Origin of the sequence: Streptomyces olivochromogenes (genome assembly GCF_001514115.1) — a bacterium.
GTDB classification, from domain to species: Bacteria; Actinomycetota; Actinomycetes; order Streptomycetales; family Streptomycetaceae; genus Streptomyces; species Streptomyces olivochromogenes.
On the sequence record NZ_KQ948479.1, the window covers coordinates 1 to 50,950 of the forward strand.

The following is a 50,950-nucleotide window of genomic DNA, read 5'->3' on the forward strand; positions in this document are numbered from 1 at the left end:
AGGCCGCTGTGGCTCTACTGGTCGTAGTGGTCGGACGGTTCGTCGGGCTCGCCCTGCCGGGTCATGCAGGCCGGATCGTGGAGTTCGTCCGGCCTGGCACCGCAATCGCAGTGCACGTCACGACTCCGCGCGGGTCTGGTTGACGTGCGCGGCCCTGACGTAGCGCAGCTTTCCGATCCCGGGGGTGTGCAGCGTGTAGGTCAGCTGGCCCGTGGAGGTGGAGGAGTCTACGACGGTCCACCAGGTGCCGCGGAAGCGCTGGATGCTGCCCTCGTACTTGACGAAGGCTCCGCGACTGAAGCGCTTGGCAGGCATGGATCCCCCTGTGGGTGGTGGTTGGTGCGGTGTGTCCACACTAGCCCATCTTCTATTACGTACGCAATACAAGATGCGGGAGGATCACACGACAAAGGGGCCTAGCCGTCAGGCCAGACCCCTTTGCGCCGAACACACAAGATCAAAACGGAGGTTCGTCCCCTCCCCACGACCCCGCAGCCTGACCCGCCGACTGCGCCGCAGCACCCCACGGATCACCCGACCCAGCCGACTGCTGCTGACGCGCCTGCCCGTACTCCTGCCGGCCCTGGCCCTGCCCCGAGTTCCCCGAAGCCTTCGTCACCTTCGCCGTCGCCGAACGGAGGGACGGGCCGATGGAGTCGATACGGACCGAGATCTTCGACCGCTTCCCACCAGTCTGCTTGTCCTCCCACGACTCCTGCACGGCCCGGCCCACCGCGACCACCTCCATTCCCTTGTCCAAGGAGTCACAGATGTTCTCGGCGAGCTGCTTGAAGGCCTTGCAGTCCCAGTACGTCGTGTCCGCGTCGGACCACTCGCCGGAGGCAGAATCCTTCACCCGCCGCAACGTGACGATGGTGAACGCCGCTACCGCGACACCCGAAGGACTGAACCGAAGCTCAGGCGACGCGGTCAACCGGCCGGTCAAGGTCATCGTGGTGCTCATGCTGCTGCTCCTGCCTTCTTGTTGGAGGACCTCAACGCCAGAACGTTCAAGGACCGATTCATCTCTCGCGAAGCCTTCTCGGACGACTTGCCGCGCCCCTTACCCAGCGGGCCGCCCACATGCTTGTAGGTCAAACCAGTGATCACGCTGCCGATAACCTTCCGGGTCACCCCGTAACGCAGCCCCAGCTCCTCATGCGTCACCCCGCCCCTCGCGTACCGCTGGCGGATCTGCAACACCTGCGCATCCGTCAGCAAGCCCTGCGACGGCGGCACAACCGGGAACACCAGCCCCTGCCTCACGTACTTCTTCCGCATCCGCGACACGAACTGGGCCGTCGTATTCGGGGACTGCCCCCGCACCCGGTCGATGTCCAAATACGTCATCTTCCGACGCAGGCCCTCAGCGATCGCCGCGAGCTGCTGCTCATGCGTCAGACGCACCAGACCACCAGCCAGATAGTCGTTGATCTCACCCGCGTCGTCCGCCGAGGACGGTCCCAGAGCATCCCGGCCGGGCTCCGCGTCCGGCACGATCTCGCCCGCAAGCCGGCCCGCCAGCCTGAGCGTCACCATCGACACCCCAGGCTCCGCGACCTCCGCGACAGGCTTCCCGTACGCGCCGGCCTCCAGCGCCAGCAGTCGAGCCTCCTCCGCGTCATACGCGCCGTCGATCCGCTCGTCCAGCAGCAGCTGGGCACGCTCCGAACCGGTCAGCCCGCCGCGGATCATGGGTTGTGAGACCAGCACGGACTCGTCGGCATCTATCTGCGCTGCTAGGCATTCCTGGAGCACCGGGCAGGACAGGCACGCCTGGCGGGCCCGTACGGCCTGTACAGCGTCGTCTCCGTCCCACCAGGACGCGGGGCGGTTGTAGCAGGAGGATCGATGCTCCCAACTGTTCGTGAAGGATGTGGGGCGACGCCTCCAGTCCGTGGTGGGGAGCGCTGCCAGTGTCGTAACGCGGCGCGTCGCGGTCGCAGTGGCGGTCATGCGAGGACTCCGGGCGGGTTGAGGAGGGCGATGTGGTCGGCGTGCATCTGGTCGAGGTCGGTGATCCACAGGACGAGCTGGGATCCCTTGACCGGGGTGCCGATGCGGGGGTCGGGGCCGAGGAGGTGGTCCTTGTTGTCGTCGGGGAGGATCCCGGCGTCCACGAGGCCATCGACAGCAGCTTTGGCGGAGGGCGCCCAGTTGCCGGGGTCGCGGCGTTTGATGCTGGTGTCCGGGTGGATGACGAAGTAGACGTGGGCGCGCTGGAGGGCCGGGATGTCGCTGTGGCGGGCCATGGTCCATGCGGCGTTGCGGATGACCTTCACCATCTCGGCTTTGCGCCTGAAGTGCAGGTTCTGGTTGGCGTTGATGAGCTTGGTTTTGGCGGGGAGTTCGAGGCGCCAGGACTGGGGGCGGATGATGCCGCCGTGCTCGGCCTCGGGGGCGGTCATGGTCACGTGGCAAGTCCCCTCTGGTTACGGAGTCGGTAGGCCCGCATGTGCTGTGAATGGACTGCTTTGCATTCCGGGCAGCGGCAGCCGTAGTTGTTGTAGGTGGCTCGCTTGCCGTGGCCTGCTCGGTCGGCCCTGGCAGGGTCTGCTCGGCGTTCGGCACGAATGCGGACTTGTTCACGGGCGTGGGCTGCACGGCATTCGGAGCAGCGGCAGCCGCGCTGGTAGCCGTTGAGGCCGTGTGTGATGGGCGTGGCTTGTCGCGGCTTGTAGTGGCGAGTGCAGAGGGGGCGAACCCCGTCGTCGGTGCTGGTGCTGGGCTTGTATTCGGCGAGGGGGCGCCATTCCTTGCAGGCGCGGCACCACTTCAGTCCGGCGTCCTTCTTGGTCATGTATGCGGCCGGTGTGAGTCCGAGACGGGTCGCGGCTGCGCGGATGCCGGCCGGGTACTCGGCGGTCTCAGGGGCGGTCATGGTCACTTCGTCACCGCCGTTTCCTGCGGGGCGGTGGTGAGCATGCGGTGGCCCTGGTAGTCCTCGCGCGGTACGAGGGTGAGCTGGCCGGGCGGGTCCGGGATGGGCTGCGGGTCGGCGGGGCCGTCGTCCTCGTGCCGGTACTCGATGCACCGGTACTGGTTCGGGATGGAGATGTATCCCTCCACCGAGCGCGGTCCTTCCATCCACTGGATGGGGGTGCGGCCCAGGTAGGCGACCATGATGAGCGGGCATCCGGGGCCGGCGGTCTCTTCGGAGCGCTGCTCGCGGTCGTGCCAGCAGGTCTCGCAGTTCGCGTAGAACCAGCCGTCGGCCTCAGTCCCGTTGGAGAACGGTGTCTCGTGGCGGGCTTCGTCGTACAGGGCGTCCACACTGTCGGGCGTCATGCCTCTTCCTCTTCGTCGTCGATGCGGGTCTGGGTGACGGCGATGGTGAGGGGGACGGATCCGTCGGCGTCGGATGCGCAGAACACCCACTGGTTGATGTCCGGGTCGATGTGGGCGTGTTCGTGGTGGGCCATCTCGACGTACTTGCCGTCGGGCAGGAGTACGTTGCATTCGACGGCGAACGGGGTCTTGGGGAGGTGCCCAAGGCGGAGGAGGTCGCCGTTCCAGACGCGGAGGCCGGGGTGGGCCTTGACCGCGGCGCCGAGCTGGTTGTCACCGTTCTCGGCGGCGATGAGGGCGTCCACGTTGGCCTGGTGGAGGGCGGCTGCGAGGGCGGCAATGTAGCCGGGTGTCGGTTCAGGCATCCGCGGACTCCTTGAGGGCGTCAGCGACGGTGCGACCCCGGTAGGTGAGCGTCGGCGCCAGTTCCCGGGCGAGCTTCAGGGCTGCGTCGTGGTCAAACTGGTGCGTGGCCAGCCATGCGGCTTCAGCCTGGTCGTCCTCCCCGAAGTCGGGCTCGTAGGACCAGGTGCCATCGGTGCCGTAGCAGCGGAGGCGCTGTGTGATGGAGTACTGGCCGTTGCCGCGGTAGTGGACGTTGATCGTGAACGTGTATCGGTCTTCGTGGCCTTCGGGAAGGCTGCTGACGACGTAGCGGATGGGAAGGATGGTGGCCTGCTGACTGGTCTCTTCGGCTTCCTGCTGGGCCTGTTGCTGTACGGCTGCTCCTGCGAGGACGGCTTCGATGACGTGCTGGAGGATTTCCTTCGGGTCGCCCTGGAGGACGATCGCCATGGCGGCGGCCGGGCAGAGCTGGTTGAGGGCTCCCGCGGCAATGTCAGTGAGCTGGGCGGTGTCGGTCACGGCTCGGGGTGCTCCTTCGGGGTCTCGGTGTCGGCGGCCGTGCGGGCGGCGAGACCGGCGGCGATGGTGGTGACGGAGAGCGGCTCGGTGTCCGCGGTGGTCTTCTTCGCGGCCTGGATGCCGTCGATGAGCGCGAGCGCTTTGGGCGTGTAGTGGCGGGTGTGGCAGTGGACGGCGTGGGCGACGGCGGAGCGGAGGTCGTTGGGGGTGTGGATGGGTTCGCAGTGGTGGGCGCCTTGGGCGCAGGGGGTGAAGGTGTGGAAGGGGGCGGCGGAGTTGTCGTCGGGGGTGTAGGCGAGGAGGGCTCCGGAGGGGAAGGAGCGGGTGACGGTGCCGTCGGGGCGTTCCTGCCAGTCGCGTATGAGGCCGGCGGGCAGGTTGTGGGTGCGGGCGGCGTAGTAGGCGGCGATCTGCTTCTCGGTGATGAACTCGACGGGCCGGGTGGGGAGCGGGGCGGGCGGCTTGACCAGGGAGACACGCGGGCGCTTGGCCAGGGACACAGGCGGGTTGGCGGGCTTCGGGATGGCCTTGCGGGCCGGCCGGGTGCTGGTGCGCTTCGCGGCCGCCTTCTTGGCGGCGGGCTTCGGGGCCGGTGCGGTGGTGGTGGCCTGCGCAGCGCGTGTTCTGGTGGTCATTGCTGTTCTCCGTCCTGCGGGTTCTTGGGTGGGGCTGTGCTGCTCCGGTGCTTGTGCTGGTGGAGGGTGATGAGGAGTGCGATCGCGGTGAGGACGGCGGCGGCGATGCCGTCCGGCCAGCTCATTGGGAGTTCGCCGCCTGCTGTGATGCGGTGACGATGCAGTCGGCCGCGTGCATGTAGCGGGCCGGACTGTTGTCGTCGTGCTCCCGCTCCGGCTGGCAGTGGCACAGCAGCGCCTCGATGGCAGTCAGCTGCCGCTTGGCCTCGTCCAGTTCGGACTTGACCTGCTCGATGCGGGCGTTCAGCTCGGTGGAGCGATCGGCCAGGTTCTGTTCCATCAGGACGGCTCCTGCTCTGCACGGCCGGAGATGCGGCGCTCCTCCAGCTCGGCGCCCTTCACGTAGGCGCTGTAGCCCTGGGCGTACGCGAGGTTGGGGTGCAGGTCGGCGATGTATGCGGCACGGACGCTGAGCTGGTGGATGGTCAGGGTGGCGTGGTCGTCGTAGGCGTCGGCGCGTCCGGCGAACCGGTCGAGTTCCGCGGCGGAAAAGTTGCCGGCGGTCTGGGCGAAGGTCATGGTCGTCATGGCGTCGGGTTCGTTCTTGGCTGGGGGGTGGGGGTTATGCGACGGCTTCGGTGATGTCCGGGTGGATGTCCTCGCCGGCGAGGGAGAGGGCGTGGACCAGGACCGGGGTGCTCGAGCCGTCGGAGCGGAGCTCGGTGTGGGTGTGGAGCGTCCAGAGGGTTACGGCGCCGCCTGCGCGCTGCCGGGTGACGTAGCCGCCCAGGGCGTTGATCCAGGCGCGGAGTTCGTGGATGTCGGCGGTGAAGATGTGGGCCGCGGTGTCGCGTGCGGTGATACGTCCTGTGGGGAGGCCGTGGAGGTCGGCGGTGACCTGGGCGTCGATGGCCGGGTCGGTGCGGCGGATGCTGATCGGCATGCGGGTCTCCCCTGCTGGTGGTGCGTGTGGTTGTTCACCCGGCGCGCGCAGAGCGTGTCGTGCGCGGCCGGGGAGCTGTTGGGTGTCAGGCGACTTCGCCGCGCATAACGGCCATGAGGAAGTCGTCCAGGACGATCGGGGCGGGCTCCGGGTGGTCAGGAAGGGTGCGAGGACTGCCTGTTGGGGCGGTTCCTGGGCTGTGGGACCACCGTAACCCATCTTCTATTACGTACGCAATACAAGAGCGCGGGGGATGAGAAAAGCCCCTGCCCCGCGGGTCTGGGGGCAAGGGCTTCACTGGCAGGGTGGGGCGTTCAGGCGTCGCGGGCTCTGATCTTCACCGCGTGGACCTTCAACAGGGCCGTGTACGAGAAGTAGTTGGTCTTGCCGCGGCGGACCTTCTTGATGCCCTCCTGGCGGATCCAGTTCTCCAGGGTGCTCTTCGGGGCCGGATGGCCGGTTCGCTGGAACAGCGCGACAGCCTCATCGAGAGTTACCGGATCGGGGATGCCGGCGATGGTCGGTATGGCGGACGTGATGGCCATGCGGCCTCCCATGATCGACGGCCACAGTTCGCAGCTCCGGCGGCCGATGACGGGCGGATTCGAGGAATCCGTTCGTGTGCTTTGTGTGCGGTTGTTCTTCTGTAGACAGGCGAACCGGCAGTCAGGTTGCGCGGATTTTCAAGATTTCTTTCTGCGTCACGTACTGAGTAGCCAGGCGGGCCAGGGTCCATGCCGACGACATTCCGTCGCGTCCACGGCACTCCACGTTCAGGCACATGGCCCGCCGCGTGTAGGGCTGCCACTGCAGGCCCCACGTCGTGCAGCGGGGGCAGGGGTGCGCGCAGACGACATCGTGGTCGCCGAGCGCGATGGCGTGCTCGAGGCTCTGACGGTAGATCACGATGTCGCGGCGCTGGCGGACTTCGGCCGGGGCGTCCTCGGTCTGTTCCTCCCACCAGGCGTAGACGTCGCGGACGCGGGCCGGGACCGGTCCGATGTCGCCGGCGGCCTCGTCACGGGCATGCTGGACGACTTCGTCGACGCAGCGGGACATGTAGTCGACGATGCCGAGGTTGAGCGGGGCACCGGGGGTGACGCTGGGGGAGCGGCGTTCGGAGGGGCCGGTCTGGGGGTGTTCGCGGTAGTGGGTGGCCAGCAGGTGGAGCCGAAATGCGGCGTCTTCTGTGTCGCGGCCCATGGTGTCCCCGTCCCCTCGGGCGGCCCCCGGGGCGCGGATCGTCCGTACGTATGTCGGGGCGCGCGCCGGTGGCCGGAAAGCGTGATTCCGGGCTGTTTCCGGACGCCCCACTATGGCACGCGAGTGAGGGGACGTGAACGTTCCGTAAGAAAGGATCAATGCCCCTGGCATGAGAGTTACTGAGCGGTGACCTTGTGAAGATGAAACAACCCCCGGCATATGCGGACAAGTTCAGAGGAGGCCGGGCGCCGCCTTCATCCCGTCGATCATGGCGTGAAGTTCCCGGCGTTGCTCATCGTCCACGATCCCGTGCACGTGGGCTCCCGCAAGCATGGTGCTCACCAGGTCCAGAGTGATCTGATAGGCCTCTGCGGTGTCCGGGTCGGTGAGAGTCCGCTCGCACTTCAGGAAGCGCGCCTCGACGCTGTCGGTGAGACGCTGCTGCGGGGACGCTGATGGTTCGCTGGATTCCCTGGGGTCCGGCACGGTGTCCTCCCTACGCTGCTTACGGCGTGAGGAAGGGCCCTTGCGGAACAGGATGACGGTGCCAGGGCCACCGTCTGGCCCGGGGTCAAGGGGCTCTGCTGCGGACATGGGGTGTCCCCGATCCCTGGCAGAAGTGGGAAGGTCCTCGTACGCCCGGTCGGTGTCGGCGGTCCACCCGGGCCCCCCGCGCGTCCGGCTGCCAGTCCAGACACTTGGACTTGCCACTGTGGCATCGATTCCAGGCGGTCGGTAAGTGACTGCGGGGTATTAACCGCCTGCTGACATGTATTCGATACGGTTTTGGCCAGAGGGTGACGGAGAGGCTACATCCGGATACGGAAACAGCCCCTGCGAGTGCCAGAAGGTTCAGGCGATTCGAGGGGCTGAACGGTCCTCCCGGGCATGCCCGTTCGTTGACGGCAGTCTAATCCGGGAAGTCCCCATGCAGTACAGAGGCTTGCCCAGTTTTTTCGGCCGGGGAGTGTGGGGGATGGCGGACGCGCGGCCGGGCCGCCCCCGGAGGGCTGCGATCCACGCGGGGGCTGTCCCCGGCCGTGCAGCCGTCGGCCATGGGAACCGGCAGCACCCCCCACCCAAGGCGCATATATGCACTCCGGGAAGGGACTTGCACAGGGATCACTCAGGTGGGTGACAGATAAACCCCGTCATCCGGCACGTATTCGACCGAATCTGGTCGGCGCATGACGAGGCCCCGCCCTCTACCTCGCGGGCAAGGAGAGCGGGGCCAGTCGCGCAGATGGTTCAGATGGCGCTCGCGGTCACCCGCGCCAGCACCCTGGCCAGGGCTTCAGGGTTCTTCTCCCGGCCTTTCTCCAAGAGGACGTGCAGCATCAGGAAGTACGGCTCGTCGACCATCTTCAGCGCCAGGTGCTGCCCCAGAATGGGGCCGTCGTCGTACGGCAAGGTACTTCCGCTGGGCAACGGCGCTTCGAGGCCCCGCTCGGTGTGGCGCGGCTCGGGGAGGACCGGCTGGATCGGATCCGGCTGCGCCTGCACGGCATCCGGTTCCAACGTGGCCGGGTTCGGCTTTACCGCGCTAAAGGTCTGCGCGGTGGTCACCGACTCGAGGACCGCCTTGCCGGATGTGGGCGGCGGCTGTGGTGGCGCGTATACCGCGGTATACGTCTCCGGGGCCGGGGCCGCCTCTACAGCCGTCGCGGGAGCCGAAGCCGGCGCGGCGGCGGGAGCAAGGACGGGGGCAAAAGCAGGGACGGGGGCGGGTTTCGGTGCGGAGGGTGCCAGGGGCGGCTGCTCCTGGTCCGTCTTCCACGCCGGATACTGCTCGTCGGATGGCATTGCCGCGTACCGGCGCATGTCCCGGAACGCCGTCAGCTTTCCGTCGAAGACGAGCTGCACCATCTCGTCGGTGAGGCGCAGCAGGCCGATCCGCTGGTTGAACCATTGCTTCGACTTGCCCATGGCCTTCGCCGCGGCGGACTGGTTGCCGTCGTGGAGAGCCAGCATCGCGTGCAGGCCGTTGGCCTCTTCGATGGGGTTGAAGTTGGCGCGCTGCACGTTCTCCGCCAGCACGGCGGAGAAGAACCGGATCCTGGACTCGGTCAGGTCGTGCCGCAGCAGCACGTCGAGACTGTCCAGGCCCACCTTGAGGGCGGCACGCCAGCGGCGCTCACCGGCCGCCATGACGTAGCGGCAGCCGTCGGGCAGATGCCCGGCGTGTTCGGGGTACAGCTTCAGGTAGGCGGCCTTGGAGACGGCCACGCAGGGCTGCAGCTGTCCGGCACGCATGCCCTCGCCGAGCTCGGCGAGTTCGGTCTCGTCGAAGTTCCGCCGCGGGTTGAGCGGTGTGGGAGCGACGGTGTCCGGGTGGACGTGGACGAGATCGGGTCGGCCGGCCCCGGGGACTGCCTCAACCTTGGCGCCGGCCAGGGAGGCGAGAGAGACGCGCTTGCCCGACATCAGCGGCGTCCTCCGTAACCACGCTCCAGGGCCAGGCGGAAGTAGTCCTCGCGGGCGCGCAGCGTGGTGCCGTTGTCCGCGTACTGCGTGACGACCTTGCCTTCGGAGGCGGCCCTGGTGTGGATTTTGTAGCGGCGGATGACGGTCTTCGCGCGGGGCCAGCCCATGGCGTCGATGTACTCGATGGTGTCGTCGAGGTCGGCGCGGCCGTCGCGGGGGTCCCAGGCGTTGATGACGACGGTGTAGGGGAGGCCGCGGGGCACGATGACGCGTTCGATGGTGCGGGCGGTGGGGTCGAAGGCGAGGGGCTCGGGCGGCATGGGGACCAGGACGTCGTCGGCGATGTCGAGGGCCGCGGCGAGGATGTGCTCGTTCTCGAGGCTGCCGGGGGTGTCGATGAAGATGTGCTGCCGCTGTTCGTTGTCGCCGAGGACGTCGTGGGTGACGGCGGCGAGGTTGACGGCGGTGGTGGTCTTCCCGACGCCGCCCTTCTGGTTCGCGATGACGTGGATCTGCGCGCCGAGGTTCTTCAGGTCGGCGAGGCTGTCGGAGTCTTCGTGCGCGGCCGCGAAGTCAAAGGGCAGGTTGTCGCCAACGCGGTCTGCCCACCAGATCGTTGATCCCTGTGGGTCGGTGGAGACAACGAGGACTGAGGAAGGCATGGTGCTCCGTTTCCGTGTGCTTCCCGAGCGGTGCTCGGTACTCGGACGGCCATAGCTTCTCAGATCGGTGCTGTGGGGTCGGGGATTGGGCAGGGTTTGCGCCTGGCGGCGTATACCGCGGTATACGTCCATCGCCCTCGCCCGCGCGCCTCCCTCGCACAGTCCACCCCGGGCTCGGCGTATACCGCGGTATACGCGGGAGTGGTCAACGCGGTCGGTCAGATGTCGTCTTCGTCCACGTCGTCCTCGTCGAGCAGGGCAAGACCTTCGGGGTACACGGGCTCCTGGAACAGCCGGTGACGCTCCCACGCGGGCGCCGGCCCGGCCTGCCGGGGCGCGGCAGGAACTTGGGCAGGGGTGGCGGTCTGCGGCATCGGGGGCTCCTCAGGCGGCGTGGGGAAGCAGGCGGCGGAGGCGGGCGTAGTCGTCCAGCCAGGCCCGTTCCTCGCGGTCCTGCTGCCGGTGCCACTCGGGGGTGAACTCGGCGGGCGCGTCGGTGTCCTCGAGCGCAGGGTGCGGCAGGGTCTCCAGCATGGGCGGCTCCGTTCGTGCGGGGTGATCGCGAACAGGCTCCCGCAGATCTTGCGCAGTGTTCCCTCCGCTCAGGCGACGTCGAACGCGCGGCGCACCGGTGCCGCGTCGCCGCCGCGCTTGCGGGCGATCGCGGCCCGGCGGATCTGTTCGGCGCGGTCCAGGGTCGGGGCGGTGAGCCGCTCGAGCTCGGCGACGGCATCGGTGAACGCGGTCTCCGGCTCCCGGTTCGCGGGGTGGGTCAGGACCTGGTTCTGCCGCTCGATGGCGTCGGCGACGCGGGGGTCGGTGGGCGTGCTGCTGGCTTTGGCGGCCTGGTGGGCTTCGAAGGTGCGGCGGTAGCCGGGGGAAGCGGTCTCTCGCGTGCGCACGGGTGCAGGCGGCACGGCGGGCTCCTCGACGGCGGGGGACGGTGCGGCGGTGGCTCCGGCGGCCAGCACGCGGATCTTGCGGACCGCGGGCCGGCCGAGGCGGTCGTTGAGGTGCTTGGCCAGTTGCCGCTCGAAGAGCCGGATCTGCGTGGCGTACGCGGCGCTCGAGGGCCGGAGGGTGAGCAGGCCGTGTTCGGCGTCGTAGCCGACGGGCTGCACGGTGGTGGCGAGTTCGGTGGGGCAGATCTGCGTCCACTGGTCGATGAGTTCGCCGCCGCCGATGCTTTCCTTCCAGCCTTGTTCGGCGGTGAGGCGTTCGAGGATGCCGCCGAGGCCGATGGGGTCGCGGCCGCCGGTGCGGCTCTCGCGGACGGTGCGGCGGGTCTTGCGGGCGGGTTCGGCCGGCCGGGTCTTGGCGGCCGCGCGGGCGGCGGCGAGGGCCTGGCGGGCGAGGTCCGCGCCAGATGCGGTGGGCTCAGCCACGGTGGTCCTCCATGCGGTAAACGCGGACGGGGATACCTGCGGTCTTGGCGCGGCTGATGCAGTCAGCGGTGCCGCGGGAGTTGTTCCGGGAGAAGGCCAGGACGAGATCGACGCCCATGTCGACCATCAGCTGGTTGCGGTAGTGACCGGCCAACGGGCAGTACTCGCCGTGCCTGGACATCTTGCGATGTGGCGTGGACGGGCAGGCCGGAGTGCAGGGGCCTGACCAGTTGGCAGGGAAGCCGTGGTGGAACACGCCGTTGTCAATGGCCCACTGCTTGGCGATGGCGTCAGCGCCGGTGGGGCAGTCGCCATGGACGACGGTGAAGTGGACTTCGGGTGAGACGGTCTGGACGGCATCGTGCCAGGCGTCCAGGAGCGCGTCAGCGACAGCTTGTTGGTCGGCCCAGGTGCGCGATCCGGTGACCAGGACGTGGACTTCCTGAATGCAGCCGATGACCTTCTTGATGATCGGCTCGGGAAGGGCGGCGTTCAGCTTCTCCGCCATCTTCAAAGCGACAAGGCGCAGCTGGGTCAGCCAGGCCTGGTTGATGCACTCAACGATCAGGATGCCGCGCGGTGCGTCGAACCCAGACGGCGTCCACCCGTACGACCCGTGCGGCTGCCGGAGCACGGATGCCCATGCGGCCACTAGTTCAGCACTGATAGCTGACTCGGTCATGCCCATGCTCCCTGACGCTCGAGAAGGGCCTGCTTGCCGATGGCGTACTTACACAGGGGCTCGCCGTACAGATCGAGGGCGTCGTCCTTGTCCTCGTCGTAATGGGCAATGACCTCGGGCCAGATGTCCCAGTCCATCTGCGCTCGGGCCCGTTCCTCGGCGGTATACGCGCGCTTCGGCTCCGTCTCGGGGGCGCCGAACAGCGCTTCCAGGGCAGCGCGTGCGGCGGCCTGCTCGCGGCCCGCGGTGCTGTCCTCCCAGGCGACGGCCTGCGCCAGCTCCTGCTGGTGCTGGGTGTCCATGGCGATCCGGGCGCGGATGAACGCGACGGGGTTCTTGGGCTTCCAGCGCATGCCGGAGCACATGCCGTTGAGTTCGTCGGCGATGCGTAGACCGTCCCAGCCGCGGTCGGTCCAGGGCCGCAGGACGTACTCGAGACGGCGCAGCGGCACCTTCTGCGTCCAGTTGACGAGGGCTCGCACCAGCCGGATGGTCTGGCTGGCTTTCTGGACGTCGACCGCGGTACGGCGGCGGCCGTCGATCTGGCTGCTCTGGTGCGGGATCGGGGTCTTCGGCGGCCGAGCCTGCGAGGTGTAGTTAAAACCACCTACTAGATCAACCTGACTCTCTTCTTTAACCACCGTTAGGGAAGGGGGCGCAAGGCTCTCCGAATCGGAGTTGTCCACAGGCGGGTTATCCACAGGCTTCTCCTGGCCCCGAAGGTCCACGATGATCCGAGCGGTGTACCCGGAGCCGACGATGCGGTGGCTCATGGCGTGGTCGTAGACCGGGGGGATGACCGCGGCGTACACGGTGGCGGTGGCCGCGTATCCGCCGAGGCCGAGCATGGGGCGCACGTTGGTGCGGGTGCCGTGCTGGACCCAGGCGAGGGCGCCCAGCTCCCGCAGATATGACACGTGCCGCTTCACGGTGGCCTTGTCGACGCCGAGCCGGTGCGCGGTCTCGAGCATGCAGTAGCGGGCGTGCCCGGTGTCGTAGTCCATGCGTGCTGCGAGGTCTTCGGCGACGCGCAGCGTGGTGGCGTTCGCGCGGCCGTGCAGGCCGGCTGCGATCAGCCACGCGACTGCGCGAAGCCACCGACGCGGGCCGCTCCGGCGCGAGGCAGTGCACGCCACCTCTTGGGCGGCGCCGCGGACGAGAGCAACCTGGCCTGCACTGTAGTCGTACGCACGTTCGATTTCGACAGTAGGGGCGTATGTGTCCGGGGTGGATTCGGTGCGCTGGATGCCACCCGACCGGGGGGAGATTCCTCGCGAATCGCCCACGGTGGAGTTGCCAAGCTGACAAGAAGGGGTGCGGTGCTGCACTATGTACCTGCCTTCGTTGATGGCCTTGCGGGAACGCAAAAGCCCTCGGTGGCGGTGAAGTGGTTCGTGGAGAACCTGCATTTCGCTCGCTCGGGTTGGCGCCCGGCGGGCCTTAGATCGGCATTGGCGTGCTGATCCGTGGTACGAGGGCCGCAGAGGCCCGGAGGTGTTTGGCGCACCAGTCCGGGACGCGGCCAGGCGGTCGAGGAATCTCCCGCCCAGAAAGCGCTACGTCATCTGATCTCTCTTTCGTGGTTGTCGAGCACCGTCCCCGAGGCGCGGGGTACGGGAGTCATCGGCGGCCAGCCACCGCTCCTGGTAGGCCAGGGCGAGCGGCAGGCAGCTGTGCCGCGTGTGGAACACGGCGGTGTTGGACCCGAGGTCGGGACGAATCAGGTTGTCTCCCGGGAACAACATGCTGTGCTCCCGGGGCGTTACGGCCTGGCCGCAGCCGTGGCAGGCGCCGTGGACCAGCCGCATCTCGAAGTCGATCCGCTTACCCTCGATGGCCATCACGCGGTCCATGAACACTTCGCGGCAGGGCGGCAGGTCGCCGCAGTGGCTGCACACCGCGTAGTGCTTGGGGAGAACCAGGTACTTCCAGGACGCCGGGGCGGTCCCCACCTTCAGCGGGTCCTTGGTGCGGTCGGTCCGGTTATGGATGTACAGCGGGCGACCGTTCCACGTCTCATGGTCAGGCTCACCGGCTGCCTGCCAGGCCTGGACGAAGCTGGTCTTCCAGTTGGCGAGGTTGATTTCCTCGGTGCGGACGATGAGCAGCGGCTTGTAGTTCCACGCCACCACGGTGCCGGGGACAATCTCGGCGGCCGTGACGACGGTGGTGTCCTGCTCGTCGGGGGACCACTCGTCATACGGACGGGCGGCATAGCCCCGGGGGCTCATCGTGTGCTGTGGGTTGAAGTGACAGGACCCGTCTGCATCGCCGGTGTGATCTTCACGGCGGTGTCCGGGGTTCGACTGTCTGATTGCCCGGGTGTCCGGGTACGCTCTGCCATGTCGGCACCTTTACTTCGTCGCAAGCTTTGTGGTGTCGTCAGCCCTCGCGTTCCGGCTTCGCAAACCGGGACCGCCACCAAGGTGGCAGCGGGGGCTTCCGACTTTGTCGGAGTGCGTCCTCCGCGCAGCCTCGCAACTGACTGCACCTCAAACGCAAGGCTCAGCCTACCGTTTCGACTGGTCATCTGTCCCGGTCCCTTCCCTCCGTGTCTTACGTACGACTAGTCACACCGCAGTTGATGTCTCACGGGTGTTCACGGCCGTCCTCGCCGTCCGCGGGATGCCACTCCGGAGCCCGCTCAGCCGCCACCCGCGACTGGCCCGCCATCCCGCCCATCGCCAGGAACCCCGCCTCCGTCAACTGCCCCTGGAGACGCGCCAGCTTGTCCCGGTTGAACCGCGGCGCGTTCATCAACTGGCCCGCCCGCACCCCCACCACCAACGCCCGATCCCAAATCTCCTGCACCACCGCCGGATCCACCCCCGGGAACAAGTCCGCCGGAAGCTTCCGCGGCGTGCCCACCGTGTCCAACTGCGCGGCCGCGATCAGCCCCGCGATATGCGCGCCCGTCGACACCGCCCGCCCGGCGAGCACGAAGTCCACCGGCGGGACGGCCGGCGGCTCGGCGGCCGAGGCGCTCGAGCTGGTGGAGGCGACGGAAGACGACGGGGTGGGGATCTGGCTCATGCTGCGGCCTCCAGGCGTGCGGTGCGGATGGTGGTGGGGAAGGGAAGCGGCTCAGCGACGTACGGAGCGACGAGGCGGAGTCTCGGACGCAGGGAGCGGCGCGCCGAGGCCGCGGCGGAGGGGGTCTGGCGCGGCCTCGGCCCGCGCCGCGGGGCCGGCTGGCCCGGCCACAGGTTGAGCACCAGCTGCTGCGGGGCGCCCGCGGCGATCCGGCGCTGCCGGGCACCGTCCGTCGTCGGCGCCGCCGCGATCGGCCACTGGCCGTCCGGGACGATCCGGCACCGGCGCGGCAGCAGATCATGCGCGGCCGCCAGCCGCAACAGCTGCTCCCGGGTCGCGGTCTCCTTGTTCAACCCCAGCAGCGTGCACAGCACCGACCGGTTCCAGTTCGCCGTCCGGACATCCATGCCCGCCCGGTACGCCACCAGCTCCTCATCCGTCTCCCGCGCCAACGCCGCCAGCACGGCCCGCTTCTGTACGGTGCGCGCCTCCGCGAGATCCTGCCGCGCGGGCAACGGCGCGTTCGCACGCCGGGCAATCAGCGCCCGATGACGGTCCAGAGCCAGCTCCCCGCCCCAGATCCCATCCGGCTGCACCAGCTTCCCGTCCGCGGTCTCCGAGTTCGCATACGCTCGGCAGGCCTCCAGCACCGGACACGCCCTGCACACCGCCAGCGCCCGCTTCTCCCGGGCCAGCCGGTCCTTCTGCGCTTCCCCGCCATCCTCCGAAGAAGACGACCACGCATCCAACGACAACGACGCGTCCCCCAGCGCCCGGCCGGGCAGAGCCGGATCCCAGTGCGGGGCACACCCCTTGTACTTGGCGAACCGGTGCTCGTAGAAGGCGGCAGCCGCCTCGATCGGATCCAGCGTGCTCATAGAGCAGGCCCCCCTTCCGGGTTGTGGTGTGTAGCGAGAGCGGTGTCCAGGACCAGATCCGCGGCATCCAGGACCGCCCGGTCCTCGAGCACCGCGTGAAAGCGGACGCTGAACGCTTCGATGTCACGGATGTGCGCGGCGCCCTCGAGACGCCGAACGGCGCGCTCCGCGAGCAGAGCGCGCCGCAACTTGCGATGCCGGCGCACAGCGAGCGCACCGAACAGAGCCGCCGCGGTGAGGGCCGCGGCAACGGCTATCGGACGTAGGGGCATAGCGGCCTTCACCTCCAGGGCAGGGGCAGGAACGGACGGGGAGTCGATCGGTCAGGGGTGGAACAGGGCGTTGCGCTTCGCGGCCTCCGCCATCCGGGCCGCCGTATACCGAGCGGCCTCCTCGGCACCGACCCGAACGTCCGGGTACTCCCGAAGCCGCTCGCGCGGCGTGCGCAACGTGCCGGTCTCGGCCATCTCGGCCGCGTCAAGCACCGCGTCGTCATGCCTGCGCTGCTCACGCCTCGGCAGAGACCGCCAGGACCGCATCCGAGCGACGTGCTCGGGAACGCTCGGGCGGCGCTTCTCCCACCAGAACGCGACGGGGACGCCGACCACGGCGACGACCAGGACAGCGGGGATCAACAGACGGACCAGAAGTTCGGATGTGGACATGGCGGAGCTCCGTTCGGCGATAGCCGGATGTGGGTGGTGGTGCGGAAGCCCCGTGGGGTGGGCTGGACGTGATGGCCGCGCTACGCGGCGGTGCTCAACCGGATGAACCAGGTGACCGCCAAGTCGGCAGCCGTGCACGGCTCACACGGGATCTCATAGTGCGCGGTATGCCACTGATACCCGCTGCGCGTCCCGCACTCGGGACGCTCGGCCGCGGTGGCGTGGACGCGGCGAGGCGAGTGGTAGCGGTTGCTCTTCGCCGCCTGGCGCGCCACGTCGACCTCCGGCGCAGAACGCCGCGGCTTGGCTACAGCCTTCCGGCGCGACCGGCGCGGCATCTGGCCGTTCTGAACGATGTACCGCTCCCGGCCGTCCAAGCCCCCGCGGATCCCCTCACGGTCCGACGGACGCAACCTCTTCTCATCCACCAGAGTGGCGGACAAACACGCCTCCCTGACCGGACAGCCAGCGCATGCGGCCCGGGCGCGAGCCTCCTGCTCTGTCGCCCCCTTGGACGGGTAGAACAGCGCCTGGTCCAGTTTCCGGCATGCGGCCCGCTCCTCCCACCCGGCGGCCATCAGGCGGCCTGCCCTTCCGTGGCGTTGGCCTGGGCGGCCTGCTGCTTCAAGTGGGCGATGCGGCGCGTCAGGAGGTCCTCGACACGCACGTCCATCTCGCCGACCTTCACCGGCTCGTCCAGCAGGCCATGTTTCCGGGCGTCGGCAAGGTTCTGCTCGCATGAAAGGCGGTTCGACCAACCGGCGTTGATCTTTCCCTTCAATGCCTCCAGCGTCGTGCCGCCCGCCTGCTCCTGGCGGCGCACGTCCTCGCGCTGCTCCGCCCGCCCGGTCTGCTCCTGTTCCGGCGGGGTGGCGTCCTCGGTGGCCTGCGATCCCGGTTCGGGCCGCACCGGCGCATCGTCCGGCTCCGGAAGCGGCGCCGCGACCTTCTCCCATTGCTCCGGCGGATGCGCGGCAGAGAAGTTCACCACCGGGGCCGAGGAGCCGTCGTTGTACAGCGACAGCCCGAACGCGTCCCCCAGGTGGGTAGCGGCCCGCTTGAACGCCTGAGACGACGCGGTCTTCATTCCCATGTCGTGCGCGTCTGCCAGGTTCGGCAGGTTGTTGCCCGCACCGGCCGCTTCACCGTCCCAGTGCCCCAGCTCCCGCCCCTGAACGTCCTTCACGATCAGACGGACTTGCGCCCGGTACACGACCGTCCACTTGGAACGGTTCCCGTTGGGCGTTTCGATCTCCCTGACCAGGGTCAGTTCACGGTTCTCGGTGTCGTAGCCGGCGAACCCGAACACGCGGAGCAGATACCGCTTGATGTCCCAGGCCTGCATGTGCGCAAAGCCCTTGTCGTCCTTACCAACCCGCTTGGGGTCAACGGCCCGGTGCAGCAGCCGAAGCTGAGGCGCGGTGAAGCGGCTGACCTGGTTTTGGGTGTGCTGGGTGGGGCCCTCCGCCGTCGTGCTGGCGGGGGCCTCAATGGCCTGAGCCATGAGGTCTCCTTGTGATGCGTGATGTGGCGGCCAGCCCGGGGAAGACGTCGTCCCTTCGGCCCGGGCCGGCCGCGGCCGCTACTCGGCGGCCGCCTCAGTTCCTTCGGGCGCGGCCGGGTACAGGCGGGCCATCCACTGCGTCGCCAAATGCCGGGCGTTCAGCTTGTGGCCACGAATCGTCGGCCACTCGTGCTCGACCACAAAATCGGCCGCAGCCTTCTCAACTCGGGTGACCAGGGCGCGCGGCGCCCGGATGTTCATCACCGACTTCGCCTCAGCCTCGCCGTGCCGGGCATACGTCGGCTTCTCCGGAGTCCACTGGCCGGCCAGGAACCGAATCCACCCTTCCAGCACGTCCGCCGTCAGATTCGACGACTCATAGGCACGCATGTGAAGGCCGGACTCGATCGGGATCGCCATGGGCACCAGGTCGATACGGCTTACCGCATCCAGGGCCACGTCGAGCGCGTCGGCGGTCTTGGTGGCGCTGTCGATGAGGGCCTGCACCGCTTCGGCCTGTAGAAGGTCCCCACGCGAAGCGAGAGCATCGGCCACGGTCTGGGCGTCGGTGGTGACTTCAGTGAGGCGGCTTCGCTGGGGCTTTGCGGGCATGGGGGCGTGTCCTTCCGGGCGCCGGCATCCATCCCGGCGGCCGGGCGGGCGCCTGCTGTCGTGTGTGGGCACGCCTAGTTTCCTCCTTCTTCTATTGCTGTCACACCTGGGGGGTGTACGGGGTTGTCCCGGTACCCCAGATGATACGCACTCTTGTATTGCGAGTGCAATAGAAGAATGGGTAAGGTGGTCACACACCACAGCAACAGGGGGAACCACCATGAAGGCCAACAGCCGCAGTGCGCGCCGCACCATCCGCACCCGCGCCACACAGACCCGCGCAACCCGCCGCGCCCACCAGGCCGTTGCCACCGGTACCCCCCAGACCGCCCGCACCCACCTCATCGCCGCCGGCATCGACGACCCCACCGCCAAGCGCTTCGCCGGCGCCTTCTCCCGCGGCGTCACCGCAGCCGCCCGCTTCGAGCAGGCCGCCCACCACCTCGCCGCCTGACCGCAGCCTAGGCATTTACCACCTGACCGCCCGCTAGGACAGGACGACCACCATGGGCATGTCCACCCACATCAAAGGCTTCGCCCCACCCGACGAGCGCTGGCAGCAGATGAAAACCATCTGGGACGCCTGCCGAGCCGCCCACATCGACCCACCCGCCGACGTGGAACGCTTCTTCGACGGCGCAGAACCGAACCGGAACGGTCAAGAGGTCGACATTCCCCACCGCGATTGGCAGGACGACCAGCGCCAGGGAATCGAGATCCGGACCGACGACATCCCTGAAAACGTTAAGGTCATCCGCTTCTACAACTCCTGGTAGCAGGCAACGCCGCAGCCCCGGAGACGACGAAGGCCACCGCCCCGGACCGGGTGGTGGCCTGACTGGTCAGACTCATCGCGCACAGCGATGTTACCCCGAGAACTCCCCATGCAGGTAGATAGGTTGGGGGATCGATTTGGAGGAGGTTTTCTCGGTGACCGTGACCGTGATGACGGACCACCAACTGGTGGACGTGTTCGAGGACCGGAAGCGGTGTACGGCGTGCGGTGTGGTGGCGGTGCGTCAGTACAACCCGCAGTCCCGATCCGACGCCAAGGTGTGGACGGACTGGCGGGCACCGGACGGCCGGACGTGGCTCACCACGCCTGACGGATACATCCAGCCGCCTTCGTGCCCGCTTCCCGCCGTGGAGGCGCTGTGTCCGTGGGAGGACCGGGCGATGCGGTACGCCGGCCCGAAGGGTGACGTGCAGCTGGCGACCGCGATGGCGACGTGGTGCGAGCGGCATGAGATGGCCGTGGCCGACTGCCCGGAGCCGGGTCCGTACTGCCCAGGGGCCCTGGCGCACGAGGACGGGGAAGAGGGGCGGCCTGGTCCGTGCACCGGGCGGGAGAACTCCTGCAAGTGCATGTGTTCGGCCTGCTGTGGCGACGATCCGCATACGTGGGGATACGACGGGCCGTTCTGAGCGTGCCTGCGGGCCCGGCTGGTGGAGAGCGCGGGCCCGCGGCAGGGGTGGTGCGGGAGCTCCACCCTTGGGAAATGTTGCTCGACCGCACTGCCGGGCAGGTTACGCCCCGCCGGCCGTCCCAGGGAACACCCCGGACCACACCGCCCCCACACCCACCCGGGGCACCCCGATACCCCATCTGACCTGCCACTCTGCAAAACTTCGGAGCCCCCACCCTCCCAGCCGCACACGCGCGGCCCCGCCCCGCACACCCCCACGATCCGCACCACCAGCGGCAGGGGGCTGAGGCGGCTCCGAAGTTTTACCAAGTAGATCAACAAGGGTTTCGGGCAAGATAAGACCATGGACCCCGTCGACCTGCTCAACGACTGGCTCGCCACCAGCGCCCTGAGAGCCAGCACCCGCGCCGAATACGGGCGCGAGATCGGCTACTTCATCGCCTGGTGCGCCCACCAGACGCCGCCCGTCGACGTCCTCACCGCAGGCCCCGCAGACATCGCCGCCTGGTCCCACGATCACCACCTGCACGCCCTCCTCGACGGACGGCCCTTCGACGGACCCGACGCCCTCGGCTACCTCGCCGCCGCACACCCCGACGCCGCCCGCACCCACGACCGCCGCATCACCGCCCTCACCCAGTACTACGAAGCCGCCAGGAACCGCGGCCACATCACCCTGCCCCCCGACCTGTCCGTGCTGCGCTCCGGCGTACCCCGCCCGGCCGGCGCCAAGAACCGCCTGGACCCCCGCGAACGAGCCGTCCTCCTCGCCTGCACCGGCGGCTGGGGACCGCAGCGTTCCAAGCACTACCAGCGCGACCAGCTCATCGTGTACCTCCTCCTCGAAGGCCTGCGCCCCGCCCACGTCGTCCGCATCGACCGCCGCCACCTCTACCCCCAACCCGACGGCTTCTGGGACATCCGCGCCCCCGACGACCACGAGAACGTCGGCCGCAAGTTCACCCTGGACCCCCTCACCGGCGCCGCCCTGAAGGCCTACCTCGCCGTACGACCCGACCCGGTCGAACCCGACGAACACGCCCTCCTCCTCAACACCCACCGCCGGGCACTCTCCTCCGGCTGGCTCAACATGCTCATCGGCCAGATCGCCGCCACCCACCCGCTGCTCGCCGACCGCGACCCCGCCATCACCGCCGACGCCGTCGCCCACACCGGCCTGTGGGACGCCCCCGAGCAGGCCAACGGCTGAACGTGGCCGCTTCGCCGGACGCAGCATGACCGGCCTCGCTAGGGTGACCCGGTGACCGATCAACGAGGCCCAAAGCGCGACGGCGATCTGACAGACGAACAGGCCACCCTGCTCCTGCAGTCCTTCACCGAGACCATCACCGAGGCCGGTGAAATCGCGGCCATGCTGTCCAAGTACGTTGCCGCGGGCGGCCGGGACTGGGAAACGTACGAACGGATGCTGGACCACTGGGCCCGCCAAGGCCTGAAGATGGTCCACGCCGGACGCGGCGCCCTGCACCCCGAGCTGGTCCCGCTGTCGGCCAAGCAGATCGAGCAGGCCGCCGGGATCACCGGCCGCGACGGCGGGATGCGTGAGCACCTGCATCAGACGATGGCAGCCGCGTTGCTGTCCACGGTGTGGTTCGTCGGCGAGCACCACCTCATCGAGGCCGAAGACTGGCCGGAAGACCTGCCCGACGTCGTCCTGAGCGCCGTACGGCAGGCACCGGGCATCAACAACGACCCCACCATGCGCAACCTCCGCGACACAGGCCGCCCCCGCCGGTAAACCGTCGCCCACACCGGCCTGTGGGACACCCCCGGCCAGGGCGACTAAGCGTCGGGGTCCTGCTTCTTCACGGCCGCCTTGCCGATCTGCGCGAGCGGGTTGTTCTCCCCCTGGCTGTCCTGCCGCGCGGGAGCGGGCTCCGCGAATTCCTTGGTGTAGGGATCCCAGTAGCGCAGGCGGACCCCCAGGATGCGCACGGGCGGGAGTTCCCGGTAGCGCTGGAACACGGTGCCTGTACGCCCGTCCACGCCCTCAAGGGTGTTGCACTGGCGGCATAGGAGGCCACGCACCAGGCCGGTTCCGTGATCGTGGTCGACTACGAGCTGATCCACGCGCCCGCAGATCGCGCACCGGCCCGCGTGCCATTCGTACAGGACGGTGTCGGCCCGGTCCTCTGCCTCGAACTGGCTGTCAGCGGTCACCGAGTGCAGCACCTCGGCGGACTCGGGGCGCGTGATGGGCCAGCTCCAGCAGGCAGGTGCACTCAGCTGCAGTCCGCTCCTATACCTGCGGTACGGCTCCCCCCAACGTCTGTCCTTCTCGGCCTTTCGCTTCTCGTACTCGGCACGCTCTGCCGGGTTCAAGTGCGTGACACAGGCAGGGAAGGGGGACAGTCGGAAGCCACGGCAGGGCTTCCTCGAACTCGCCGTGGTCCGCCCGCAGCGTGACTCTTCGTCCATCGTCACAGCCCGATCCCGATCAGCGCGTTGTCGTCCTCGTCCCACTGGTCGACGATCTGCATGTAGCCGTCCAGGACCTTCGAGCCGTCGGCGTGCCCGGTTACCGCGGCAATGGCCTTGCGGTCCTTCCCGGCGCGGCGTGCCTCGGTGGCCATGCCGGAGCGCACGGAGTGCCCGGTGAAGAGTTCCTCGAACCCGGCGCGTAGTCCGGCCGCGGTGATGAGGTCGCCGGCGCGCTGCGGGGTGAGGCCCTGCGGCTGTACGGATCCGGTGTGGTGGATCCGGCGGAAGGCGTGCCGGTCCGGGTCGGCGATCTGTGCGGCGTCGCGCCAGGCCTGCCAGGCGAGTACGGGGCAGGTGGCCGCATGCTGTCCGTACGGCACTGCGACGGTGCGGGGTTCGGTCTTGGAGACGCGGACGTCGACCAGGAGGCCCTTGTCGTCGTCGCGGATGTTCCGCAGCCGGAGCCCGGCGAGCTCGGCGCGGCGTGCGGCGATGGAGAACCCGAGCAGGATCATCGCGCGGTCGCGGATGCCGAAGATGTCGGTGTCGCACTTGGAGACGATGAGGCGGAGATCGACCAGGCGCATTGCGGGGGCCTTCCCGCGGCCGCGCGCGGGCTCCTCTGCCTCGTCGGCCTTCTTCTGGTAGTCCTTCAGCAACTCGCGGGCCGCCTTGGTGGCTTCCGGGTCCACGATGACGCTGTGCTGCTGCCGCAGGGTGACGGTGACGCCGGCGAGCTTGCGGTCGACGGTGGAGTAGGCGCGCTTCTCCCGGTTCCACAGGTAGTCGACGAACGCGCGCAGCGTGCCGCGCGTGGCGGCGGTGGGCGGGATCTGGAGCTGGGCGCAGAACGCGGTCCAGGTCTTCCAGTCCCCGGCGTAGGCGCGGGTGGTGTTGTCGGGGCGCTGGTCCTGCGCGTGGGTGTCGGAGGCGGCGTCGAGGGCGGCGAGGCGGGCGCGCAGCTCGTCGTCGAACTCTGCGGGGAGCGGGGGGCGTTCGTCCGGTCTGGCGGGAAGTCTGCCGGTGCTCATCGAGTCGGCCCGTTCTGCGGGATGAGGTCTCCGCCGTGTTCTCGGTTCATCTCGCAGACTTCCTCCCACGTTCGGGCGAACTGAAAGTAAGCGGCGCGTGGGTCGTCGGCAAGGACGTGCCCCAATTCGCGGCGGGTGCGCTCGCGCTCGGAGTGCGCGGCCTGTTCGGCTCGCCACTCGACGATCTCGTCTGGTGTGGCGTCCATGAGGATGAACGTGTCGGTGATGCTGGAGAACACGGCGAGCAGGCCGTCTGGTTGCTTGATGATCTGCTGTCCCATTGCGGCCGCCTCAGTTCTTCCATTCGGGCAGGAAGTCGGGGTGGTCGCGCCACTGCCGGGCCGCGATCGTCAGGAAGAAGTGCAGCGTGCTCGGGTTGTCGCCGCGCGCGATCTCAGCCTGGGCGGCGCCCTTGATGACGGTCGTCATGTCGAGGAGGGCCTGGTGGGGCCGATCTTCGGTGGAGCTGTACGGGATGGCGTCGCGCAGTGGCTTGACGCGAGCGTTGATGAAGTCGATGACCTTGTCGATGTCGTCCATGGTCTTGGCTAGTGGCGGTGTGTAGGCGTCGGCCTGAGTCATGGTCACATTCTATCGATCTTCGCTGGCCATATGTGAGCTTATCGCGTCTCACGGGGCGTCAGATTCTTCGTCAGGAGCGATTCTCCGGGTCGGGACGCACGGGGGATGGATTCCGTCTCGACATCCCTTGCAACTTCGCCTCACCGTGAGGCATACTGAAGTCCTGAGGTCGAGGGAACAGCCCGAAGCCCAGCAAGAGGGGGAACACCATGACCTTCACCAGCCGCGACCTCCGCGACCAGATCGTCACTGCCACCGACGCCAGCGACGGCGAATACGACGTCGACGCCATCGTCGAGGAGATCGTGGCCGCACACGGCGCCGTCGACATCGACACCCTCGACACCGACGAGTTCTGGGCCATCGTCGGCAAGCACGCCACCGCCTGATGGCTGCCGAGCCCGAGCGGTGGACGATCGCCGAGGTGGCTTCCTACCTCGGTGCAGCGTCCACCGGAAGCGCCCGCAAGACACTGTCCCGATGGGGCGTGAAGGCCGTCGCCCGCCAGCCTGGCCGCGCTGGCGCCAGCCTTTACGACGCTGAACAGATCCGCGCGGCGCGATCCTCCGCGCCCGGGCAGGGCGCCCGAACCGACCGCGCCACCGAGGAGTGAGGACACCGACGGTGAGCGAATCCAGCACGCAGCCCCCAGAGCAAAAAGCCGCCGCGACCCTCGCCCGCGAGTGCACCGACCTTGCGGCAGTCGTCCTTTGGTGCGCCGACCGAGTCCGGTCCGTCGACGACAGCCCGGCGGTACAGGACGCAGCCGATCACCTGCACGACCTGTCCGTCAGGGCGCGAGCCGACATGACACCGATCACGGACTACTGGTCCAATCCGGACAGGGCCTCAATCATCCGCTGGTGTGCGCAGGATATTCACTCCATGGGCGGCGATGCTGACGTGGAGCGTGCCGCCGAATACCTGGACGACCTGGCCCTGGAAGCACAGGAGGCGCACGACGAAGCGGAGGCGCAGGCCAACTTGGATGCACTCGTGCCGCTTGCCGAGAGCCTGACCGCTTGCGGGTGCACCACGGGTTCGCCAGGCATGTACGAAGGACCAGCCCGGGATTGCCCCCTCCACGGCAAGAAGTGAGGACACCGACCGTGAACACCGACATCTGGAACGTCCAGAGGTTCGATCAGACGCTGGGCGTCTACTCCAATCCCGAGGCTGCCCGGGCGCACGGCGACCACGCCATCCACGCCCACTTCCGCCACCACATGGACCGTCACAGGGTTCCCGACAGCCACCGGGTCATCGACTGGCGCGTGGACTGCTGCGGGCACCTGTACGGCCCCGGCCAGTTCAACCACACCGCGTACCCAGAGAAGCATGCAGAGGGATGCTCACGGCAGAAGTCCGGCCTGCTGGTCCTACGCCCGTTCTGGGCCGCGAGCGGCACGAAGGTCGGCACCGGTCACGTCAGCACTGATTGGGAGATCTGGCAGGGCGTGGCCTGCGACCGGTTCGATCCCAGCTTCGATCCGAGCACAGTGCTCGTATAGGTCTGTCAACGACGACGCCCCGGCTGAGGAAAGCAGCCGGGGCGTCGCCATGCAGGCTATCCGCTGGCGTCGAAAATCGGTCAACCAGCAAAACCGCAGGCTAGCGTTGCCTAGCGGAAGGAAGCGGAGCGTAGCAGTTCCTTGCGAATTACCCGCGAGTTCCTTTGGGTTCCCGTCACTTCACCTGCTCGGATGATGCCGATGGCTGGGTATGGCAGAGCCGCCTGCGAGAGGTCAGGTTTCTGTCATACCGTTCCCGAACTCGCAGGAGAAACCGGCTTACGGGGAGAAGAGCATGACCATGCGGCGAGAAAGTGGGGACTGTCACATCCGGCATGAGGAACGTCGCGTTCCCCCGGGTTGGTTAGGCGTTGGTTCGGATCTGAGTTGCTCTGAGTGGTTGTCAGTGGCCCTTCGAGCGATGACGAACCGTCACCAGTCGTCCGCTCAGGGCGTCGTCTTGATGCTCGGACGCCCCGGTGTACGTGGCGCGTCGTAGACTGCGGGATGCAGAAGGACCCCATTCCCAGCACGAGTTGTCGAGGCCCGTGTGTTGGGAGGGGTCCCTGCGTGATGTTCCATCCGCCCCAGTAGAAGGAAGAGGATAGATACACCGTGAAACACCTTAACAAGGATCCCGACGGTTCAGACAGTAGCGTCCAACGGATCCGCGTGAAGATTCGCGATTGGATGAAGCGCAACGGCCGTGCTGTCCACGACCAGATGATCCGAGGCGCCTCGTACAGCCTTGGCAGCGGGGCCGTGAGCCTCCTCATCGTCTGGTTCGAAGCCCGCCACTGACGGCGAAGAGGTCCTCGATGACCCCCGCGGGAGGATCCGTGGGGGTCATCTGCGTTGTACGGCTACTTCGCCCGCCCGGCTTCCACCTTGGCCAGGCAGACGACGCACAGGGGGCAGCCGCCGAGCCCGTACCGGTGGGTGGGGTGGCCGCAGCCCGCGCACGGGCCGACCTGGGCGGGCGCGCACACGGGGGCGGGAGGGACGGGACGGGCCGCAGTGGTGCTCATGGCGCCATCGTACGTACGTGCGGGTATCCAGCACAGCAGAGTGCCCCCGCTCCCCCGCCGTGTGGCGGGTGGAGCGGGGGCACTGTCATGCGGTTCGTCAGGGTCGTCAGGTGCGGCGCAACAGCCCCAGAGGCAGCAGCGGAGAGGGACTGTCACTCGGCGACGGCTGCTCGCTAGGACTCGGACTGGGCGCGGGTGACGGGCTGGCCGTGCTGGTCTGCACACAGTGATAGCGCGGATTGTCCGGGTCAAAGTTGTCGACCGCGGTGCACTGGTACTCGTTGCCGTCCTGGTCGGTGTACGTCCAGGACTTTGGAGGAGAACCGTTACTGCCATCCTTGCCCGGCGCGCCGCTCGCGCCCTCGGCTCCCGTGGGCCCGGCAGGTCCCGCGGGGCCGGCCACCGTGGAGTTCGCTCCCGGGGCGCCCGACGGTCCCGGGGCGCCCGACGGTCCCGGAGGGCCGGTCGGCCCGGGGCTCGGGGTGATGGTGGGGGCGGCCTTGCCCGGCTGCCCAGACGCACCCGTCGGGCCAGGGGGCCCGGACGGTCCGATCAAGCCCGCCGTGCCGGCAGAACCACGCGGCCCAGCCACTGGGGTACCGCCCAGTGATTTGACCTGCGCCGCAAGGAGGTCACTGCGATGTCGCTCAGCCGAAAGGTTCTGCGACATCATCAGGAACCCAGTAACAACGGCGGCCAGCGTGCCAGCCGCCAAGGCGATCGCCGCAGCAGCGACCAGGTTGCCCCGCCGGTGTCGCCTACGTGCTTCCACCCGGCTGCCAGAACTCGGGGGATTCATTTCCCTCCCATCATGACCAGGATGACCGGGATGACGAGCCCGAGGATCGGGATGATGACCGAGGCGACCATGTAGCGGCGGGTTTGCGTGACCCGGTTAGCGTCTTGGGAGCGCTGGTTCTGAATGGCGGCCACATCCCGGTCGTGTCTGGTGGCCAGCTGCTCGAGGTCTTTCCCGAGGTCGCTGATGTCCTTCGCCATAGCCGCCTTTTCCGCGGCGTACACGTCGGCGCTCACCAGCTTGTCGAGACGAGCGTTGATCAACGCCATGTCCTCGCGGACATCGCCTCTCAAGAGCTGGATGAGCCGTCCCAGCTCGCCCAGAGACGGCTCATCGGCCATGGCTTGCTCCGGTGGGGGGTGTCGATAACAGGATCAGGCCGCGTGCTCGAGGCTCGGACTCCTCAGTGCGGCCGCGGGCACCGGAGCGGTGACCTGCGTGCGACTCCACAGGCCGATCACGACGGTGACCAGCGACAGCCACAGGGCCTGGTGGTCGGCGTCCAGCTTCAAGCCGAAGCCGACCGCGGCGGCCACAAGTGCCTGCGCCAGGTTGAAGACCGCCGCGCCGATGCTGTCGTGAGCCACGACAGCGATGAACAGGGCGACGCCGCAAGCGGCGACCGTGTTGACGGTGGCCTGCTGGTTCACGGTGGCGTGGAACACGTAGGCCGAGGCGAGCTTCACCAGGATCGAGATGAAGGCCAGGACCGCGGCGGGCTCGCGCCCAAGGATCTTGATGGAAGGCATGGGAGGAACCGTTCTGCGAGTAGGGGTCAGTCGGTGATGGTGAAGCCGTGCTTGGAGCCGAGCTTCGCGAGGGAGGTCTTGCCGGGGATGCCGTCGGCGGCGCTGCCGGTGTAGCCCAGCCGCCCCTGCCACGCCTTGTAGGCGTTGACGGTGAGCGTGCCGAACGATCCGTCGACGTACTGGGAGGCGAGGAGCTTCTCCGCGGCGAGCGCCCGCTCGACCAGCAGCACCTCGGCCTTGTGCGTCGTGTGACCCTGTGCCGCGGCCGGGTCGTGCTTCGCCGCGTACACGACGTGCGCAAGGGAGACCTTCGGCTTCGTGGCCGGCTTCGGCGGGACGGGCGGGGGCGGGGTGGGAGCGACCGCCTTCCCCGGGACCTTGGTGATGTCGATGCCGCCCGGGTCCCAGTGGGTGTTGCCGGGAACGTGGCAGTGCCCGTAGTGCCCAGCCTCGGACTGCCAGATGACGCGGGAGCGCGGCATTGCTTGGCTCGACGAGGTGACGGGGGGTCCTGCGGGCCAGACGTCGGGGATGTTGTGCGCCCGCCCGGCGGCGAGGAGCTTGCGGAAGTTCGGCTTGGCGGCCGGATCGAATCCGTCGGTCCAGGGCGGGGACGGCATGGCGACGACCTCGACCTGAATGTTGACCGTGCCCTCGCGGTTCGTGCGGCGGGTGCCGTCGTTCTGCAACGCCCGGGCGGACTGGGTGAGGGGGCCGAACTGGCCGAGCCTGTCCGTCTTGGGGTCGTACAGCACCTGCGGCTCGAACCCTGCGTTGATCAGGTAGGACGCCATCGAGGTGAAGTAGCCGGTGGGGCTGACGGTGACGTGCCAGGTGAACCGGGGGCCCGCTTCGGGGTGGTCCATGGCGCCGCCGATGACCTGCCCGCCGAGACGCTCGACGCCGTCGATGTAGGCGGGGCCGCTGGGGGCGGTCTGCGGCGCGACGGCGCTCTCGAGTCCGGGAGCGGGAGCGCGGACGGTGAACGGGGCGGCGTCGACGGGCTGGTACCAGTCGAGGTCGCCGCCCTCCTCGTCGGGACGGAGGACGAAGAACGCGCCGTCCTGCCGCGGGTGTTCCTTGACGAACCGCGGCACGTCCTCGAGACCAGCGAGGGCCCGCACGGTCTCGACGTGGTCCTGGTCGACCTCGCCGCAGTAGGTGACGGTCTGGTCGGGGTGGACGATCGCGGCGTGGAATGTGGTCATCACAGCCCCTTCGTGATGGTGGGGACGTTGTTGTCGTGCGCCCACTCGTTCACCAGCGCCACGACCTGAACCAGTCGAGGATCCGCAGAAGGAGTGGGCGACGGAGGAGGGGAAGGAACCGGCGTGGGCGCCGGCGGTACCACGGCAGGGAACGGCTTGCCGGTGAGAGCGGTGTAGTCCGCGGCGAGCGCCGCCAGGTCGACGCCGGCCAGGAACGCCGGATGCGTCAGGTGCTCAGGGAAGATGACGACCCAGGCCTCCTCGACCTTGCGCCGCCAGTAGGCGTCGGTGAACGACGTCTCTTCGGCCCATGTGATGAACCGTTCATCCCCGCCGAGTGGACCCGGGCCGGCCGCGCCGTAGCCGCCAGTGATGACGGAGTGGCCGCCGTCGTCCGGGCTGGATCGGTGGTAGTCCCAGGGCTTCCCGCTGTCGAAGTCGGTCATGTTGGCGGCCTGGACGACGATGCCGGTCCACACGAATCCGAAGATCGCGATGGCGGCCTTGACCTCGTCGGGGCTGGACGGGTCGACCTTGGCGAACGCGAGAGCCTTCTTCCCGTCCGGGCCGCCGTGCTTGACGAGGTACTCGAGGAGGGTCTGGATGTCCATGCCGTTGTCGTGCGACGAGCCCGGCCCGTTGGTCTCGGCGGTGCCGTTCGGGTCGAAGCCCGGGTTTTGCGTCTTGTAGACGGCCCAGACCTCGTCCTGCGTCGGGTAGTACTCGGCGCCGAGGATGAAGGTGAGCAGGCGGCGGACGTTGGCCCACGTGACCGCGACACAGTCACCGGCAACGTCGTTGCCGCGCATCTCCCAGGCGGCGAGCCGCGCAAGGTAGTCGGCTGCGGCCGGGTGCGCAGGGACCTTGCCGGTGAAGAGCCGGGCGAACTTGAGGGCCGGGGCCTGTTTCGGGGCGCGGCGGCCGTACTTGCGGATGGTGCTGGTCAACGAGCCCTCCAGGGCATAAAAAAGGCCCGGCCGGAGGGCACGGGCGTCGACGTGGCGCGGCTGGTCAGGAGACTTCGGGCTGCGGGTCCAGCAGCACTGCGGAGACGAGCGTCATGAGCTGCCTGCACAGGCCGCACTCGGCGAAGACTGTGCCGACGTTGGAGTAGCAGGGGTTGACCTCGAACTGCTTGCCGCTGTTCGGGCACGCCTCGTTGTCGTCGCGGGCGGTGACGTCGTAGTACAGGCCGGGTTCGAAAACGGGGGGCGTGCTCATATCCCCATCACCATCCAGCTGATTCCGGTCGATGTGTTGTTCGTGCGGGTCAGCCACACCGTGAGGCCGGTCGCGGAGACGTTGGTGACGCCGACTCCGGTGACCTGGGTGCCGGGCAGCGACGTCTGCGCTGTGGCGAATGCGGTGAAGGTGGAACCCATGAGGTTCAGGCCGGTGACGTTGAAAGACGTCGGCACGCCCGGGGACGGCGTGATGTTGATCGTGCCGTAGGCGATGTTTGCCGCGGTCAGCACGCCCAAGACGTCCATGTTGCACTGGTTGCTGTCCTCTGCCTGGACGTACACGTAGGGGTGGCCGCCCTCGAACGTGGACTCGAGCGTGAGCATGGCCCGGTGTGCGGTCGACGCGACGTTGCCCGATGTCAGGATGAGATCCGTGTACTGGAACGCGTCCGAGTCGTAGGTGATCCCGGCCGGGACCGCGACCTGGCCGTCCTCGACGGGCCGGAACTGCAGTTGCCCGCTGCTCAGATACCCGCTCATGTTGATCGGGTCCTGTAGGCCGCGCGTCCATAGACCGCCACCGCCGTTGCCGGCGTCCGGGCCCAGTTCCGCCAGCAGGGTCGTGCCATCGTCCGCGTACACGCGCAGGGTGCCGACGGACGCGGCCGTCATGCGGCGTGCGGCCCGCATCTCCCTCACCTCGCGCTCGAGGGAGGCAAGGCGTCGGGCCAGTGAGGTGGCGTCCGGCGGGAGTTGGTCGAGTTGCCGGGGCATTCAGCTCTCCTCTACCAGGATCGGGCGGATGCGGTCGGCGCCCGGGTCGAGCTCCCACGACCAGCAGCGGGCGACCACGTTGGCGCCTTGCGGGTGCCGCGGTGAGCGTTCGACGGCCATGCGGACGGTGTCGCCGAGCGCCCAGTCCCGGTTGAGGCGTGGGGCGCGGGAGGCGACGGCCTCGATGGACCACACCTGGGCGCCCTGTTGCATGAGCGTCAGCGACTGCGCGGCGTGGGCGTTCAGCTGGTCCGGGTCGGTGACGCCGGTTGCGGGGGTGTAGCGGTATTCCCAGCGGGGCCAGCCTGCGGCGATGAGCGCGGTCGCCTCGTGCGGGCTGGACGTGAGCCGGGACGACCCCTCGCCCTCACCACGGGCGAGAACGACGGTGGCGCCTTTGCCCTGTTCGTAGGACTCGGCGAGGGTGTACGAGTCGACGCAGCCCGGAAAGTCGAAGGTCGCTTCCGGCGTAGTTGTTTGGCTGCCGATGGCCGGGCGGACGCGCAGCGGGAACTGGAACCCCGAGTGGCTGCCGTTCCAGACGACGTCGACGGTCCACTCGGGGCCGCCGTCCAAGGCCATGAGCTCTTTGAGGCAGGAGAGGATCGACTTGTCGTCGCCGTCCTCGGTCAGGTAGGTCATGGTGACGCCCGTGTTCGGCGCGTCGATGACGATCGGCGGCCCGTTGGTGAGGGCGGGGGTGACGAGGGCAGAGATGACCGCTGCCTGGTCGGTGCCGATGAGGGTCTGCGTTCCCGGGTAGCGGCCGTCGAGGTAAGCCTCGAGGGTGATGGCCCCCAGGGACAGGGTCTGCGGGCTGCCACCGCCCCGGGTCAGTACCGCGCCCGCCCAGAGCGGCGTGTCAGTAGCTGTGTCGACGGCCACCAGCGCGGACTGGCCCGGCGTGGTCGCTTCGGTCCAGCCGCTCGGAGCGCCAGCCAGGTTGAGCTCGAACTGGAGCGTTGTCGAGTCGCCGAGTTTCCGTGTGAGCGCCCCAGTCGGCTTGAGGGAGGGGAGGTCCTCGATGATGCCGCCCGAGCCCAGGTCGCAGCCGTACCAGGCAAGTTGGTAGGGCGTCTCCGTCATCAGACGGACTCGTAGGAGCCGGTGATGCGGACCTGGCTGCCGTTGGCCATGGTCTCCGGCACGCCCTGGCTGTGGAAGGCGAGCCGGCAGTCGGTCTGTGAGGGCGGGAAGAATGTGCTGATGCTCGTCGCGGTCGGCGAGATCACGGTCTGTCCCGCCCACCGGTTCGTGCCGAGCAGCTGGGCGACGCCGATCATGGAGGCGCCGAGGTTGGCGGCCGCGAAGGGCGGCATTGTCCAGTTGTAGTTGCCGGACCCGTATGTGGTGGTCGAGCCGCAGGTGAGGTTGATGTGGAAGATCACCTGGCGGCCGATCTTCTGGTAGCGGCCGGCCAGCGTCCCGTTCCCCACGGCCGGGTTGGTGGTGGAGCCGGTCCACACCGGCGTGTAGGACGTCCAGGCGCCCGGCACCTTGTAGTAGGTGTCGTAGGAGGATCCGTTCCAGCGCAGCAGGTCGGTGCCGTTGTCGTAGAACTGGCCGATGTACGGAGTCGAGGGCGCGGTCGCGGTGGGCAGGATGCCGCCCGGTGCCACGGTGTTGGGGCGGACCGCGGTCGACACGGAGGCGGTGCCGCCGTTCGACACGGACAGCACGCTGATCGTGGCCAGCGGCATGTAGATCTGCGTGCCCGCCGGGGTCGGCGCGACCGGGGAGGCGGACGGGGTTCCCGCCAGGTAGACGATGTCGCCCTTGGCCAGGCCGGACGCGTCGACGGAGTTGTCCCACACCCTCAGATAGACCAAGTCCACCCTGTTCAGGGTGGCGTGGGCTGCCGTGTACGTGCCCGGGGACACCGTGGACGGGAACGCCACCCGGTAGACGCCTTGCCCGCTGAAGGCGACCGCGGCCACGCCCGCGCTGCAGTTGATGGTCGTACCGGCCAGCGTGACCGTCAGGCCCGGGTCGCCAGGCCGGACGCCGGACCGGGAGCCGAGGGCGGTCCCGTCGGTCATGATCTGCATGGCCTCGACGTTGCGGGCCTCCAGGCCCGAGAAGGTCAGCGAGTCGATCGCCCATACGTCTACTGGCATGTCTGCCTCCTCACATCCAGGCCGAACGCCATGTGGCGGTCAGCATCGCGCTGGCGTTGTAGGTGCCCGACTGGAACTGGTAATTGACGGCCGAGCCGGCGGGGATCGTGGGCCAGCCGGACGCGACGGTCATGAAACGGCGACGGGAAACGCCGCCGTTGAGGACCACGGTGTGCGCGTCGGTGTCGATGACGAGGACATCGCCGCTGGCCAGATCCAGCGAGTAGACGAGCTGTCGCACCGTGCCGTCCGGATAGAGAGCGGACACGGTCGGCGCGACGACGGGCCCGGCGATCGTCAGGACCGGGCGGGTGTCCATGGAGCCGATGTTGATGGCGTTGATCTGCCCGGACACCGTCGTCGCCGAGAATGCGGCTGGGAACGTCACCGGGAAGGTCAAGCCACCCGTTGTGGTCGGCAGGCCCGTCGTGCCGGACTGCAGGGTCGTGCTGTAGCGCCGCGGATCCGCGGCCGTCACCAGCACGCTGTAGGTGGCGATCCGGTCCGTGACATAGGCCATCAGAGGCTTGCCGGACCGCCGGACCGTCGCCTGCTTCGGCCCCGTCAGCTCGTACACCACCAGCGTGGTGTCGCCCAGGGCGGCTGCCGTCCGCAGCCTCTCCAGGGCGTCCTCGAGCGTCGTCCGGTCCGGTGCCGTGACCGTGCCGGCCAGCGTCATCGGGCGGGAGCCGAGATAGGTAGGCGACGCCCACGCCCCGTGGTCGGCTTCCCTCTCGGTGTATTCGGACCGGACCTCGGCGCTGTCCCAGCCGTCGAAGGACTGCAGGGACCAGGCGACCCCGTTCGCGTCCACCCCGCCGAGCGGGATGGCGCCGAGGTCGACCCGTAGTCCGCCGAGATCCTGTCCTGCAGTGAACGGCACCGCGCCCCCTTCCTCAGCCGACGAAATTCATGTGCCGGGCAATGTCGGCGGCCTGTTCGGCGCTGGTCTGCTTGGCGCCATTGAGGGTGATGTTGGTGACGCGGTCGCCGTGCCCTCCGCCCCACGGGGTGCCGTAGTCGTTGCTGGCGTACCGGCTGGCCGGGACCAGGTGGTAGCCGAGCGCCGCCGCGGAGGCGGCCAGCAGCGCCCTGCTGCGGGCGGTCCGAGTGAGCGGGATGAACGCCTCCGGCCCCGCCTCCCCGGCCAGAACCGGGGTGGCCCGGCTGAGGATCCCGCCCAGTGCCATGGCCTTCCCGCCCTGGGACACCCACTGCCGGACGAAGACGTCCTTGTTCGGTGCCGGGAGCGCGCCGATCGCGCCGGTCATCTTCGGGACCAACGCCTTGATGACGTCGGTGCCCAGGCCTGCGGCGATGAGATCGGCGTAGCCGCGCCCGGTGCCGCCGCGCAGCGTGGACAGCAGGATCAGGCTGTTGGTGAGGTCGTCACCGGTGAGCGTGCCCTCAGCCTTGCCGACCGCCTGGTTCGCCTTGGCGGCCTGCGTCTTGCTGCCGACCGCCTGGTGAGCGAGCGTCTGCGCGTTGGAGTCGCCCTGCGCGGCGAGCGCGGACGCCAGATCCCCGAACCCTTGCGAGGCCAGCGTCTGGAGATCCTTGGCGAACTGCTGGTTCGTGGTCGTCGCCGCGCCGAGCTGCTTGGTGAAGTCCTGCAGCGTGGCCTTGGCCACGTCCCCGGTTTTCTGGAGCTTCTTGACGATGTCGTTGAACTGCTTGTTCGAGGCTCCGGCCAGCGAGTTGACGAGGGCGTAGCCGTCCTCGCCCATCCCTTCGAGCATCGACTCAACCTCGGCGCCGCCCCGCTTGCTGATCTTTGCGAGGTTGCCGCGCCACTTGTCCGTCGCCGCGACGCTCTTGTTGAGCTGCGTCTCGTAGGCCTTGAGGTCGAAGCCGGTGGGGGCCTTCGCCCCCTTCTTCACGCCAAGGGCCGCGTCTGCTTTGTTCACACCCGCGCGGTCAGCCGAGACCGTCTTGTCGGCAGACTTCTTCGCCGACCTGGCCTTGTCGACCCGCGACTGGGCGGCCCGCAACTGGGCCGCCGTGTGGTGACCGTGACGTACCCGGGACAGGTTCTTCTCGGCGTTGCTGAGGTCGTCGGCCTTCTTCTTCGCGTCCTTCAGCGCCGAGTTGAGCTTGTCCCATGCCGCCTTCAGGGCGTCGACGGCCTTGTCGTAGCGCGTCTTCGGATCCGACGGGCCGCCCAGCACTGCCTGCCCGGTCGGCGTGTAGGTGAAGCCGGCGAGCCCTCCGCCCGCGAACCGCTTGGCGTTGAGGCGGTCGAACATGTGGGTGCCGTACTTGCGGACGGCGTCTGCCTTGATGACGTACTCGCCGTTGGAGACGAGCGCCGGGATGCTGTCCGAGGTACCCGTGCCGGGGCCTACAACCCGGCCGCCGAACGGCATGTACTGGATGGCACCGCCATCCGCGTAGCCCCGCACGAGGCCGCCGCGCGCGTACTTGCCGCCCTCATGGGCGACCGTGCCATGATCCGTGTGCGTCGTCACGACGTTGACGGAAACGGTCTTGCCATGGACACCGTCGATGTAGCCCTGGATGGTGGCCGCAGCCGAGCTCGGACCGCCCGTCGGCAGGGTGATCGTGACCTGCTTGCCGTGCGTCCGCGAGATGTGGAACCCGAGCGACGAGAGCGCCTCCTCGGCCACCTTGGTCAAGGCTCCGACCGTGACGGTCTTCCCCTTGGTACCGGCGACCTTGCGCCGTACTGCGTCCAGATCCGTGAGCGCCTTGGAAGTTGCAGCACTGACCGGCAGCTTCTTCCCCGGCAACTTCTTCGCGAGCAGCGCGTCAAGAGCGGCAGCAGCCTTGTCGGTCGGCGCCGTGATCTCCATCTGCCGGCCGCCGGGCAGCGTCTTGACCTTGAAGCCGACCGACTCGATGTCCTTCTTGGCCTCGGTGGTCAGCGCCGACACCCGGATCGTGGAGCCCTTCGGCATGTGCCCGGCAAGACCCTGGACGTACAGCAGCTGCTTCTGCGTGTCCGACAGACCCGGCGTCGACATCGTGATCGCCAGCGACGACGGGATGAACCCCATCTGCATGGCCAGGACCTTCGCCTGGTCGGCGGTGAGCCCGAACTTCTGCCCGGCCCTGACTGCGGCCTTCCACGACTTCTCCATGGCGCCCTCGGCCTGCTGCAGCGCCGGAACGACATCGGTCTTGTTGGCCCTCGCGTAGTCGTAGGTGGCCTGGGCCGCGCCGGCCGTCTGCTCGTTGAGGCCCTGCAGCTTGGTCCACAGGGACTGCCCGTTCTCACTCGTCGTGTTCAGGCTGCCGTCGACCTGCAGAAGAGCCTTGCCGTAGCCCTTCGCGTGGTCGACGCCGTCCTTGTAGCTGCCGTTGAGATCAAGCAGCGCCTGATTCATGACCGCGACCGCCGCCTGCACGTCCAGCTCGCCGCCCGACAGCAGATCGAGAGCAGTGTGCAGAGCGCGCGCCTTCGTGTCCGCATCCGATGCGGAGTCCCCGAGCGTCTTGATCGCGCCCTGCAGCCGCCCCGTCGGATCGGTGGCATCCAGAGCCGCAGCGCCAGACCCCTTGACCGCGTCGGCCAAGTCCTTCTGCTTCGTGCGAGCCGCGTCGAACTCCCCGGAGAGAGAACCGAGCGCATCAGCGGCGTTCTTGTAGACCTGCCCCTGCGGCGTGTACACCTTGCCGGCCGTCCGGCCTGCGTTCACAAACTTCGTGTTCTCCTCGGCGGCAGCGGATAGCCGCTTGCGCAGCCCATCAACCGATGTGCCCTGCCCGAGGTAGGCGTCCGTGAGCTGGGTGGCGTTGATGCCCGCGCGGTGCATGACGTCCAGCAGTTGCGTCTTGCCGTCCTTCAGCTTTGTGTCCGCCAGGGTCTGCACGGCCGCAGCGCGAACGCTGCCGTCTGCCACACCGGCGGACTGCTGCAGTGCCGTAGTGAGAGCGGAGATCCGCTGCTGGTGGGCTGCCGCGGCAGCCGCGGCTTCCTGCTGCTTCTTGGCCAGCAGGTCCAAGCCGATCATTGCGGCGCCGATTGCGACACCCCACGGCCCGCCGAGGAACCCGTACAAACCCCGGGCGGCACCCATCAGCCCGCGCCCGGCGCCCGTGCCGATCGCGGCCAGAGCGCCGCCGGCCGCCGACCGGAAACCGACCAGGCGACCGCCAGCCTCCTGGATGCCAGTAGAGGCGGTGCGGAACGAGTTGCCCATCGCGGCGATCGTCGGGGAGCGGGCCTCGAGTGCAGCGAGCCCGGCACCCCAGCGGCCGAGCGAAACCCCGGCCCGGCTGGCAAGGATCGTCTGCGTCTGCATGGCGCCGCGCACGCCGTTGAACGACGCGACCGCCGAACGGCCGTAGCCCGCGACCGCGTTCTGCATGCCCTGGATCTGCCCACGGAACGGGCGCATGGCGAGCATTGCCAGCACGGACAGCTGGATCGGGCCTGGCAGCCCTGCGAACGCGTGCGCGATGCCGCCCACGAGCTCGCCGACCGGGCGCAGGATTCCCGACATCTCCCCGAAGAGCCCCACGCCGACCTGGAGACGGCCTGTGAGCACACCAAGGGCACCCGCCCCCGAGGAGACGGACCCGAACATGTCGTGCAGCCCGCCGAGCAGTGGCTGGGCGGCAGCCCCGGCGTTGCCGAACGCCTGGCCGAGGGAGTGCACGGAGGTGATGGCCAGCGGCACGGAAGCAACCGCAGCCGACGTGATCGCCGCCTTCAGTGGGGCGGCGAGACTCGACGCGGCCCGGCCGATACCGCCAGCCGCCGAGTGCAACTTCGCCTCGACGGACGGCCCGTAAATGTCCCACAGGTCACCGGCGATACGGATGCCGGACTTGATGTACGGGATGGCCTTCGAGACGCCCTGCGTCATCGACCGCGTGATTCCCTCGAGGCCCGGGGCGATGCCCAGGTAGATCTGGAGGAACGCGCTGGAGATCTGCTTGCCGAGGCCGCGCATCGCGCCGCCCAAGCCCTTGGACTCGGCGGCAGCCAGAGCCGCGGCCCCGCCCACACGACCTACCTGCACGCCGAACGTCTGGAAGGCTTCCCCGCCCTGGTGCGCGAGGGCCACCATGCCCGCGAGGGCGGGCTTGCCGAACGCCATTGCCGCGGCGGCCGTGAACTGCTGGGTGGTGAGGTGGTGGGAGGCGTCACCGAGCTTGGTGATGACGTACTGCAGGCCCTTGAAGTTGCCCTGGCCGTCGAACGCCTCGATGCCGAGCTCGTGAAGACCCTTGGTGGCCAGCTTGGTCGGCTTGGCCATGTTGACCAGCGCCGACCGCAGGGCGGTACCGGCGGTCTCACCGATGATGCCGGACTTGCCGAGCAGGCCAACCGCAGTGGCTGTGTCCTTGATGGAAACGCCCATGGTGTGGGCGATCGGGCCCACGTACTTCATGGCGTAGTAGATGTCCATCAGCTCGCCAGAGGCACTGTTGGACGTGTTCGCAAGGACGTCCGCGACGTGGGTCGCCTCTGTGGACTTGAGGGCGAACTGGTCCATGATGTCGCCCTCGATCTTCGCCGCGGTTGCGACGTCAGTTCGAGCAGCAGCAGACAGCTGGATCGTGCCTCGAGCAGCCCTGATCGCGTCCTGCGCAGACAGGCCCGCCTTCGACAGCTCCACCATCGCGTCCGCGGCCTCAGCCGCATTCGCCGACGGCAGCTTCATGTCCGCGCCGAGGGCCTGCGCCTCACGGCCGGCCGCCGCCATCTGTCCCCCCGAGGCGCGCGTGACCTCGAGGAATTTGTTCATCGCGTCCGTGTACTCGTTGCCCGAGTGGACGATGTCGTGCAGGCCGAAGATGATCGCGCCGCCCGCCAGAAGCGCGCCGAGGTGCTTCATCGGGCCTAGGACTGATGTGATGCCGGACTGGACTGAGCCCATTCCGGTGCGCGCCGCAGCCCCCATCCGCCCGAAAGCGGGCGACGTCAGGGCGGCCTCGTTCCGCATGGCCCGCGCGCCGCGGCCTGCGGCCAGCGCCGCAGCTTCGGCCTCACCGACACCCGCCGCGCCGCCGCGCGCACCCGCCCCCATGGCCATGAGGCCGGTGCGGGCTATCGCCCCGTCCGCGCCGAGGGCGCGAATCCCGCGCCCAGCGACAAGGGAGGCCTCGCCGAGGGCCAGCAGTTCGCCAGTGCCGGTACGCACGATGGTGCCAAAGCCCGGCATCTCGGCGATGACGCGGACGCGCACGGTACGGTCGGCCACGGCAGCCCCCTATTCAGTTGTCGCGCATTGAGGCAGGTCAGTCGGTGGCCAGCCCGAAGGAGCGGAGGACGTCGGCGGCAGCCTGCGAGGGCGGGCCGAGCTCGCCGGTCTGGAACTGGATCTGGATGGCGGCGGACCACAGTTGTGCGAGCTGCCCGTCGGAAAGCTCGCTCCAGAAGGCCGCGAACTCCTCGGGTGTCGCTGGCTTCGGCTCGATCAGCTGGGCCTCGACGAGCGCAGGGGCGAAGGCATCCGCGTCGAAGGCCGGTTCCTCGCTCCCGCCGCGGGCTGCCGCCTTCTCGATCTGGTCCTTGGTCGGCGGATGCTCCACCCGCAGTGCCTGGTAGGCCCGATGGGTGATGGCTTCGAGGGTGAACCGGACCCGGGACTCTTCGGCCTGCGCTTCCAGCTCCTGGAGGCGCTTGGCGACGTCCCGGGCGGATTCTGTGCCGTTGGCTTCGTCGTGGCGTTGCGCCCGCTCGAGGAGCTGCTCGAGGGCGTCGATCTCCGACGCGGCCTCAGCGTTCATGACGAGTTCGACGATGTGCCGTGGCCGCTGGATCTTCGCCCGGATGTCAGCGAACGTCAGCGCTGGCTTCGCAGCCCGGCGCGCGGGCGGCTTCCTGCTCGTAGTCATTGGATTCCCTGTCCTTGACGTGCTGTTACATGGCCTGGTGGACGGCGATTTCGATGCCGGTGACCAGGTCTTCGGCGTTCGCGTCGAGCGCGGGGCCGAGGTGTGGGAGGGGGGCGTTCTTCGAGGTGCCGTACTCGATGATGTTGCCGAGCGGCCCCTGCGCCATGCCCTTGTCGGGGCCGATCTCGCCCTCGACGCCTTCGGCGGTGACCTTGACGTCGTAGGTGATCGAATACGGGTAGGCGGGCAAGTACTTGTGGCCCTTGATCCGGTTGCGGGCGTCGTCCCGGACCTTCTGCGAGGTGACCTTCACGGCCTTCCCCGCGTTCACCCGCAGCCGCTCAGCGAAAGTGCCCAGGTCGTCCACCACCACGGTGAGGCCAATCACGTCGATTCCCGCCATCACTGCTCCCTCCGGAACACGCTGACCTTCAGCCCCTCGGTTTTGCCGCCGTCTTCCTGGTGTGCGGCCACCCGGCGGGCGCCGGCGAGGCAGGCGTGGCATTTCGTGATCGACGCGTCGTAGGCGAACTCGGCCTCGGCCTGCGTGGTCTCGGACAGCAAATGGCCACAGTCTCCGCACAGCCCCGATTCGGCCTCCATCAGGGCCATTGCCCACCAGCGGTCCTCCGGCAGCCATAGCGGCTCACCGGGGGCAGGCTGCGGGCGGCCGAGGAGGATGCTGCGCGGAATGCCCCAAGCCCGCGCCGCTTCAACTTCCCGCCGGTACGGGAGGCGGTGATCCCGCAGGCGGGCTACGAGAAAGGGATCGGCGACGGCTCCTCGTTCACCGCGAGCGCCGTCGCGAAGAGCATCCTGGCGGTGCCGTCGTTGACTACGTCCAGCAGCCTGTCGACCTGCGCCGGCGTCAGCGACGGCTCGACACAGCAGGCAGCGAGAACCGCGGGCAGGAACGTGCCCGCGTCGTAGGGCTCCTTCGAGTCCTTCGGCGCCGGATGAGCGGCGAGCAGGTTGCTGTAGGCGCGGTGCCCGAGCGCCCGAAACCGGAACTCGACCGCCGTCTCCCGCACCCGCTCCCGGGCCGCAGCAATGCGCTCCTGAAGCTCGAACGCCGGGTTCGTCTCGCCGAGCGACGTCGGCTGCCACTCCCCCAGCTGTCCCAGCTCCGCCTCCAACGCCTCCAACTCGGCGCCCGCGTCGCCCGCAAGGCACACCGGAACGGTGACCTCGCGAGGCGACGCCCCTGCCAAAAGCTCCGAGATGTCCGGCATCAGGCGACGACAGCCCGCGTCGCCGGGTCCGACGTGACCTTCAGCGGCGCCATGAACTTCGAGACCTCGTTGGCCGCCGGGGCGATGTTCTGCGCCTCGCCCGCCGCGACCGGGTACACCTCGACCTTGTCGCCGGTGGCGAACGCGGTGGCGTAGGCCACGCCGCGGCGCACGATGACGAAGCCAGTCGCGCCATACGTCAGCGTGGTGTACGGCTGGTCCTCGGTCGGGGTCGAGCCCCGCTTGAACGTCAGCTCGACCGTGTAGGAGCGGCGGCCGGGCTGGTTGGTGGTGAACGTGCTGGCCAGCGACGACGTGTCGACGTCCGCCGTCGCCGGGTCGGCCTTGAGGCCGTCCGGGGTCAGCCGGGTCGTCCAGTCGTTCGCGGCGGTCAGCTCCGCGACCGTCGGTGCGCTCAGGTTCGCGATGCTGGTCGCGAACGCGACCTTCGTGTTGCCATCGCTGATCAGGTCAGACATGAACCCTCCTCGGGGGCATGAAAAAAGCCCCGGTCAGCGGGGCGGGGCGAGACTGGGGGCGGGCAGGGTCAGATGCGCAGCGCGGCGACGGTCACCGACGTGACGGCCGAGTAGCCGACGCTGGCCTGCTGGTTGATGTCCGCGTGCAAGGACGAGTCGATGGGGCCGATGAACTTGTCGGTCGCGTTCGCGACGGTGACGATCCGATCCGGCAACGTCAGCCCCTTGACCTGGTTGGACTGCGTCGTGATGGTCACGGTGACCGGGCTGGCCCCGCCGTTCTTCACGTGCAGGAAGATGTTGGACGCGCCGAGCGGGATCTTGTCGCCGCCGCCCGCGGCCGTCGAGTAGGTCGCGGCCAGACCAGCCGCGGTGATCGACTGAAGGCTGAGAACTGCCATGGTGATCTCCTCACTGAGGGATTGAGCGCAGCCGGTACCGGGCTACGGCGTAGTAGTTGGGGGGTGTTACGTCGTCGTCCCTTTGCACCGGCTGACCGTCGAGGAACTCCGGCCGCCAGGACACGCGCCCAGCGACCGTGATTCTCGCCGCGAGAGCCGCCATGGCCCGGTCCGAAACAGATGCCGCCTGCTCGGCGGTGAGCCCAACACAGGTGAGCTGGACCTCGCCGACGAAGTCGACAAGGTCATCAGCGAGTGATGCCGCCACCGCACGCCCCGGAGTCGGGTAGAGCACCGTGTACGGCTGGGTGGCCGTCGGTACGACGCCCGGGGGCGCCCCACCGAAGTAGACGGTCAGATCGGCCCCGGTGAGAGCTGCGGTGACCGCATCGACGTGAGGAAGAACAGCGGGAGTCGTCACGGGCGGCCTCCCGTCACGTGGCGCCTTCGACGGTGATCCGCCATGCGGTCGCCGTGCTGCTGAAATCGACGGCCATCACCGCGAACGGCTGGTCGACGAGCCGGGTATCACCGGACGCCGTGATGACGACCGCGTCCCCGACCCGCAGGTTGTCCGTGGCAAGCGACGCGAACGGCAACGCCAGCTCGTAGCGGGCCACGATCGTCAGCCGCTCCCCCGCCTCCTCGTTGCGAGGAACCCGCTGGGGCTTCAGGCGGCACGCACCCGAATACAGGACCGTCGGCGTCCCCGGTGTGAGGACGCTCGTAGGGCGGTCCAGGGTCGACGCCCCGGGCCGGCTGATCGTGCAGGTGTCCACCAGCAGCTGATCGTGTGCGGCGCGGCCCGCCGCCAGCAGCGGCTGAATGTCGATTGCCGTCATCACGTCACCGGTGCCACAGAGAACGACCGTCCGCGGTACACGCGCAGGGCCTCTTTGTGGTCCGCGGTCAGCAGGGCCCCGCCGATGGTCTCGGAGGCAAACGTCCGCTGATAGTCGTCGATCGACTCCGACCGCAGGCCCTGCGGGTTGGTCATGTTCATCTGCGCCAGATCCAGCACCACGTCGACGACGTCGTCCGGGACCTCGGCGTAGCCGTGGCTGTAGGTGACCCGGACCCGCTGGGCCCAGATCCCCTGAGGCCGCATGAACGGCCAGCCCATCAGCCGGGTCGGCGCCCACCACGCCTCGCCGCGGGTCAGCTCGGAGCCGATCCGGGTGAAGTCGCGGCCCTCGATGGCCGTGTACTCCTGATCGGCGATCCCGAACAGTTCCACGACCGTCAGCGGGTGCGTGTCGTCGACGACGACGGGCCGCTGCGGCAGCCGCAGAATCCGCCCGTTCCCGGGCAGGGTGACCGTCTCGTTCTCCACCAGGGTGAACTGCTGACGACAGTACTTCCGGACCCGCGCGGAGGCCCGGCGGATCGCCATCGCCGCCTGCGCCGGATCCAACGACCGCTGCAAGGCGGCCTCGAGATCCGCCTGCGTCGCGAGAGGGGTCGGGGACATGCGGGCCCCCTCTACTCCTCGGCGTCGGCCAGGGCCGTCAGCCGCTTCACCACGGTCGACCGCGGCTTGTCCTTCGCCTGCTCAGCCGCCAGGGCCTGCGCCGCACGCTCGCGGTCGCCGTCCACCCACGACATGAGGTCGTCGATCGTGCCGTCCACCGGCGGACCGTCGCCCTCTTCCTGCTGCTCGGGCTCGGCCGGGGGCTCCTTCGGCGCCTGAGGCGGCTCGGGGTCCGCCTCCAGGATCTCCACCGATCCCTCGGGAGCGTTGTCGGCGAAGTGCCGGGCCTGATCGCCCTCCAACTCCGCGTCCTTATGGAACGTGGTGACCGCATAGTTCCAGTACGCGGTGAACTCCTCGAGCACGCGCACGCGCATGACTCATCTCCTTCGTGAAGGCCCGCCGGCGCGGACGGACAGGGATGCGTCCGCGCCGACGGGAGCCATATCAGGCGTGCTCGATGACAACGCCGCGCTTGTACAGCGCCGCATCGCCCGTGCCCGCATCGGACGGAACACCGAAGTCACCGACCCACGACCAGGTCGAGGAGATGACCTGCTGCAGGCGGTCCTGCGCCGGACGCACCAGCAGGGTGACGTCCACGGCAGGCGCGGCCTGGATGGTGCGGATCTCGGGCACGTCCTCGACGCCGGTTCCGGCGAGGAGACTGTTGGTGCCCTCGAACGGAGCCGCCATCAGCGCGTTCGCACCCAGCACGATCGGCCGGTGCACGAGCAGGGTGCCCGCCGAGCCGCCGTTGGCGATGGTCGGGGCCTCGAGGTTGCGGACCCAGTCGATGCCGGCGAAACGCCCGATGCTGAGGTCCCGGTAGATCGGGGAGTCGATGCGGCCCTGAAGGGCCTGCTTGAAGTCGGAGTCCGCGAACAGCTGGGCCTCGGTGTCGGGGTCGATGTGGGCGACGTAGTAGCCGCCGACGGTCGGGACCGCCATCTTCCGCAGGCGCGCCACGGCGGCCCTGAAGTTCGCGAACGTCACCGTGTTCGACCCGGTCAGGTCGTAGGCGGAGTTGCCGGTCGCCCGGACCGAGATCGGAGCGTTCGCCGCGACCACGTAGTCACCGGCGACGTCGACGCGGGCAGTGCCCAGGGTCAGCGTCTTGGTGCCGAGGTTCACGCCGGTCACCGTGTTGCCGGTGCCCGCGATCGACACGGTGAGCGGGTTGGACGCCGACACGGCGGTCGGGACACCGTTGACCATGACGGTCTCGAAGCCGTCCGTCGAATTGACGATGATCGACGTGTCCGAGGACCCGGCCGTGGTGCACCAGGTCCGGCCGCCCGCGTAGGCCTTGAACAGCTTGTTCCGGGCCACCTGGTTGATGGTCTGACCTGCGTTGATGCCGAGGTTCTCCACGTCGGCGAGGAACTTGCTCGCGAGGGCCATCGAACTGCCCAGCATGTTGGTGTCCATCGAGTTCGCGTACTGGTCCATCGTCACGGACCACTGCTCGATGCTGTACGTGGCCGCCGACGGGTCCGACCCGGTCACCGGAGTGGTGACGGGGGCGAGCAGGCCCTTGCGGGTGAAAGTCTTGGTGTCACCCAGGCCGCCCATCCACGGCTCCGCGTCCGCGATCTGTGGGAACAGGAAGTTCGGCACCAGCGCGTCCCGGAACACGCGGTCGAGCATGCCGTTCTGCAGCATCGCCTGGATGCCAGCAGGCAGGGACGGCCGGACACCAGCGTGCCGGTCGAGTCGGAACCACGGCCGGGCCGGGCCCTTGACGGAAAGCCGCGGACGGGCCGCGGTCAGGCTGGGGGTCATGTCACTCCTCAGTGATCTCTACGGACACCAGGTCCGGGTATTGCTCAGCGACCATCTGGAGGCCGAGCAGTGCGGTTTGGGCGATGGCCGAAACGGCGGCGCAGACGCGACCCCCAGCGGCGTGCTCCTCGTGACCGGCCACCGTTATCTCGGTGCGCCCGTCGCCCAGATGGGCACGGACTTCGATCACACGCGTTGCCTGTAGCCGTACTTGGCGAGCTCCGCGGCGACCTGGTCCTTCGAGGCCTCGAGGTAGTTCACCGGCGCGGGAGCACCGCGCGAGCCCTGGCCGGGGTCCGGCTTGGGCTGCGGCTTCTTCTCGGGGGCCGGAGCAGCCGGCTCGGGCCTGGCCCAGTGCGGCTTACGCTCCAGCAGGTCCGACAGGGCCGTCTCGATGGCGTCCGTGTCGATCTCGCCGTCGGCGTCGACGTACTGGCTGGGGTCACGCATCAGCACGTCCACCGCGTCAGTCGGGTCGGCGAACTCTCCGGCCGCCGCACGGACCTCGGCAGCCACAGCGCGCGCCGTGGCCTTCGCAGCCTGCTTCTCGGACCGTTCGGCCTTCGCCGCGAGCTTCTCCGACTCGGTCCGGTCGCGGTCCTTGAACTCCTCAACCTGGCGGGCGAGGTCGTCGGCGCGCTTCTTCTCCGCGGCCGCGGCCTTCCGGGCTTCCGCCTTCTCGGCCTTCATACGGTCGAGCGCTTTCTTACCCGCGTTGCCGAGCTTGTCGGCGCCCTCGGGCTCCGGCTCAGGCTCGGGGTCCGCCGGATCGTCTGCAGGATCCGGGGCGGGCTCGGGGTCTGCGGGGTCGTCCGCCGGGTCCGGAGCAGGCTCGGGGTCGGACGGCTCGGGGTCGTCGTGTCGGGACAGGTTGAACCAGGCGATCCCGGTTGCCGGGACCTTCTCAATCTCGGTGGACATTGCGTCCGCCCCTTCAGTTGTGGACATGCGAAAGGGGCCCCATTGCGGGACCCCCTGGTGTTGGTCGATGGTCATCCCTGCCGGAAGCGGCTAGGACAGATAGCCGAAGCGCTTGAGCATCCCGATCAGCTCGTCGCGATCTTCGGAGAGTCGGAGGATCTCGCTGGGCGTGAGCCGCGGCGTCTTCAGGTGGAAGCGCGGCAGTCCCTGTTCCACGTCGGCGCGGCCGCGAGCGAACCGTTGGCCCGTGCGCTGCTCCGCCTCGCGGCGCATCTGCTGGAAGAACTCCCCGCGGCGCGTCGTGCCCTCGAGCGTGGCCACGACCTTCTTGCCGTAAGCGTCCAACGTCACCGTCGACCGACCCGCGTTGACGACCTTGTAGATGTCGGCGCCGTTCCGGATCGCCTCAGCGCCGCCGATCGTGAACCGGCGATCCTGCTCAGCGCGCGACAGGCCGTTGAAGAACGACATCGGGTTCACGTGCCGCCCAGGGCGCGCATCGGTGGCGGGAACCCCATAACAAGCGCACCTTTTGTGACGTTGAAAGTCCGCGTTCCACCGGTACCAGCGACCCGCCAGGATCGCGCACCTCGCGCAAGCTCCCGCCCGGACTTGCCGGACGTAGCCCGTCACCGAACGGTTCGCGACCATCGCCACACCAGCCGCGCCGCGGCCCGCATCCGCGACCTCCGACGCGGCAATCCGCAGCAACTGGGCCTGCCCGGCGAGCATCGCCTCCTGCAGCGTCAGGCCGCCGCCGATCAGCGTCTTCGTGCGGATCACCGGCAGGTACAGTAGCGAGTCCAGCGTCCGGCCGTCCGCGGCGACACCCGAAAACGAGCGGGCATCCACACGCGCCGCCTGCTCCAGGTAGTCGTTGCTGAGGCCGTCCATGCGGACCATCGCCTCGATGTACGGCTGGCCCGTGGACGCCGCCACCAGCTGGCCGGCGGACACGGCCCGGACCATCGCCGCACCCAAGCCCTGCAACCAGGACCCGGACAGGTCTGCAGCGGCAAGCCGCTTCCACAGCCGTTCCATCGTGACCGTCGTCTGAATGACGGCCCGCTGCTGAGACCGGCCGTAGGCGTCGACGATGGCCGCGTGGGCCTGCGTTGCAACGGCCACGTCAGCCTCCCGCAGGGGCCTCGAGCGGCTGCGGCTCCGGCTGGGCGGTGGACAGCTGGTGCAGATCCATCGCCGTCATCCGGGTCAGGGCCTCGTCCTGCATGCCCCGCATTCGGTCCCGCTGCACTGCGCTGTAGCCGAGGTCTTCCCATGCCTGCTCGGTCGGCAGGATGCCGCTGGCGTGGAGTTTCACGACGGCGTCGGCTTTCTGTGCGTAGGTCGGAGTCGCCGGGTCCCGCCACACGGTCTCGAGCTTGCCGGTCCGCGGGTCGAGTTTGCCGTCCCGGACCAGCAGGACGAGCCGCATGACGCGTTCCCACGCCTCGCCGAACGCCCGCTGACGCCGCTCCGCGCGCTTCACCAGACGAGCCTCCGACGCGCGGATCGCGTCCGCGGACGGCGGCTGATCGGTGGCCAGGCCGAGGAATGCGGGCGGCAGGCCCGTCAGGGCAGCCACCAGACGCGCAAGAACGTTGATCGTCTCGTGGAAGTTCGACAGCTGCGCCTCGGGGAACTGGCCGAACTTGACGTTGTCGCCCTCGTTCACCCACAGGCGGCCCGCCAGCGACGACATCGCACCGAGCGGCTGCCCGTTCTCGTCGGCGAAGTCGTCCCGGGACATGCCCGTCGCCCACCGGCGCGGCATCGCGTGATACTCCGCGCTGACCATCATGTCCGAGGCGATCTTGCAGGCCGCATCCGAGATCGGAATGACGGAGCGCAGTTCAGACGTGCCGTCCAGGTGGCGCAGCCGCGGCCGGTTCGCCAGCGGGACGACAAGCACCTGGCCGAGCTTGTGCTCGTCCTGCTCAACCGCGGTCCAAGCGCCCTTCTGCTGCTCGAACGTGATCCGCTTGTTCGGCAGATACAGCGTCGCCCACTTCACCGGGGCAGCCCCCGCGGAGGGTTCATCCCACCGCTTGATCGCCGCCATCACCTGCCGGGTACGAGGATCCCGCTCCGCGAACACCTCGAGGGCGGACTCTGCGGTGATGATCGGCGTGGCCTCGTCGTCCTCGTTCGCGCCGATGATCGCGTAAGACCGTTTCAGGGCCAGCGCATCGACGTGGGCCTGCTGGCTGCCCTCGTCCATGTCGGAGGCCTGCCACACCGACCACAGATCCTCCGCCGTGGTCTCACTGTCCGCGTACCGGAAGCCCTCGACGTCCAGCCGCTCATCCAGCGCGTCCACCACCAGTTGCGGCCAGTTGATGACCAGCTGCCGCATCCGGTCCGACAGCTCCGACTGGATCTCCGGCGCTAGATACGACAGAGGCTGCGTGCCCTCGTAGTAGCTGTCCATCAACCGCAGATTCGGCAGATCGTTGTCGTGCGCCGCAATCAGCCGCTTCAGCCAGGCATCCGGCTCGAGGTCGAGGGCCACAGGTCACCCCCGTCATCGTCATCGCATCACAGTCGTCTTCCGGGAGCGCGGCGGCTCGTTGCCGCCCGCCTTGATTGCGTCCCGTCGGGCTTCCCAGGACAGGCAGCCCGCCATGGAAAGGTCGATCTTCCGAGGGGAGTCGTGGCGGTCCTTCTGGATCACCCACATCGGCTTGCCCTCGTCGTCCTTCACTCCGGCGTTCCGCTTCACCGCATGGGCGATGTGCCGGGCGAAGGCGTCGCTGCCGTCGTGCGACAGCTCGCCGCCCGTCATTGCCGTCTTGTACGCGCGCAGGGCGAACGCCATCTGGCGGCGCCGGTGCGTCCACCACTCGGTGACGACCTTCGGGCCGTACTTGCCGGCCCAGCCCGCGATCGTCTCCTCCCAGTAGGCCGGGTCCGCGTAGACGCGCACGACCCGCCACGTTTGCATGGCCTCGTCCAGTACGGCGTTCACCTCGGCCTCGGGGACTTCCCACGATTCGGCCTCCTGCTTGTTCGCAGGCGACTCCCACACCCCGAGCACCCACTGGTGGCCCGTCTCGATGTGGGTCGCGATGAAGCCTGTCGAGTCGCTCCACTTCGACCCGTCGAAGCCGATCGCGATCGCTTCCTTCGCCGGGACGATGAAGTGCGAGTCCGCCAACTCCCGCCAGCGCCCCGGGTCGAACGCCTTCGCTGAGGCGGTTCCGGGCTGGTTCAGGAAGTACCTGCGGGCGTCCGCCGGATCGGTGTCCGGCTCCCGCATATCGCTGGCAATCCGCTCGAGATCCATCCACTTCGCTGCGTCGCCGTACACGAACTCCAGAGCGGGCAGCAGCTGGTCGTCGTCGTGCAGGTCCTCGACATGCGGGGCTTCGCGGTGGTCAAAGAGCAGACCGCCGTCACGTACCCGGCCCGAGGCGACCGCCTTGTGGTACTCGTGCGTCGCCTCCGCCACCGAACTCTCGCCGACCGCATACATCGTCGACGTCTCCAGTGACCACGGCTCGGCAGCACGGCGCTTCACCAGGTTGCGGCGCACCGTCTTGTGCATGGCCTTCAGCTCGGGCAGGACGTACAGGTGCGTCTCGTCGAAGACGCTGAACGTCTCCTTGCCGCCATCCTTCGCGGCGCCGGACGACGTCGACGGGACGATCTCGCCGCCGCCCTCGATGAAGATGCGGCTCGACGTCTGCGCCGAACGCCCCAGGTCGATTCCCGGGAACTCGTCGCCGGCGTATTCGACGAGGTGCTCGAGCATCGCCGTGACGTTGTCGTAGGTGTTGCCGGACTGGTTCTCCTCCGTCGCCAGGCAGCGAATGAAGGGGTACACCTGCGCGCGGCCCACCGGATCACCGGCAGCGTCCCAGCCGTCGAACCTGCACGGCCCCAGCGCCTCGAAGCACACCAGCGCGCCGGCGAGCTCGCTCTTCGCCCTGCCCTTCGGCCGGGACAGGAACGCGCGGTTGACCTTCCGGCGGCCCGTCACCGGGTCGAGCTGGTAGGCCTTGACGATGAACGCGGCCATCTCGTCGTCGATGAGCAGAGGCTCGCCCTGCACGTCGCCGGGACCGTGGCACAGGTAGTGCTCGATCCAGTCGATGGCCTCGAAGCCGAGGGAGACGAAGCGGTCCGGGTCAGCTATCCGCCTGGCCATCGACGACCTTCAGGACGCGGTCCCTGCGTGAGGTTCCACCGCGGGGGCTTGCCGAGCGCCGGGCCACAGGC

At 68.6% G+C, this 50,950-nt stretch carries 71 protein-coding genes (1 of these 71 cut by a window edge); 10 read left to right on the top strand and 61 right to left on the bottom strand.

What is annotated here, in order from left to right; translation table 11 throughout:
• Positions 1-117: 117 nt before the first annotated feature.
• From AQJ27_RS44600 to AQJ27_RS58135, 25 genes are all read right to left on the bottom strand, one after another.
• Positions 118-315: a hypothetical protein gene (locus tag AQJ27_RS44600; protein WP_067382747.1), complete on the bottom strand. Its 198-nt coding sequence runs from the start codon at positions 313-315 to the stop codon at positions 118-120.
• A 142-nt stretch (positions 316-457) separates the two neighbouring features.
• A complete protein-coding gene (ssb, locus tag AQJ27_RS44605) occupies positions 458-964 on the bottom strand; it encodes a single-stranded DNA-binding protein (protein WP_067382750.1) in 507 nt (168 codons plus the stop codon).
• Positions 961-1,956, bottom strand: coding sequence for a WhiB family transcriptional regulator (locus AQJ27_RS53630; RefSeq protein ID WP_159064569.1), 996 nt, complete (start codon positions 1,954-1,956; stop codon positions 961-963). The genes ssb and AQJ27_RS53630 overlap by 4 nt, the downstream gene beginning before the upstream one ends.
• Positions 1,953-2,414: a hypothetical protein gene (locus AQJ27_RS56895; protein ID WP_067382756.1), complete on the bottom strand. Its 462-nt coding sequence runs from the start codon at positions 2,412-2,414 to the stop codon at positions 1,953-1,955. The genes AQJ27_RS53630 and AQJ27_RS56895 overlap by 4 nt, the downstream gene beginning before the upstream one ends.
• Positions 2,415-2,883: 469 nt before the next feature.
• A complete protein-coding gene (locus AQJ27_RS44620) occupies positions 2,884-3,288 on the bottom strand; it encodes a hypothetical protein (RefSeq protein ID WP_067382759.1) in 405 nt (134 codons plus the stop codon).
• A complete protein-coding gene (locus AQJ27_RS44625; protein ID WP_067382762.1) occupies positions 3,285-3,653 on the bottom strand; it encodes a hypothetical protein in 369 nt (122 codons plus the stop codon). Before AQJ27_RS44625 ends, AQJ27_RS44620 begins: the two co-directional genes overlap by 4 nt.
• Positions 3,646-4,152 (bottom strand): hypothetical protein, encoded by a 507-nt coding sequence (locus tag AQJ27_RS44630; RefSeq protein WP_067382765.1) that lies wholly within the window; start codon positions 4,150-4,152, stop codon positions 3,646-3,648. Before AQJ27_RS44630 ends, AQJ27_RS44625 begins: the two co-directional genes overlap by 8 nt.
• Positions 4,149-4,787, bottom strand: coding sequence for a hypothetical protein (locus AQJ27_RS44635; protein WP_067382768.1), 639 nt, complete (start codon positions 4,785-4,787; stop codon positions 4,149-4,151). Before AQJ27_RS44635 ends, AQJ27_RS44630 begins: the two co-directional genes overlap by 4 nt.
• Positions 4,784-4,912 carry a hypothetical protein gene (locus tag AQJ27_RS60330; protein WP_268814633.1) on the bottom strand — a complete coding sequence of 43 codons (129 nt, stop codon included), beginning with the start codon at positions 4,910-4,912 and terminating at the stop codon, positions 4,784-4,786. Before AQJ27_RS60330 ends, AQJ27_RS44635 begins: the two co-directional genes overlap by 4 nt.
• Positions 4,909-5,127: a hypothetical protein gene (locus AQJ27_RS44640; protein ID WP_067382771.1), complete on the bottom strand. Its 219-nt coding sequence runs from the start codon at positions 5,125-5,127 to the stop codon at positions 4,909-4,911. Before AQJ27_RS44640 ends, AQJ27_RS60330 begins: the two co-directional genes overlap by 4 nt.
• Positions 5,127-5,375, bottom strand: a complete 249-nt coding sequence (locus tag AQJ27_RS44645) for a hypothetical protein (protein ID WP_067382774.1) — start codon at positions 5,373-5,375, stop codon at positions 5,127-5,129. The genes AQJ27_RS44640 and AQJ27_RS44645 overlap by 1 nt, the downstream gene beginning before the upstream one ends.
• Positions 5,376-5,409: 34 nt before the next feature.
• Positions 5,410-5,730, bottom strand: coding sequence for a hypothetical protein (locus tag AQJ27_RS44650; protein WP_067382777.1), 321 nt, complete (start codon positions 5,728-5,730; stop codon positions 5,410-5,412).
• Positions 5,731-6,044: 314 nt separating this feature from the next.
• Complete coding sequence (locus AQJ27_RS44655; RefSeq protein ID WP_067382780.1) at positions 6,045-6,275, bottom strand: hypothetical protein; 231 nt, start codon at positions 6,273-6,275, stop codon at positions 6,045-6,047.
• A gap of 121 nt (positions 6,276-6,396) precedes the next feature.
• Entirely contained in the window at positions 6,397-6,933 is a 537-nt protein-coding gene (locus AQJ27_RS44660; protein ID WP_067382783.1) for a hypothetical protein, read from the bottom strand.
• Between the two features lie 231 nt (positions 6,934-7,164).
• Complete coding sequence (locus AQJ27_RS44665) at positions 7,165-7,419, bottom strand: hypothetical protein (RefSeq protein ID WP_067382786.1); 255 nt, start codon at positions 7,417-7,419, stop codon at positions 7,165-7,167.
• Between the two features lie 762 nt (positions 7,420-8,181).
• Positions 8,182-9,357: a ParB/RepB/Spo0J family partition protein gene (locus AQJ27_RS44670; protein WP_067382789.1), complete on the bottom strand. Its 1,176-nt coding sequence runs from the start codon at positions 9,355-9,357 to the stop codon at positions 8,182-8,184.
• Positions 9,357-10,019: a ParA family protein gene (locus AQJ27_RS58130; protein WP_201264550.1), complete on the bottom strand. Its 663-nt coding sequence runs from the start codon at positions 10,017-10,019 to the stop codon at positions 9,357-9,359. Before AQJ27_RS58130 ends, AQJ27_RS44670 begins: the two co-directional genes overlap by 1 nt.
• 218 nt (positions 10,020-10,237) lie before the next feature.
• The gene (locus AQJ27_RS56900) at positions 10,238-10,393 is read right to left on the bottom strand and encodes a hypothetical protein (RefSeq protein ID WP_159064570.1); all 156 of its coding nucleotides are present in this window, start codon (positions 10,391-10,393) and stop codon (positions 10,238-10,240) included.
• A gap of 10 nt (positions 10,394-10,403) precedes the next feature.
• The gene (locus AQJ27_RS56905; RefSeq protein WP_159064571.1) at positions 10,404-10,553 is read right to left on the bottom strand and encodes a hypothetical protein; all 150 of its coding nucleotides are present in this window, start codon (positions 10,551-10,553) and stop codon (positions 10,404-10,406) included.
• A 68-nt stretch (positions 10,554-10,621) separates the two neighbouring features.
• A complete protein-coding gene (locus tag AQJ27_RS44680) occupies positions 10,622-11,404 on the bottom strand; it encodes a DciA family protein (RefSeq protein WP_067382792.1) in 783 nt (260 codons plus the stop codon).
• Positions 11,397-12,092 carry a DciA family protein gene (locus AQJ27_RS44685; protein WP_235614104.1) on the bottom strand — a complete coding sequence of 232 codons (696 nt, stop codon included), beginning with the start codon at positions 12,090-12,092 and terminating at the stop codon, positions 11,397-11,399. Before AQJ27_RS44685 ends, AQJ27_RS44680 begins: the two co-directional genes overlap by 8 nt.
• Positions 12,083-13,090 carry a hypothetical protein gene (locus tag AQJ27_RS44690; protein WP_159064572.1) on the bottom strand — a complete coding sequence of 336 codons (1,008 nt, stop codon included), beginning with the start codon at positions 13,088-13,090 and terminating at the stop codon, positions 12,083-12,085. The genes AQJ27_RS44685 and AQJ27_RS44690 overlap by 10 nt, the downstream gene beginning before the upstream one ends.
• Positions 13,091-13,642: 552 nt before the next feature.
• Positions 13,643-14,317, bottom strand: coding sequence for a hypothetical protein (locus tag AQJ27_RS44695; RefSeq protein WP_067382798.1), 675 nt, complete (start codon positions 14,315-14,317; stop codon positions 13,643-13,645).
• A gap of 358 nt (positions 14,318-14,675) precedes the next feature.
• The gene (locus AQJ27_RS44700; RefSeq protein WP_067382801.1) at positions 14,676-15,119 is read right to left on the bottom strand and encodes a hypothetical protein; all 444 of its coding nucleotides are present in this window, start codon (positions 15,117-15,119) and stop codon (positions 14,676-14,678) included.
• Complete coding sequence (locus AQJ27_RS58135; protein ID WP_067382804.1) at positions 15,116-15,997, bottom strand: WhiB family transcriptional regulator; 882 nt, start codon at positions 15,995-15,997, stop codon at positions 15,116-15,118. Before AQJ27_RS58135 ends, AQJ27_RS44700 begins: the two co-directional genes overlap by 4 nt.
• A gap of 23 nt (positions 15,998-16,020) precedes the next feature.
• Here AQJ27_RS58135 and AQJ27_RS44710 point away from each other — a divergent pair, with 23 nt between their 5' ends.
• Positions 16,021-16,263, top strand: a complete 243-nt coding sequence (locus AQJ27_RS44710; protein ID WP_067382807.1) for a hypothetical protein — start codon at positions 16,021-16,023, stop codon at positions 16,261-16,263.
• 57 nt (positions 16,264-16,320) lie between these two features.
• On the opposite strand, the gene AQJ27_RS44715 is transcribed toward AQJ27_RS44710, so the two are convergent.
• The 4 genes from AQJ27_RS44715 to AQJ27_RS44730 all read right to left on the bottom strand — a co-directional run bounded on the left by AQJ27_RS44715 (position 16,321) and on the right by AQJ27_RS44730 (position 18,778).
• Positions 16,321-16,662, bottom strand: coding sequence for a hypothetical protein (locus AQJ27_RS44715; RefSeq protein WP_067382810.1), 342 nt, complete (start codon positions 16,660-16,662; stop codon positions 16,321-16,323).
• An 80-nt stretch (positions 16,663-16,742) separates the two neighbouring features.
• The gene (locus tag AQJ27_RS55185) at positions 16,743-17,240 is read right to left on the bottom strand and encodes a WhiB family transcriptional regulator (protein WP_067382813.1); all 498 of its coding nucleotides are present in this window, start codon (positions 17,238-17,240) and stop codon (positions 16,743-16,745) included.
• Entirely contained in the window at positions 17,240-18,166 is a 927-nt protein-coding gene (locus tag AQJ27_RS44725) for a Rad52/Rad22 family DNA repair protein (protein ID WP_067382816.1), read from the bottom strand. Before AQJ27_RS44725 ends, AQJ27_RS55185 begins: the two co-directional genes overlap by 1 nt.
• Before the next feature lie 78 nt (positions 18,167-18,244).
• A complete protein-coding gene (locus AQJ27_RS44730) occupies positions 18,245-18,778 on the bottom strand; it encodes a hypothetical protein (RefSeq protein WP_067382819.1) in 534 nt (177 codons plus the stop codon).
• Positions 18,779-18,998: 220 nt separating this feature from the next.
• Between AQJ27_RS44730 and AQJ27_RS60335 the strand changes: the two genes are divergently transcribed.
• The 5 genes from AQJ27_RS60335 to AQJ27_RS44755 all read left to right on the top strand — a co-directional run bounded on the left by AQJ27_RS60335 (position 18,999) and on the right by AQJ27_RS44755 (position 21,964).
• On the top strand, positions 18,999-19,232 hold the full coding sequence (locus AQJ27_RS60335; RefSeq protein WP_067382822.1) for a hypothetical protein: 234 nt from the start codon (positions 18,999-19,001) through the stop codon (positions 19,230-19,232).
• A 52-nt stretch (positions 19,233-19,284) separates the two neighbouring features.
• Positions 19,285-19,554, top strand: coding sequence for a hypothetical protein (locus AQJ27_RS44740; protein WP_067382825.1), 270 nt, complete (start codon positions 19,285-19,287; stop codon positions 19,552-19,554).
• A gap of 154 nt (positions 19,555-19,708) precedes the next feature.
• Positions 19,709-20,203 carry a hypothetical protein gene (locus AQJ27_RS44745; protein ID WP_159064573.1) on the top strand — a complete coding sequence of 165 codons (495 nt, stop codon included), beginning with the start codon at positions 19,709-19,711 and terminating at the stop codon, positions 20,201-20,203.
• A gap of 345 nt (positions 20,204-20,548) precedes the next feature.
• A complete protein-coding gene (locus AQJ27_RS44750; RefSeq protein WP_067382831.1) occupies positions 20,549-21,415 on the top strand; it encodes a site-specific integrase in 867 nt (288 codons plus the stop codon).
• Between the two features lie 51 nt (positions 21,416-21,466).
• Positions 21,467-21,964: a hypothetical protein gene (locus tag AQJ27_RS44755; protein WP_067382834.1), complete on the top strand. Its 498-nt coding sequence runs from the start codon at positions 21,467-21,469 to the stop codon at positions 21,962-21,964.
• 44 nt (positions 21,965-22,008) lie between these two features.
• Here AQJ27_RS44755 and AQJ27_RS58140 read toward each other — a convergent pair whose 3' ends face one another.
• The 4 genes from AQJ27_RS58140 to AQJ27_RS44775 form a co-directional block, all read right to left on the bottom strand.
• The gene (locus tag AQJ27_RS58140) at positions 22,009-22,386 is read right to left on the bottom strand and encodes an endonuclease domain-containing protein (protein ID WP_201264484.1); all 378 of its coding nucleotides are present in this window, start codon (positions 22,384-22,386) and stop codon (positions 22,009-22,011) included.
• 260 nt (positions 22,387-22,646) lie between these two features.
• Positions 22,647-23,678, bottom strand: coding sequence for a site-specific integrase (locus AQJ27_RS44765; RefSeq protein ID WP_067382840.1), 1,032 nt, complete (start codon positions 23,676-23,678; stop codon positions 22,647-22,649).
• On the bottom strand, positions 23,675-23,959 hold the full coding sequence (locus AQJ27_RS44770; protein ID WP_067382843.1) for a hypothetical protein: 285 nt from the start codon (positions 23,957-23,959) through the stop codon (positions 23,675-23,677). Before AQJ27_RS44770 ends, AQJ27_RS44765 begins: the two co-directional genes overlap by 4 nt.
• A gap of 10 nt (positions 23,960-23,969) precedes the next feature.
• On the bottom strand, positions 23,970-24,260 hold the full coding sequence (locus tag AQJ27_RS44775) for a hypothetical protein (protein ID WP_067382846.1): 291 nt from the start codon (positions 24,258-24,260) through the stop codon (positions 23,970-23,972).
• A gap of 209 nt (positions 24,261-24,469) precedes the next feature.
• Here AQJ27_RS44775 and AQJ27_RS44780 point away from each other — a divergent pair, with 209 nt between their 5' ends.
• Genes AQJ27_RS44780 through AQJ27_RS44795 form a run of 4 tightly spaced genes read left to right on the top strand, consistent with a single transcriptional unit; the run spans position 24,470 to position 25,771 of the window.
• Positions 24,470-24,649 carry a hypothetical protein gene (locus AQJ27_RS44780; RefSeq protein WP_067382849.1) on the top strand — a complete coding sequence of 60 codons (180 nt, stop codon included), beginning with the start codon at positions 24,470-24,472 and terminating at the stop codon, positions 24,647-24,649.
• Positions 24,649-24,873: a hypothetical protein gene (locus AQJ27_RS44785; protein ID WP_067382852.1), complete on the top strand. Its 225-nt coding sequence runs from the start codon at positions 24,649-24,651 to the stop codon at positions 24,871-24,873. The genes AQJ27_RS44780 and AQJ27_RS44785 overlap by 1 nt, the downstream gene beginning before the upstream one ends.
• An 11-nt stretch (positions 24,874-24,884) precedes the next feature.
• Positions 24,885-25,358: a hypothetical protein gene (locus AQJ27_RS44790; protein WP_067382855.1), complete on the top strand. Its 474-nt coding sequence runs from the start codon at positions 24,885-24,887 to the stop codon at positions 25,356-25,358.
• Between the two features lie 11 nt (positions 25,359-25,369).
• A complete protein-coding gene (locus AQJ27_RS44795) occupies positions 25,370-25,771 on the top strand; it encodes a hypothetical protein (protein ID WP_067382858.1) in 402 nt (133 codons plus the stop codon).
• An 863-nt stretch (positions 25,772-26,634) separates the two neighbouring features.
• On the opposite strand, the gene AQJ27_RS57630 is transcribed toward AQJ27_RS44795, so the two are convergent.
• The 28 genes from AQJ27_RS57630 to AQJ27_RS44930 form a co-directional block, all read right to left on the bottom strand.
• Positions 26,635-26,799 (bottom strand): hypothetical protein, encoded by a 165-nt coding sequence (locus AQJ27_RS57630; RefSeq protein WP_167552154.1) that lies wholly within the window; start codon positions 26,797-26,799, stop codon positions 26,635-26,637.
• 795 nt (positions 26,800-27,594) lie between these two features.
• The gene (locus AQJ27_RS44800; RefSeq protein WP_067382861.1) at positions 27,595-27,939 is read right to left on the bottom strand and encodes a hypothetical protein; all 345 of its coding nucleotides are present in this window, start codon (positions 27,937-27,939) and stop codon (positions 27,595-27,597) included.
• Between the two features lie 33 nt (positions 27,940-27,972).
• Positions 27,973-28,347, bottom strand: a complete 375-nt coding sequence (locus AQJ27_RS44805; protein WP_079065757.1) for a hypothetical protein — start codon at positions 28,345-28,347, stop codon at positions 27,973-27,975.
• A 26-nt stretch (positions 28,348-28,373) separates the two neighbouring features.
• Complete coding sequence (locus AQJ27_RS44810) at positions 28,374-29,555, bottom strand: peptidoglycan-binding protein LysM (RefSeq protein WP_235613904.1); 1,182 nt, start codon at positions 29,553-29,555, stop codon at positions 28,374-28,376.
• Positions 29,555-30,502, bottom strand: coding sequence for a hypothetical protein (locus tag AQJ27_RS44815; RefSeq protein ID WP_067382863.1), 948 nt, complete (start codon positions 30,500-30,502; stop codon positions 29,555-29,557). The genes AQJ27_RS44810 and AQJ27_RS44815 overlap by 1 nt, the downstream gene beginning before the upstream one ends.
• A 64-nt stretch (positions 30,503-30,566) precedes the next feature.
• Positions 30,567-30,776, bottom strand: a complete 210-nt coding sequence (locus AQJ27_RS44820) for a hypothetical protein (RefSeq protein WP_067382866.1) — start codon at positions 30,774-30,776, stop codon at positions 30,567-30,569.
• Positions 30,773-31,513, bottom strand: coding sequence for a hypothetical protein (locus AQJ27_RS44825; RefSeq protein WP_067382869.1), 741 nt, complete (start codon positions 31,511-31,513; stop codon positions 30,773-30,775). Before AQJ27_RS44825 ends, AQJ27_RS44820 begins: the two co-directional genes overlap by 4 nt.
• Positions 31,514-32,599, bottom strand: coding sequence for a hypothetical protein (locus tag AQJ27_RS44830; RefSeq protein WP_067382872.1), 1,086 nt, complete (start codon positions 32,597-32,599; stop codon positions 31,514-31,516). It lies immediately after the preceding gene.
• Complete coding sequence (locus AQJ27_RS44835; RefSeq protein WP_067382875.1) at positions 32,599-33,630, bottom strand: hypothetical protein; 1,032 nt, start codon at positions 33,628-33,630, stop codon at positions 32,599-32,601. The genes AQJ27_RS44830 and AQJ27_RS44835 overlap by 1 nt, the downstream gene beginning before the upstream one ends.
• A gap of 10 nt (positions 33,631-33,640) precedes the next feature.
• Positions 33,641-34,513, bottom strand: coding sequence for a phage distal tail protein (locus tag AQJ27_RS44840; protein WP_067382877.1), 873 nt, complete (start codon positions 34,511-34,513; stop codon positions 33,641-33,643).
• A 13-nt stretch (positions 34,514-34,526) separates the two neighbouring features.
• Positions 34,527-39,803, bottom strand: coding sequence for a phage tail tape measure protein (locus tag AQJ27_RS44845; RefSeq protein WP_067382880.1), 5,277 nt, complete (start codon positions 39,801-39,803; stop codon positions 34,527-34,529).
• Between the two features lie 37 nt (positions 39,804-39,840).
• Positions 39,841-40,440, bottom strand: a complete 600-nt coding sequence (locus tag AQJ27_RS44850; RefSeq protein ID WP_067382883.1) for a hypothetical protein — start codon at positions 40,438-40,440, stop codon at positions 39,841-39,843.
• A gap of 25 nt (positions 40,441-40,465) precedes the next feature.
• The gene (locus tag AQJ27_RS44855; RefSeq protein ID WP_067382886.1) at positions 40,466-40,843 is read right to left on the bottom strand and encodes a hypothetical protein; all 378 of its coding nucleotides are present in this window, start codon (positions 40,841-40,843) and stop codon (positions 40,466-40,468) included.
• A complete protein-coding gene (locus AQJ27_RS44860) occupies positions 40,843-41,052 on the bottom strand; it encodes a hypothetical protein (protein WP_079065758.1) in 210 nt (69 codons plus the stop codon). The genes AQJ27_RS44855 and AQJ27_RS44860 overlap by 1 nt, the downstream gene beginning before the upstream one ends.
• 143 nt (positions 41,053-41,195) lie before the next feature.
• Positions 41,196-41,672 carry a hypothetical protein gene (locus AQJ27_RS44865; protein WP_067382890.1) on the bottom strand — a complete coding sequence of 159 codons (477 nt, stop codon included), beginning with the start codon at positions 41,670-41,672 and terminating at the stop codon, positions 41,196-41,198.
• Entirely contained in the window at positions 41,672-42,151 is a 480-nt protein-coding gene (locus AQJ27_RS44870; protein ID WP_067382894.1) for a phage tail tube protein, read from the bottom strand. The genes AQJ27_RS44865 and AQJ27_RS44870 overlap by 1 nt, the downstream gene beginning before the upstream one ends.
• Before the next feature lie 68 nt (positions 42,152-42,219).
• Positions 42,220-42,552: a hypothetical protein gene (locus tag AQJ27_RS44875; protein ID WP_067382897.1), complete on the bottom strand. Its 333-nt coding sequence runs from the start codon at positions 42,550-42,552 to the stop codon at positions 42,220-42,222.
• Between the two features lie 10 nt (positions 42,553-42,562).
• Positions 42,563-42,973 (bottom strand): hypothetical protein, encoded by a 411-nt coding sequence (locus AQJ27_RS44880; RefSeq protein ID WP_067382898.1) that lies wholly within the window; start codon positions 42,971-42,973, stop codon positions 42,563-42,565.
• 13 nt (positions 42,974-42,986) lie between these two features.
• Positions 42,987-43,394, bottom strand: coding sequence for a DUF6093 family protein (locus AQJ27_RS44885; protein ID WP_067382901.1), 408 nt, complete (start codon positions 43,392-43,394; stop codon positions 42,987-42,989).
• On the bottom strand, positions 43,394-44,023 hold the full coding sequence (locus tag AQJ27_RS44890) for a hypothetical protein (protein ID WP_067382904.1): 630 nt from the start codon (positions 44,021-44,023) through the stop codon (positions 43,394-43,396). Before AQJ27_RS44890 ends, AQJ27_RS44885 begins: the two co-directional genes overlap by 1 nt.
• Before the next feature lie 11 nt (positions 44,024-44,034).
• Positions 44,035-44,400, bottom strand: a complete 366-nt coding sequence (locus tag AQJ27_RS44895; protein ID WP_067382906.1) for a hypothetical protein — start codon at positions 44,398-44,400, stop codon at positions 44,035-44,037.
• A 70-nt stretch (positions 44,401-44,470) separates the two neighbouring features.
• Positions 44,471-45,808 carry a major capsid protein gene (locus tag AQJ27_RS44900; RefSeq protein ID WP_067382907.1) on the bottom strand — a complete coding sequence of 446 codons (1,338 nt, stop codon included), beginning with the start codon at positions 45,806-45,808 and terminating at the stop codon, positions 44,471-44,473.
• Between the two features lies 1 nt (position 45,809).
• Positions 45,810-45,998, bottom strand: coding sequence for a ribosomal-processing cysteine protease Prp (locus tag AQJ27_RS44905; RefSeq protein ID WP_067382909.1), 189 nt, complete (start codon positions 45,996-45,998; stop codon positions 45,810-45,812).
• Positions 45,995-46,729, bottom strand: a complete 735-nt coding sequence (locus AQJ27_RS44910) for a hypothetical protein (protein WP_067382913.1) — start codon at positions 46,727-46,729, stop codon at positions 45,995-45,997. Before AQJ27_RS44910 ends, AQJ27_RS44905 begins: the two co-directional genes overlap by 4 nt.
• A gap of 90 nt (positions 46,730-46,819) precedes the next feature.
• Positions 46,820-47,857 (bottom strand): hypothetical protein, encoded by a 1,038-nt coding sequence (locus AQJ27_RS44915; RefSeq protein WP_067382916.1) that lies wholly within the window; start codon positions 47,855-47,857, stop codon positions 46,820-46,822.
• 1 nt (position 47,858) lies between these two features.
• Positions 47,859-49,241, bottom strand: coding sequence for a phage portal protein (locus tag AQJ27_RS44920; RefSeq protein WP_067382920.1), 1,383 nt, complete (start codon positions 49,239-49,241; stop codon positions 47,859-47,861).
• 18 nt (positions 49,242-49,259) lie between these two features.
• Entirely contained in the window at positions 49,260-50,879 is a 1,620-nt protein-coding gene (locus AQJ27_RS44925; protein WP_067382923.1) for a hypothetical protein, read from the bottom strand.
• On the bottom strand, positions 50,860-50,950 hold the 3' portion of the coding sequence (locus AQJ27_RS44930; protein ID WP_067382926.1) for a phage terminase small subunit. It continues 365 nt past the right edge of the window; the window shows 91 of its 456 coding nt (coding positions 366-456); the start codon falls outside the window, past its right edge — the gene reads right to left on this strand; its stop codon occupies positions 50,860-50,862. The genes AQJ27_RS44925 and AQJ27_RS44930 overlap by 20 nt, the downstream gene beginning before the upstream one ends.

Excerpts from the sequence above, each read along its gene's own strand:
- AQJ27_RS44600 (WP_067382747.1), bottom strand. The coding sequence starts at position 315 with ATGCCTGCCAAGCGCTTCAGTCGCGGAGCCTTCGTCAAGTACGAGGGC.
- ssb (WP_067382750.1), bottom strand. The coding sequence starts at position 964 with ATGAGCACCACGATGACCTTGACCGGCCGGTTGACCGCGTCGCCTGAG.
- AQJ27_RS53630 (WP_159064569.1), bottom strand. The coding sequence starts at position 1,956 with ATGACCGCCACTGCGACCGCGACGCGCCGCGTTACGACACTGGCAGCG.
- AQJ27_RS44620 (WP_067382759.1), bottom strand. The coding sequence starts at position 3,288 with ATGACGCCCGACAGTGTGGACGCCCTGTACGACGAAGCCCGCCACGAG.
- AQJ27_RS44625 (WP_067382762.1), bottom strand. The coding sequence starts at position 3,653 with ATGCCTGAACCGACACCCGGCTACATTGCCGCCCTCGCAGCCGCCCTC.
- AQJ27_RS44635 (WP_067382768.1), bottom strand. The coding sequence starts at position 4,787 with ATGACCACCAGAACACGCGCTGCGCAGGCCACCACCACCGCACCGGCC.
- AQJ27_RS60330 (WP_268814633.1), bottom strand. The coding sequence starts at position 4,912 with ATGAGCTGGCCGGACGGCATCGCCGCCGCCGTCCTCACCGCGATCGCA.
- AQJ27_RS44640 (WP_067382771.1), bottom strand. The coding sequence starts at position 5,127 with ATGGAACAGAACCTGGCCGATCGCTCCACCGAGCTGAACGCCCGCATC.
- AQJ27_RS44645 (WP_067382774.1), bottom strand. The coding sequence starts at position 5,375 with ATGACGACCATGACCTTCGCCCAGACCGCCGGCAACTTTTCCGCCGCG.
- AQJ27_RS44650 (WP_067382777.1), bottom strand. The coding sequence starts at position 5,730 with ATGCCGATCAGCATCCGCCGCACCGACCCGGCCATCGACGCCCAGGTC.
- AQJ27_RS44655 (WP_067382780.1), bottom strand. The coding sequence starts at position 6,275 with ATGGCCATCACGTCCGCCATACCGACCATCGCCGGCATCCCCGATCCG.
- AQJ27_RS44660 (WP_067382783.1), bottom strand. The coding sequence starts at position 6,933 with ATGGGCCGCGACACAGAAGACGCCGCATTTCGGCTCCACCTGCTGGCC.
- AQJ27_RS44670 (WP_067382789.1), bottom strand. The coding sequence starts at position 9,357 with ATGTCGGGCAAGCGCGTCTCTCTCGCCTCCCTGGCCGGCGCCAAGGTT.
- AQJ27_RS58130 (WP_201264550.1), bottom strand. The coding sequence starts at position 10,019 with ATGCCTTCCTCAGTCCTCGTTGTCTCCACCGACCCACAGGGATCAACG.
- AQJ27_RS56900 (WP_159064570.1), bottom strand. The coding sequence starts at position 10,393 with ATGCCGCAGACCGCCACCCCTGCCCAAGTTCCTGCCGCGCCCCGGCAG.
- AQJ27_RS56905 (WP_159064571.1), bottom strand. The coding sequence starts at position 10,553 with ATGCTGGAGACCCTGCCGCACCCTGCGCTCGAGGACACCGACGCGCCC.
- AQJ27_RS44685 (WP_235614104.1), bottom strand. The coding sequence starts at position 12,092 with ATGGGCATGACCGAGTCAGCTATCAGTGCTGAACTAGTGGCCGCATGG.
- AQJ27_RS44690 (WP_159064572.1), bottom strand. The coding sequence starts at position 13,090 with ATGGACTACGACACCGGGCACGCCCGCTACTGCATGCTCGAGACCGCG.
- AQJ27_RS44695 (WP_067382798.1), bottom strand. The coding sequence starts at position 14,317 with ATGAGCCCCCGGGGCTATGCCGCCCGTCCGTATGACGAGTGGTCCCCC.
- AQJ27_RS44700 (WP_067382801.1), bottom strand. The coding sequence starts at position 15,119 with ATGAGCCAGATCCCCACCCCGTCGTCTTCCGTCGCCTCCACCAGCTCG.
- AQJ27_RS58135 (WP_067382804.1), bottom strand. The coding sequence starts at position 15,997 with ATGAGCACGCTGGATCCGATCGAGGCGGCTGCCGCCTTCTACGAGCAC.
- AQJ27_RS44715 (WP_067382810.1), bottom strand. The coding sequence starts at position 16,662 with ATGTCCACATCCGAACTTCTGGTCCGTCTGTTGATCCCCGCTGTCCTG.
- AQJ27_RS55185 (WP_067382813.1), bottom strand. The coding sequence starts at position 17,240 with ATGGCCGCCGGGTGGGAGGAGCGGGCCGCATGCCGGAAACTGGACCAG.
- AQJ27_RS44725 (WP_067382816.1), bottom strand. The coding sequence starts at position 18,166 with ATGGCTCAGGCCATTGAGGCCCCCGCCAGCACGACGGCGGAGGGCCCC.
- AQJ27_RS44730 (WP_067382819.1), bottom strand. The coding sequence starts at position 18,778 with ATGCCCGCAAAGCCCCAGCGAAGCCGCCTCACTGAAGTCACCACCGAC.
- AQJ27_RS60335 (WP_067382822.1), top strand. The coding sequence starts at position 18,999 with ATGAAGGCCAACAGCCGCAGTGCGCGCCGCACCATCCGCACCCGCGCC.
- AQJ27_RS44740 (WP_067382825.1), top strand. The coding sequence starts at position 19,285 with ATGGGCATGTCCACCCACATCAAAGGCTTCGCCCCACCCGACGAGCGC.
- AQJ27_RS44750 (WP_067382831.1), top strand. The coding sequence starts at position 20,549 with ATGGACCCCGTCGACCTGCTCAACGACTGGCTCGCCACCAGCGCCCTG.
- AQJ27_RS44765 (WP_067382840.1), bottom strand. The coding sequence starts at position 23,678 with ATGAGCACCGGCAGACTTCCCGCCAGACCGGACGAACGCCCCCCGCTC.
- AQJ27_RS44770 (WP_067382843.1), bottom strand. The coding sequence starts at position 23,959 with ATGGGACAGCAGATCATCAAGCAACCAGACGGCCTGCTCGCCGTGTTC.
- AQJ27_RS44775 (WP_067382846.1), bottom strand. The coding sequence starts at position 24,260 with ATGACTCAGGCCGACGCCTACACACCGCCACTAGCCAAGACCATGGAC.
- AQJ27_RS44780 (WP_067382849.1), top strand. The coding sequence starts at position 24,470 with ATGACCTTCACCAGCCGCGACCTCCGCGACCAGATCGTCACTGCCACC.
- AQJ27_RS44785 (WP_067382852.1), top strand. The coding sequence starts at position 24,649 with ATGGCTGCCGAGCCCGAGCGGTGGACGATCGCCGAGGTGGCTTCCTAC.
- AQJ27_RS57630 (WP_167552154.1), bottom strand. The coding sequence starts at position 26,799 with ATGAGCACCACTGCGGCCCGTCCCGTCCCTCCCGCCCCCGTGTGCGCG.
- AQJ27_RS44800 (WP_067382861.1), bottom strand. The coding sequence starts at position 27,939 with ATGGCCGATGAGCCGTCTCTGGGCGAGCTGGGACGGCTCATCCAGCTC.
- AQJ27_RS44805 (WP_079065757.1), bottom strand. The coding sequence starts at position 28,347 with ATGCCTTCCATCAAGATCCTTGGGCGCGAGCCCGCCGCGGTCCTGGCC.
- AQJ27_RS44810 (WP_235613904.1), bottom strand. The coding sequence starts at position 29,555 with ATGACCACATTCCACGCCGCGATCGTCCACCCCGACCAGACCGTCACC.
- AQJ27_RS44820 (WP_067382866.1), bottom strand. The coding sequence starts at position 30,776 with ATGAGCACGCCCCCCGTTTTCGAACCCGGCCTGTACTACGACGTCACC.
- AQJ27_RS44825 (WP_067382869.1), bottom strand. The coding sequence starts at position 31,513 with ATGCCCCGGCAACTCGACCAACTCCCGCCGGACGCCACCTCACTGGCC.
- AQJ27_RS44830 (WP_067382872.1), bottom strand. The coding sequence starts at position 32,599 with ATGACGGAGACGCCCTACCAACTTGCCTGGTACGGCTGCGACCTGGGC.
- AQJ27_RS44835 (WP_067382875.1), bottom strand. The coding sequence starts at position 33,630 with ATGCCAGTAGACGTATGGGCGATCGACTCGCTGACCTTCTCGGGCCTG.
- AQJ27_RS44850 (WP_067382883.1), bottom strand. The coding sequence starts at position 40,440 with ATGACTACGAGCAGGAAGCCGCCCGCGCGCCGGGCTGCGAAGCCAGCG.
- AQJ27_RS44855 (WP_067382886.1), bottom strand. The coding sequence starts at position 40,843 with ATGGCGGGAATCGACGTGATTGGCCTCACCGTGGTGGTGGACGACCTG.
- AQJ27_RS44860 (WP_079065758.1), bottom strand. The coding sequence starts at position 41,052 with ATGGCCCTGATGGAGGCCGAATCGGGGCTGTGCGGAGACTGTGGCCAT.
- AQJ27_RS44865 (WP_067382890.1), bottom strand. The coding sequence starts at position 41,672 with ATGCCGGACATCTCGGAGCTTTTGGCAGGGGCGTCGCCTCGCGAGGTC.
- AQJ27_RS44870 (WP_067382894.1), bottom strand. The coding sequence starts at position 42,151 with ATGTCTGACCTGATCAGCGATGGCAACACGAAGGTCGCGTTCGCGACC.
- AQJ27_RS44875 (WP_067382897.1), bottom strand. The coding sequence starts at position 42,552 with ATGGCAGTTCTCAGCCTTCAGTCGATCACCGCGGCTGGTCTGGCCGCG.
- AQJ27_RS44885 (WP_067382901.1), bottom strand. The coding sequence starts at position 43,394 with ATGACGGCAATCGACATTCAGCCGCTGCTGGCGGCGGGCCGCGCCGCA.
- AQJ27_RS44890 (WP_067382904.1), bottom strand. The coding sequence starts at position 44,023 with ATGTCCCCGACCCCTCTCGCGACGCAGGCGGATCTCGAGGCCGCCTTG.
- AQJ27_RS44895 (WP_067382906.1), bottom strand. The coding sequence starts at position 44,400 with ATGCGCGTGCGCGTGCTCGAGGAGTTCACCGCGTACTGGAACTATGCG.
- AQJ27_RS44900 (WP_067382907.1), bottom strand. The coding sequence starts at position 45,808 with ATGACCCCCAGCCTGACCGCGGCCCGTCCGCGGCTTTCCGTCAAGGGC.
- AQJ27_RS44910 (WP_067382913.1), bottom strand. The coding sequence starts at position 46,729 with ATGTCCACCGAGATTGAGAAGGTCCCGGCAACCGGGATCGCCTGGTTC.
- AQJ27_RS44925 (WP_067382923.1), bottom strand. The coding sequence starts at position 50,879 with ATGGCCAGGCGGATAGCTGACCCGGACCGCTTCGTCTCCCTCGGCTTC.